The 55771-nt window shown below is 66.9% G+C and carries 53 protein-coding genes and 1 riboswitch (2 of these 54 cut by a window edge); of the genes, 19 read left to right on the top strand and 34 right to left on the bottom strand.

The window, feature by feature from the left end:
* A protein-coding gene (locus ACFWIX_RS10840; RefSeq protein WP_377216120.1) for a dioxygenase crosses the window boundary here: on the bottom strand, positions 1-505 show its 5' portion. Its footprint begins 293 nt before the window's first position; only the first 505 of its 798 coding nucleotides appear in the window; it begins with the start codon at positions 503-505; its stop codon lies off the left edge, out of view.
* 109 nt (positions 506-614) lie between these two features.
* Positions 615-2405, bottom strand: coding sequence for an aspartate--tRNA ligase (gene aspS, locus ACFWIX_RS10835; RefSeq protein ID WP_377216119.1), 1791 nt, complete (start codon positions 2403-2405; stop codon positions 615-617).
* Between the two features lie 105 nt (positions 2406-2510).
* Between aspS and ACFWIX_RS10830 the strand changes: the two genes are divergently transcribed.
* Positions 2511-3770 carry an APC family permease gene (locus tag ACFWIX_RS10830; RefSeq protein WP_377216118.1) on the top strand — a complete coding sequence of 420 codons (1260 nt, stop codon included), beginning with the start codon at positions 2511-2513 and terminating at the stop codon, positions 3768-3770.
* Between the two features lie 2 nt (positions 3771-3772).
* Here the strand turns inward: ACFWIX_RS10830 and hisS are convergent, their stop codons facing one another.
* Entirely contained in the window at positions 3773-5140 is a 1368-nt protein-coding gene (gene hisS / locus ACFWIX_RS10825; RefSeq protein WP_377216117.1) for a histidine--tRNA ligase, read from the bottom strand.
* Positions 5141-5356: 216 nt separating this feature from the next.
* Here hisS and ACFWIX_RS10820 point away from each other — a divergent pair, with 216 nt between their 5' ends.
* The 3 genes from ACFWIX_RS10820 (at position 5357) to ACFWIX_RS10810 (ending at position 8525) form a co-directional block, all read left to right on the top strand.
* The gene (locus ACFWIX_RS10820; protein WP_377216116.1) at positions 5357-6163 is read left to right on the top strand and encodes a peptidylprolyl isomerase; all 807 of its coding nucleotides are present in this window, start codon (positions 5357-5359) and stop codon (positions 6161-6163) included.
* 66 nt (positions 6164-6229) lie between these two features.
* Entirely contained in the window at positions 6230-7675 is a 1446-nt protein-coding gene (locus ACFWIX_RS10815) for a DUF349 domain-containing protein (protein ID WP_377216115.1), read from the top strand.
* A gap of 211 nt (positions 7676-7886) precedes the next feature.
* Positions 7887-8525 (top strand): type IV toxin-antitoxin system AbiEi family antitoxin, encoded by a 639-nt coding sequence (locus ACFWIX_RS10810; protein WP_377216114.1) that lies wholly within the window; start codon positions 7887-7889, stop codon positions 8523-8525.
* Here the strand turns inward: ACFWIX_RS10810 and ACFWIX_RS10805 are convergent.
* From ACFWIX_RS10805 to pdxT, 9 genes are all read right to left on the bottom strand, one after another.
* Positions 8406-10796: a RelA/SpoT family protein gene (locus ACFWIX_RS10805; protein ID WP_377216192.1), complete on the bottom strand. Its 2391-nt coding sequence runs from the start codon at positions 10794-10796 to the stop codon at positions 8406-8408. The two genes, ACFWIX_RS10810 and ACFWIX_RS10805, sit on opposite strands and share 120 nt — an antisense overlap.
* 129 nt (positions 10797-10925) lie before the next feature.
* Complete coding sequence (gene secF / locus ACFWIX_RS10800) at positions 10926-11942, bottom strand: protein translocase subunit SecF (protein ID WP_377216113.1); 1017 nt, start codon at positions 11940-11942, stop codon at positions 10926-10928.
* Entirely contained in the window at positions 11942-13699 is a 1758-nt protein-coding gene (secD, locus tag ACFWIX_RS10795; protein WP_377216112.1) for a protein translocase subunit SecD, read from the bottom strand. Before secD ends, secF begins: the two co-directional genes overlap by 1 nt.
* Before the next feature lie 97 nt (positions 13700-13796).
* Positions 13797-14243, bottom strand: coding sequence for a preprotein translocase subunit YajC (yajC, locus tag ACFWIX_RS10790; RefSeq protein ID WP_377216111.1), 447 nt, complete (start codon positions 14241-14243; stop codon positions 13797-13799).
* 137 nt (positions 14244-14380) lie between these two features.
* Entirely contained in the window at positions 14381-15466 is a 1086-nt protein-coding gene (gene ruvB, locus ACFWIX_RS10785) for a Holliday junction branch migration DNA helicase RuvB (RefSeq protein ID WP_377216110.1), read from the bottom strand.
* The gene (ruvA, locus tag ACFWIX_RS10780; RefSeq protein WP_377216109.1) at positions 15459-16103 is read right to left on the bottom strand and encodes a Holliday junction branch migration protein RuvA; all 645 of its coding nucleotides are present in this window, start codon (positions 16101-16103) and stop codon (positions 15459-15461) included. Before ruvA ends, ruvB begins: the two co-directional genes overlap by 8 nt.
* Positions 16104-16192: 89 nt before the next feature.
* Entirely contained in the window at positions 16193-16771 is a 579-nt protein-coding gene (gene ruvC, locus ACFWIX_RS10775; RefSeq protein ID WP_377216108.1) for a crossover junction endodeoxyribonuclease RuvC, read from the bottom strand.
* A 10-nt stretch (positions 16772-16781) separates the two neighbouring features.
* Entirely contained in the window at positions 16782-17537 is a 756-nt protein-coding gene (locus ACFWIX_RS10770; RefSeq protein ID WP_377216107.1) for a YebC/PmpR family DNA-binding transcriptional regulator, read from the bottom strand.
* A gap of 3 nt (positions 17538-17540) precedes the next feature.
* Positions 17541-18251: a pyridoxal 5'-phosphate synthase glutaminase subunit PdxT gene (gene pdxT, locus ACFWIX_RS10765; protein ID WP_377216106.1), complete on the bottom strand. Its 711-nt coding sequence runs from the start codon at positions 18249-18251 to the stop codon at positions 17541-17543.
* A 90-nt stretch (positions 18252-18341) separates the two neighbouring features.
* Here pdxT and ACFWIX_RS10760 point away from each other — a divergent pair, with 90 nt between their 5' ends.
* Together ACFWIX_RS10760 and ACFWIX_RS10755 are read left to right on the top strand one after the other, a co-directional pair.
* On the top strand, positions 18342-19634 hold the full coding sequence (locus tag ACFWIX_RS10760; protein ID WP_377216105.1) for a MurT ligase domain-containing protein: 1293 nt from the start codon (positions 18342-18344) through the stop codon (positions 19632-19634).
* Positions 19631-20386 (top strand): type 1 glutamine amidotransferase, encoded by a 756-nt coding sequence (locus ACFWIX_RS10755; RefSeq protein ID WP_377216104.1) that lies wholly within the window; start codon positions 19631-19633, stop codon positions 20384-20386. The genes ACFWIX_RS10760 and ACFWIX_RS10755 overlap by 4 nt, the downstream gene beginning before the upstream one ends.
* Positions 20387-20417: 31 nt before the next feature.
* On the opposite strand, the gene ACFWIX_RS10750 is transcribed toward ACFWIX_RS10755, so the two are convergent.
* Complete coding sequence (locus ACFWIX_RS10750) at positions 20418-21641, bottom strand: CapA family protein (protein WP_377216103.1); 1224 nt, start codon at positions 21639-21641, stop codon at positions 20418-20420.
* Positions 21642-21766: 125 nt separating this feature from the next.
* Here ACFWIX_RS10750 and ACFWIX_RS10745 point away from each other — a divergent pair, with 125 nt between their 5' ends.
* Positions 21767-23779 carry a M3 family metallopeptidase gene (locus ACFWIX_RS10745; protein WP_377216102.1) on the top strand — a complete coding sequence of 671 codons (2013 nt, stop codon included), beginning with the start codon at positions 21767-21769 and terminating at the stop codon, positions 23777-23779.
* 99 nt (positions 23780-23878) lie between these two features.
* Here the strand turns inward: ACFWIX_RS10745 and pdxS are convergent, their stop codons facing one another.
* The 6 genes from pdxS to ACFWIX_RS10715 all read right to left on the bottom strand — a co-directional run bounded on the left by pdxS (position 23879) and on the right by ACFWIX_RS10715 (position 32030).
* Positions 23879-24805: a pyridoxal 5'-phosphate synthase lyase subunit PdxS gene (pdxS, locus tag ACFWIX_RS10740; RefSeq protein ID WP_377216101.1), complete on the bottom strand. Its 927-nt coding sequence runs from the start codon at positions 24803-24805 to the stop codon at positions 23879-23881.
* Positions 24806-24949: 144 nt separating this feature from the next.
* Positions 24950-25573, bottom strand: a complete 624-nt coding sequence (gene pgsA, locus ACFWIX_RS10735) for a phosphatidylinositol phosphate synthase (RefSeq protein ID WP_377216100.1) — start codon at positions 25571-25573, stop codon at positions 24950-24952.
* Complete coding sequence (locus ACFWIX_RS10730; protein WP_377216099.1) at positions 25566-26150, bottom strand: HIT family protein; 585 nt, start codon at positions 26148-26150, stop codon at positions 25566-25568. Before ACFWIX_RS10730 ends, pgsA begins: the two co-directional genes overlap by 8 nt.
* A gap of 16 nt (positions 26151-26166) precedes the next feature.
* Positions 26167-28176, bottom strand: a complete 2010-nt coding sequence (thrS, locus tag ACFWIX_RS10725; protein ID WP_377216098.1) for a threonine--tRNA ligase — start codon at positions 28174-28176, stop codon at positions 26167-26169.
* Between the two features lie 72 nt (positions 28177-28248).
* A complete protein-coding gene (locus tag ACFWIX_RS10720) occupies positions 28249-31689 on the bottom strand; it encodes a DNA polymerase III subunit alpha (RefSeq protein WP_377216097.1) in 3441 nt (1146 codons plus the stop codon).
* Positions 31686-32030, bottom strand: a complete 345-nt coding sequence (locus ACFWIX_RS10715) for a DUF6504 family protein (protein ID WP_377216096.1) — start codon at positions 32028-32030, stop codon at positions 31686-31688. Before ACFWIX_RS10715 ends, ACFWIX_RS10720 begins: the two co-directional genes overlap by 4 nt.
* Positions 32031-32152: 122 nt before the next feature.
* Between ACFWIX_RS10715 and ACFWIX_RS10710 the strand changes: the two genes are divergently transcribed.
* On the top strand, positions 32153-32542 hold the full coding sequence (locus ACFWIX_RS10710) for a hypothetical protein (protein ID WP_377216095.1): 390 nt from the start codon (positions 32153-32155) through the stop codon (positions 32540-32542).
* Between the two features lie 70 nt (positions 32543-32612).
* Here ACFWIX_RS10710 and ACFWIX_RS10705 read toward each other — a convergent pair whose 3' ends face one another.
* Positions 32613-32933, bottom strand: a complete 321-nt coding sequence (locus ACFWIX_RS10705) for a chorismate mutase (protein WP_377216094.1) — start codon at positions 32931-32933, stop codon at positions 32613-32615.
* Positions 32934-32952: 19 nt separating this feature from the next.
* On the opposite strand from ACFWIX_RS10705, the gene ACFWIX_RS10700 reads away from it, so the two are divergent.
* Positions 32953-33375 carry a VOC family protein gene (locus ACFWIX_RS10700; RefSeq protein WP_377216093.1) on the top strand — a complete coding sequence of 141 codons (423 nt, stop codon included), beginning with the start codon at positions 32953-32955 and terminating at the stop codon, positions 33373-33375.
* A 51-nt stretch (positions 33376-33426) separates the two neighbouring features.
* Here ACFWIX_RS10700 and ACFWIX_RS10695 read toward each other — a convergent pair whose 3' ends face one another.
* Positions 33427-34191, bottom strand: coding sequence for an SOS response-associated peptidase (locus ACFWIX_RS10695; RefSeq protein ID WP_377216092.1), 765 nt, complete (start codon positions 34189-34191; stop codon positions 33427-33429).
* 111 nt (positions 34192-34302) lie between these two features.
* Between ACFWIX_RS10695 and ACFWIX_RS10690 the strand changes: the two genes are divergently transcribed.
* The 3 genes from ACFWIX_RS10690 (at position 34303) to ACFWIX_RS10680 (ending at position 36377) form a co-directional block, all read left to right on the top strand.
* Entirely contained in the window at positions 34303-34560 is a 258-nt protein-coding gene (locus ACFWIX_RS10690; RefSeq protein WP_377216091.1) for a mycoredoxin, read from the top strand.
* 93 nt (positions 34561-34653) lie between these two features.
* Complete coding sequence (locus tag ACFWIX_RS10685) at positions 34654-35739, top strand: S-(hydroxymethyl)mycothiol dehydrogenase (protein WP_377216090.1); 1086 nt, start codon at positions 34654-34656, stop codon at positions 35737-35739.
* Positions 35736-36377, top strand: coding sequence for an MBL fold metallo-hydrolase (locus ACFWIX_RS10680; protein WP_377216089.1), 642 nt, complete (start codon positions 35736-35738; stop codon positions 36375-36377). Before ACFWIX_RS10685 ends, ACFWIX_RS10680 begins: the two co-directional genes overlap by 4 nt.
* A 43-nt stretch (positions 36378-36420) precedes the next feature.
* Here the strand turns inward: ACFWIX_RS10680 and ACFWIX_RS10675 are convergent, their stop codons facing one another.
* The gene (locus ACFWIX_RS10675; RefSeq protein WP_377216088.1) at positions 36421-37191 is read right to left on the bottom strand and encodes a biotin/lipoate A/B protein ligase family protein; all 771 of its coding nucleotides are present in this window, start codon (positions 37189-37191) and stop codon (positions 36421-36423) included.
* Here ACFWIX_RS10675 and ACFWIX_RS10670 point away from each other — a divergent pair.
* Positions 37184-37576: a DUF2177 family protein gene (locus tag ACFWIX_RS10670; RefSeq protein ID WP_377216087.1), complete on the top strand. Its 393-nt coding sequence runs from the start codon at positions 37184-37186 to the stop codon at positions 37574-37576. The genes ACFWIX_RS10675 and ACFWIX_RS10670 overlap by 8 nt on opposite strands.
* A 37-nt stretch (positions 37577-37613) precedes the next feature.
* On the opposite strand, the gene ACFWIX_RS10665 is transcribed toward ACFWIX_RS10670, so the two are convergent.
* Positions 37614-38417: a thioesterase family protein gene (locus ACFWIX_RS10665; RefSeq protein ID WP_377216086.1), complete on the bottom strand. Its 804-nt coding sequence runs from the start codon at positions 38415-38417 to the stop codon at positions 37614-37616.
* A 161-nt stretch (positions 38418-38578) separates the two neighbouring features.
* Between ACFWIX_RS10665 and ACFWIX_RS10660 the strand changes: the two genes are divergently transcribed.
* Complete coding sequence (locus ACFWIX_RS10660) at positions 38579-39256, top strand: endonuclease/exonuclease/phosphatase family protein (RefSeq protein ID WP_377216085.1); 678 nt, start codon at positions 38579-38581, stop codon at positions 39254-39256.
* Positions 39257-39266: 10 nt separating this feature from the next.
* On the opposite strand, the gene ACFWIX_RS10655 is transcribed toward ACFWIX_RS10660, so the two are convergent.
* Together ACFWIX_RS10655 and ACFWIX_RS10650 are read right to left on the bottom strand one after the other, a co-directional pair.
* Positions 39267-39758 (bottom strand): NUDIX domain-containing protein, encoded by a 492-nt coding sequence (locus ACFWIX_RS10655; protein WP_377216084.1) that lies wholly within the window; start codon positions 39756-39758, stop codon positions 39267-39269.
* A 57-nt stretch (positions 39759-39815) separates the two neighbouring features.
* Positions 39816-40007, bottom strand: a complete 192-nt coding sequence (locus ACFWIX_RS10650; RefSeq protein WP_377216083.1) for a DUF1918 domain-containing protein — start codon at positions 40005-40007, stop codon at positions 39816-39818.
* Positions 40008-40183: 176 nt separating this feature from the next.
* On the opposite strand from ACFWIX_RS10650, the gene ACFWIX_RS10645 reads away from it, so the two are divergent.
* Entirely contained in the window at positions 40184-41077 is an 894-nt protein-coding gene (locus tag ACFWIX_RS10645; RefSeq protein ID WP_377216082.1) for a glucose 1-dehydrogenase, read from the top strand.
* Between the two features lie 21 nt (positions 41078-41098).
* On the opposite strand, the gene ACFWIX_RS10640 is transcribed toward ACFWIX_RS10645, so the two are convergent.
* The 4 genes from ACFWIX_RS10640 to ACFWIX_RS10625 are packed head-to-tail and all read right to left on the bottom strand — an operon-like array spanning position 41099 to position 43775.
* On the bottom strand, positions 41099-41551 hold the full coding sequence (locus ACFWIX_RS10640; RefSeq protein ID WP_377216081.1) for a DUF1810 domain-containing protein: 453 nt from the start codon (positions 41549-41551) through the stop codon (positions 41099-41101).
* Entirely contained in the window at positions 41544-42056 is a 513-nt protein-coding gene (locus ACFWIX_RS10635; protein ID WP_377216080.1) for a DNA alkylation repair protein, read from the bottom strand. Before ACFWIX_RS10635 ends, ACFWIX_RS10640 begins: the two co-directional genes overlap by 8 nt.
* Positions 42053-42409, bottom strand: a complete 357-nt coding sequence (locus ACFWIX_RS10630; protein ID WP_377216079.1) for a TraR/DksA family transcriptional regulator — start codon at positions 42407-42409, stop codon at positions 42053-42055. Before ACFWIX_RS10630 ends, ACFWIX_RS10635 begins: the two co-directional genes overlap by 4 nt.
* Positions 42410-42440: 31 nt before the next feature.
* The gene (locus ACFWIX_RS10625) at positions 42441-43775 is read right to left on the bottom strand and encodes a coiled-coil domain-containing protein (protein ID WP_377216078.1); all 1335 of its coding nucleotides are present in this window, start codon (positions 43773-43775) and stop codon (positions 42441-42443) included.
* Between the two features lie 289 nt (positions 43776-44064).
* Positions 44065-44234, top strand: a riboswitch (cyclic di-AMP (ydaO/yuaA leader).
* Between the two features lie 3 nt (positions 44235-44237).
* Here ACFWIX_RS10625 and ACFWIX_RS10620 point away from each other — a divergent pair.
* Positions 44238-45053: a LysM peptidoglycan-binding domain-containing protein gene (locus tag ACFWIX_RS10620; RefSeq protein ID WP_377216077.1), complete on the top strand. Its 816-nt coding sequence runs from the start codon at positions 44238-44240 to the stop codon at positions 45051-45053.
* Between the two features lie 84 nt (positions 45054-45137).
* On the opposite strand, the gene ACFWIX_RS10615 is transcribed toward ACFWIX_RS10620, so the two are convergent.
* Together ACFWIX_RS10615 and ACFWIX_RS10610 are read right to left on the bottom strand one after the other, a co-directional pair.
* On the bottom strand, positions 45138-46622 hold the full coding sequence (locus ACFWIX_RS10615; RefSeq protein WP_377216076.1) for a YdiU family protein: 1485 nt from the start codon (positions 46620-46622) through the stop codon (positions 45138-45140).
* 52 nt (positions 46623-46674) lie between these two features.
* Positions 46675-46914, bottom strand: coding sequence for a hypothetical protein (locus tag ACFWIX_RS10610; protein ID WP_377216075.1), 240 nt, complete (start codon positions 46912-46914; stop codon positions 46675-46677).
* 160 nt (positions 46915-47074) lie between these two features.
* Here ACFWIX_RS10610 and ACFWIX_RS10605 point away from each other — a divergent pair, with 160 nt between their 5' ends.
* Together ACFWIX_RS10605 and ACFWIX_RS10600 are read left to right on the top strand one after the other, a co-directional pair.
* Entirely contained in the window at positions 47075-47938 is an 864-nt protein-coding gene (locus ACFWIX_RS10605) for a universal stress protein (RefSeq protein ID WP_377216074.1), read from the top strand.
* A gap of 11 nt (positions 47939-47949) precedes the next feature.
* Positions 47950-48816 carry a universal stress protein gene (locus ACFWIX_RS10600; RefSeq protein WP_377216073.1) on the top strand — a complete coding sequence of 289 codons (867 nt, stop codon included), beginning with the start codon at positions 47950-47952 and terminating at the stop codon, positions 48814-48816.
* A gap of 20 nt (positions 48817-48836) precedes the next feature.
* Here ACFWIX_RS10600 and ACFWIX_RS10595 read toward each other — a convergent pair whose 3' ends face one another.
* Genes ACFWIX_RS10595 through ACFWIX_RS10585 form a run of 3 tightly spaced genes read right to left on the bottom strand, consistent with a single transcriptional unit; the run spans position 48837 to position 55329 of the window.
* Complete coding sequence (locus tag ACFWIX_RS10595; RefSeq protein WP_377216072.1) at positions 48837-49880, bottom strand: ATP-dependent 6-phosphofructokinase; 1044 nt, start codon at positions 49878-49880, stop codon at positions 48837-48839.
* On the bottom strand, positions 49877-52738 hold the full coding sequence (locus ACFWIX_RS10590; RefSeq protein WP_377216071.1) for a glycosyl hydrolase family 65 protein: 2862 nt from the start codon (positions 52736-52738) through the stop codon (positions 49877-49879). Before ACFWIX_RS10590 ends, ACFWIX_RS10595 begins: the two co-directional genes overlap by 4 nt.
* Positions 52735-55329: a cation-translocating P-type ATPase gene (locus tag ACFWIX_RS10585; RefSeq protein WP_377216070.1), complete on the bottom strand. Its 2595-nt coding sequence runs from the start codon at positions 55327-55329 to the stop codon at positions 52735-52737. Before ACFWIX_RS10585 ends, ACFWIX_RS10590 begins: the two co-directional genes overlap by 4 nt.
* A 233-nt stretch (positions 55330-55562) precedes the next feature.
* Between ACFWIX_RS10585 and ACFWIX_RS10580 the strand changes: the two genes are divergently transcribed.
* Positions 55563-55771, top strand: the 5' portion of a protein-coding gene (locus ACFWIX_RS10580; RefSeq protein ID WP_377216069.1) for a DUF3040 domain-containing protein. 70 nt of this gene lie beyond the right edge of the window; only the first 209 of its 279 coding nucleotides appear in the window; it begins with the start codon at positions 55563-55565; its stop codon lies off the right edge, out of view.

Genomic DNA, 55771 nt, shown 5'->3' with positions numbered 1-55771 from the left:
TAGTGAAGCCGGAACCGACAATCAGCGTTCCGCGCTCGCGCAACGGGGCCAGGGAGGTACCCAGCGCAAAGAGGCCCTGCGGATCCAGCGTAGGCATGGACATCTGCACCACGGGAACGTCCGCGTCAGGGTACATCTCCTTCAGGGGAACGTACGCGCCATGGTCCAGGCCGCGGCTCTCGTCGCGGTCCACGTGGTATCCGCGGCCGGCCACCAGCCGCTCCACCTCGGCGCCGAGCTCCGGCGCCTGCGGGGCGTTGTACTGCACCTGGTAGTACTTCGGCGCGAACCCGCCAAAGTCATAGACCAGGCCGGGACTACGGGTGGTGGCACTGAGCGAAACGGGGGCGTTTTCCCAGTGCGCCGACACCATCAGGATGTCCTTGGGCTTCCCAAACGTCCCTGACCAGTCCGCCAGCTGGCGGGTCCAGGTGGCGTCATCCGCAAGGGGCGGGGCGCCGTGGCTGAGGAAGAGTACCGGGGGAAGGCCAAGTGTTTGCGTCATGCAAACAAGGATATCCAAGTTTACTTGAAGCTTCAAGCGTGGGGTTTAAAAGACCTCCCCGCCGCCGAACCATGCCGGCAGCGGGGAGCTTTTCGAAGGTCTACGGGCCTTACTTGCCTTCGGTCTTCTTTTCCTCGGGCCTGGCCTGGGGCTTGAAGTCCACACCCGCTTCCTTGCGCTGCTGCGCGGTGATGGGAGCCGGAGCCTGGGTCAGCGGATCGTAGCCATTGCCGGTCTTGGGGAAAGCAATGACGTCGCGGATTGACTCGACGCCGGCCAGCAGGGCAACGACGCGGTCCCAGCCGAAAGCGATGCCACCGTGCGGCGGCGCACCGAACTTAAAGCCTTCCAGCAGGAACCCGAACTTGGTCTGGGCGTCCGCACGGTCCAGGCCCATGAGTTCGAACACACGCTCCTGGACGTCGCGCTGGTGGATACGGATGGAACCGCCGCCGATTTCGTTGCCGTTGCAGACGATGTCGTACGCGTAGGACAGCGCAGACTCCGGGTCCTTGTCGAAGGTGTCCAGGAACTCGGGCTTGGGTGAGGTGAACGCGTGGTGCACGGCGGTCCACTTGCCGGCGCCGACGGCAACGTCACCGGAGGCAACGGCCGCGGCGGCAGGCTCGAACATCGGCGCGTCCACCACCCAGCAGAAGGCCCAGTCGTCCGGGTTGATCAGGCCGGTACGGTGGCCGATCTCCACGCGGGCTGCACCCAGCAGGGCGCGGGACGGGGTCTTCTCGCCGGCAGCGAAGAAGATGCAGTCGCCCGGCTTGGCGCCGACGGCCTCGGCCAAGCCGGCACGTTCGGCGTCCGTAAGGTTCTTGGCCACGGGACCGGCCAGCTCGCCGTCCTCCTTGTAGAGGACATAGGCGAGGCCCTTGGCGCCGCGCTGCTTGGCCCATTCCTGCCATGCATCGAGTGCGCGGCGCGCCTGTGAAGCGCCGCCCGGCATCACCACGGCACCGACATAAGGGGCCTTGAACACGCCGAAGTTGGTGTCTTTGAAGAACTCCGTGAGCTCGGTGAGCTCCTGGCCGAAGCGCAGGTCCGGCTTGTCGGAGCCATAGCGCGCCATGGCGTCCGCATAGGTGATCCGCTGGATGGGCGTGGGAATCTCCACATCGATCAGCTTCCAGAGCGCTTTGACCAGGTTCTCGCCCAGGCTGATGATGTCGTCCTGGTCCACGAAACTCGCCTCGATGTCCAGCTGGGTGAACTCGGGCTGGCGGTCCGCGCGGAAGTCCTCGTCACGGTAGCAGCGGGCTATCTGGTAATACTTCTCAAAGCCGCCAACCTGCAGGAGCTGCTTGAAAAGCTGCGGAGACTGCGGCAGGGCGTACCAGGAACCCGGCGCCAGGCGTGCCGGAACCACAAAGTCACGGGCACCTTCCGGCGTCGAACGCGTCAGCGTGGGCGTTTCGATCTCCACGAAGCCGTCCTGGTGCAGCAGTTCGCGGGCCACCCGGTTCGCCTCGGAGCGCAGGCGGAGGTTGCGTGCCGGGCCCGGACGGCGGAGGTCCAGGTAACGGTGCTTGAGGCGCGCTTCCTCCCCCACCTCCACGTGCTCGTCGATCTGGAACGGCAGCGCTTCCGAGGTGTTCAGGACGGTGACGTCCTCGGCAATGACTTCGATGTCGCCGGTGGCGAGTGCGGGGTTCTCGTTGCCGGCGGGCCGTTTGGAGACGGTGCCGGTGACCTGCAGGACGTACTCGTTGCGCAGGCCGTGGAAGACCTCTTCCTCGCGGACCACCACCTGGGCCACGCCGGACGCGTCACGGAGATCAACAAATGCCACGCCACCGTGATCGCGGCGTCGGCCAACCCAGCCGGCCAGGGTTACGGTTTGTCCAATGTTCTCGGAACGAAGGGATCCGAGGTCATGTGTGCGCAGCACAGCACGCCTTTCTAGAGACGACAGCAGGAAATCAGTGGAAATTAAATAGGATCGTCCAGGAACGATCCCGTCTGAGTTTACCCGCTTGAAAGGCACGGTCCCCGCATGGGCGCACATCCGCAGCTGCAGCGGAGGCTCGGCACTGCCGACGCCACGATCATCGGCCTTGGCTCCATGCTGGGCGCGGGCGTGTTCGTGGTCTTCGGCCCCGCAGCGGCATTGGCCGGCACCATGCTGGCCGTTTCCGTGCTCCTGGCAGGGGCCGTGGCCTACTGCAACGCCGTGGCGTCCGCGGCATTGGCTGCGCGATACCCCACCAGCGGAGGAACATACGTTTACGGCCGGGAGCGGCTGGGGCCGTGGCCCGGCTTCATTGCCGGCTGGGGCTTCGTCACCGGGAAGACGGCGTCCTGCGCCGCCATGGCGCTGACGTTCGGCAACTATGTGGCGCCCGGGTACGCCGTGCCCGTGGCCATCGCTGCCGTCGTTGCGCTTACCGGGGTCAACCTGTTGGGCATCACCCGCACCGCGCTGCTGACCCGCATCCTGCTCGCCGTGGTGCTGGCCACCCTCGCCTTCGTAGCCGCTGCCGCCGTCATCGGTCCGCACCCCTCCGGCGGAGCGGAGGTAATGCAGGGATCGTACGACGGCGGCGCGGCGGCACCCGGGGGTATCCTCACCGCGGCGGGCCTGATGTTCTTCGCTTTCGCCGGTTATGCGCGGATCGCCACGCTGGGTGAGGAGGTCAAGGACCCGGCACGTTCCATCCCACGGGCCATCCTGGCCGCGCTGACCGCGGCTTTCGCCATCTACCTGGGGCTGGCACTGCTCCTGCAGAACCACCTCCGCGACGGCCTGCTGGCGGCGTCCCGGACCCCGCTGCTGGATGCAGTGCTGAACTCACACCTTGCCGCCGGCGCTGCCGTGGTCCAGGCCGGAGCCGCAGCAGCCTGCCTGGGCGCCCTCCTGGCCCTGATCACCGGCGTCGGACGCACCACTCTGGCCATGGCCCGCGAACGCGACCTCCCCTCGCCGCTCGCCAGGGTGGGGACACGCCACCGGGTGCCTTTCGCCGCGGAACTTGCCGTGGCCGCCGTCGTCATCCTGCTGCTGGTCAGCGTGGATGTCATGACCGTGGTGGGCTTCTCCAGCTTCGGCGTTCTGGTCTACTACGCGGTCGCCAACGCCGCCGCGTTCACACTCCATCCGCACCCCGGCTTCGCGCCCAAGTGGCTGAACGCTGCCGGGTTCCTGGGCTGCCTGCTGCTGGCTTTTACGCTGCCGCCGGCGTCCGTGGCAACCATGGCCGCGGTTCTTGCCGGCGGCGTGGCCGGCCGCTGGCTGGTGCTGCGCTTTCGGCGCTAGTTTCAGGCCACCGCTGCGGTGACGGTGCTGGCAACCTGCACGGCGAGATCTTCAGACGGCGGCATCCAGGTCTCGGGGGCTGCGGCCACCTGCTCGCCGGTGCGGATGTCCTTGACCTGGTGCGTGCCATCGTCGTCCGTGAACCAGACGAAGGGGATGCCGCGGCGGTCCGCGAACTTGATCTGCTTGCCGAACTTCTCCGCCTTCGCCGCCACCTCGGTGGGAATGCCGCGGCTGCGCAGCAGCGCCGCGACGTCCTGGGCGGCGTCCCAGCTGTCATCATGCGTCAGCGCCACCAGCACTGCTGTGGGCACCGACCGCGATGCCTTCGCGAGTTCCTGGCTGAGGATCCTCGAGACCAGTCGGGTGACGCCGATGGACAGGCCCACGCCCGGGAACTTGCGGTTTCCTTTCGACGCGAGGGCATCGTAGCGGCCGCCGGAGCAGATCGAGCCCAGCTGCTCGTGACCCACCAGGACGGTTTCCACCACGGTGCCCGTGTAGTAGTCCAGGCCGCGGGCGATGCTGAGGTCGGCCAGGACTTTGCCCGGCGCGCGCTGCACGGCGGCGGTGATGACCTGTTCGAGCTCGGACAGGCCTTCCTCCAGGAGCTCATTGGTGACGCCCAGGGCGCGCACCTGCGCCACGAAGGACGTGTCTTCGGTACGGATACCAGCCAACTGCAGGGCCTTCTCCGCCTGCTCCATGGTGGCTCCCAGCTCTTCCCGCAGCAGCTCGGCAACCTTGGCCGGCCCCACCTTTTCCAGCTTGTCGATGCTCCGCAGCACCCCTGCCGTATCCGTCAGCCCGATACCGCGGTAGAAGCCCTCGGCCAGCTTGCGGTTGTTGATCCGCAGGCGGAAGTCGGGAATGGGCAGCGCGCTGAGGGCCTCTGCGATGACCAGTGCGATCTCAACGTCATAACGAAAGGGAAGGTCGCCGTCGCCCACTACATCGATGTCCGCCTGCGTGAATTCCCGGGCCCGTCCCTCCTGGGGGCGCTCACCGCGCCACACCTTCTGGATCTGGTAGCGCCGGAACGGGAACGCGAGGTAGCCGGCGTTCTCCACGACGTAGCGTGCAAAAGGCACCGTGAGGTCGAAGTGCAGGGCCAGGGCATGCGGGTCCGCCTTGCCCCCTTTAACGGGGTTGTCGCTCTCATCCTCCTGCAGGCGGCTGAGGCCGTACACCTCTTTGTCAATCTCGCCCTTGCGCAGGAGCTGCCCGACGGTTTCCACTGCGCGCGTCTCGATTGAACTGAAGCCGTGCAGTTCGAATACCCGGCGCAGCGTGTCCAGGACGTGCAGCTCCACCAGCCGCTCCTCGGGAAGCCACTCAGGGAATCCGGACAGGGAGGCGCTGCGTGCCATGGAGTTCTCCTCTTGGTGAAGGCTGCCGGGACACTGCCGGCCTCCGAAAACGGTCCGCGGCGGAGCTGTCCAGCCAGTCATGCATAAACTATGTGCGGCAGTCAGTTTATGCGCCTTCAGCCGGCATCTCTAATACGGCAGGCATGTGCGCTGGCTGGACAGGGAACTGCGGGCGGCCGGAACGGCGGGCGCGCAGCACTACTACGAGGAGGACCCTTGGCGGCCAGTTCACGCAGCGCGCGCGAGACAAAACGGCGCATCCAGCAGATGGAAGCCAAGCGTGAGCTGCGGAGGGACCAGGAAAAGCGGCGCAAACGCGACAATGTCATCGCCGCCGGCGCCGGCACGGCGGCCGTCGTGCTCGCCGTCGCCCTCCAGCTCACGGCCTTCGCCGGTAACCCCACGGAGGAAGAATTCGCCGCCGCGCAGGCCGACCTTGCCGGGCCGTCTGCCTCCGCCGATCCCTCTGTCCAGGCCACGAACGCTGCCAACATCCCCGCCGCCGACACGGCTGCCGGCAAGACCTTCACCGGCGAGCTCGTCCTGAACGGAACTGCGCTCGGCGTTGAACTGGACGGCACCAAGGCGCCGCAGGCCGCTGCCGTCTTCAAGTCCCTCAGCGATGAAGGGTTCTATTCCGGCAAAACCTGCCACCGGTTGACCACCGGCGAGTCGTTTGCGCTACTTCAGTGCGGGTCGTCCGACGGCACCGGTGAAGGCGATGCCGGCTACAGATGGGGTCCCCTGGAAAACACGCCGGGGGACAATGCCTACCCGGCAGGCACCATCGCCGTGGCACGCAGCGGAAACAACACGTACGGCAATGGCACCCAGTTCTTTATCGTTTACAAAGACACGGTCATTCCTGCAGACAGTGCAGGCGGTTACACCGTGGTGGGCAGGGTGACCTCCGGGCTGGATACGGTCGCCAATATTGCGGCCGCTGGAATCACGCCGGGCGGCAGTGCAACAGACGGCGCACCTGTGGAACCAGTCACGATAGACTCGTTTTCTCTGAAGTAGGAAGCCTGGCCGAGCGGCTACGGTGCAGTACGTGAGTATTTCCCTCCAAGCGAAAGACTTTTAGCGGTGACAGACAGTCAGAAATCCGACGAAACAGCAACAGACGCGTCCGAAGGGGCGGCGGCCCCTGCGGCTCCAGCACCCGCTCCGTCCCCGGTGCCCCGGCCCGCAGCGCCCTCACCCAAGGCTTTCGCCTCCCGGCCCAAGCCCGCTGCCGCAGCTCCTGCCGCCGCCCCGGTCCAGGCGCCTCCGGCCACTTCGCCGGAAGAGGCCGCCAAGTGGGGCCGCGTTGAAGGCGACGGGCACGTCTTCCTGACCATCGACGGCGGCGAGCATCCCGTGGGCCAGTACCCCGGCGTGAGTGATGAGGAAGCTCTGGCCTACTTCGCACGGAAGTATGACGACGTCGTCGCGCAGATCGTGCTGCTGGAACAGCGCGTTGGCTCCAAGGCCCCCAGCACCGACATGCAGAAGACCGTTAGCCACCTGCGTGAACAGCTCGCAGAGCGGAACATGGTGGGTGACCTCCGCGCGGCAGAAGCGCGCCTGGACAAGCTCGAAGGCCAGATCACTGAGCTGGAGCAAGCTGAAAAGGCCGAGCATGACGCCGTCCGCGCGTCGGAGCTGGCTGCCCGCGAGGCGATCGTGGCCGAGGCCGAGCAGATCTCCGGCCAGGACCCGGCCCAGACGCAGTGGAAGACCTCGAGCGCCCGAATGAACGAGCTGTTCGAGAACTGGAAGGCCGCCCAGAAGAGCGGCGTCCGTCTGGGCCGCAGCAACGAAGATGCGCTGTGGAAGAGGTTCCGCGCCGCCCGCACCGTGTTCGACCGGCACCGCCGGGCCTACTTCTCCCAGCTGGACAGCAACAACTCCGCTGCCAAGGCCGCCAAGGAGAAGCTGATCGCCGAAGCCGAGGCACTGTCCTCATCTACGGACTGGGGCTTTGCCGCCGGCGAGTACCGCCGGCTCATGGACCAGTGGAAGGCCTCGCCGCGTGCCAGCCGCAAGGATGATGACGCCTTGTGGGCACGGTTCCGAGCCGCGCAGGATGTGTTCTTCACCTCGCGCCAGGCCGCCAACGACGAAATCGACCAGGAATACGCCGCGAACCTCACCGTGAAGGAAGCGCTGCTGGCCGAGGCCAACGCCATCCTCCCGGTCAAGGACCTGGCCGCTGCCAAGAAGGCACTGCAGTCCGTGCGGGACCGCTGGGAAGAAGCCGGCAAGGTACCCCGGGCGGACATGGGCCGGATCGAAGCCGGGCTGCGGAAGGTGGAGGACGCCGTCAAGCAGGCCGAGGACGAGCAGTGGCAGCGTTCCAACCCTGAACGCAAGGCACGCACCAACAGCGCCCTGTCCCAGCTCGAATCAGCCATCGCAGGACTCCAGGAGGATTTGGTGGCTGCGGAGAAGACCGGGGATCAGCGGAAGATCGCCGCTGCCCGCGAGGCGCTCGAAGCCCGCCAGGCCTGGCTCGACCAGATTCAGCGCTCGGCCAGCGAACTGGCCTGACGTCCTTTCCTCCCTGGTGCGGGAGGACCTCCGGCAGGCCCGGTTCCGGTTATCCACATAACCGGAACCGGGCCTGACGCTGTTGAAGCTTCCGCGGCAGGATGGGGGGATGGCACACCGTCCGCTCCCTCCATCTGCAGGAGCCCGCACGGAAACGCTTCCGGCCGCCGAGCCGCCGGTACAGCGCTTTCCGGAATTGTACGCTCCCGGAATGCCCTTCAGCCCGCCGGAGCTCCAGTCCCTGGCAGCGGACGGCGTGCTCACCCGGCTGCACCAGAACGGCTTCACCCTGCCTGACGCCAGGCACTCGGCCCAGCTCCGGGCCCGGGCTGCGGCGGGCTCCGTCCCGCCGCAGGTGCGCCAGCGGGTGGTTGCGGGGCGGATGACGGCGGCCTGGATCTACGGCTGCGCCGCGGAACCGGACAGGCTGGCGCTGCTGGTGGACGCCAAGCGCCGCGTCTCCGGCCTGCGCAACACCCGCGGCTGCACGCTGCACGAGGTCAGGCTGGGACCGATGGACGTGGTTAGCCTGGGCGGGCTTATGGTCTCAAGTCCCCTGCGGACCGCCCTGGACATCGCCCTCCACGTGGAAGCCAGGCTGGCGCTTCCCGCCTTGGCAAGTCTCCTGGCCCGGCCGCAGCAGGACGTCCGGCTTCGGCTGCTGGTGCTGGCCATCGAGGCAACCCCGCGGGTACCCCACAAACTCGCCGCCCTGGACAAGCTCGCCCGGTTAGCTCCTCCGCTTGTTACCAGTGGTGCGGTAGACGTCGAAGACACCGTCGATCCGGCGCACGGCGCTCAGGACGTGGCTGAGGTACTTGGGGTCGCCCATCTCGAAGGCAAACTTTGAGATGGCCACGCGGTCCGTCGAGGTGTGGACGCTGGCGGCCAGGATGTTCACATGGTTCTCGGAGAGGACCCTGGTGACGTCTGACAGGAGGGACTTGCGGTCCAGCGCTTCGACCTGGATCTCCACCAGGAACACGCTGGACTGCGTGGGTGCCCAGTCCACGTCCACGATGCGGTCCGGCTGGTCCTTGAGGTCCGAGATGTTGGTGCAGTCGGTGCGGTGCACCGACACGCCGGAGCCCCTGGTCACGAAGCCCAGGATCGGATCCGGCGGAACCGGGGTGCAGCACCGCGCCAGCTTGACCCAGACATCGCCCACGCCGCGAACCACCACGCCGGAGTCGGAGAACTTGGCCTTGCTGACATGGGTGGGAACACTGACTTCGGTAATGTCGTCGTCGGGGCTTTCGTTGCCGCCCAGGCTTTCGACGAGCTTCTCCATGACGGACTGTGCCGAGGTATGCCCGTCACCGACGCCGGCGTAGAGCCCGGAGATGTCGACGTACTTGAACTCTTCGGCCACCGCGGCCAGGGCCTCGTGGGTCATCAGGCGCTGCAGCGGCAGGTTCTGCTTCCGCATGGCCCGGGTCAGGAGTTCCTTGCCGCGGTCGATCGCTTCCTCGCGGCGTTCCTTGCTGAACCACTGGCGGATCTTGTTCCGTGCACGTGCGCTCTTGACGAAGTGCTGCCAGTCCTGGCTGGGGCCTGCGCCCTCGGCCTTCGAGGTGAAGATTTCCACCCAGTCGCCGTGGTTGAGCTCGCTGTTCAGCGGGACCAGTTTCCCGTTGACCCGCGCACCGATGGTGCGGTGGCCCACTTCCGTATGCACTGCGTAGGCGAAATCCACGGGGGTGGAACCGGCCGGGAGGGCCATGACCTCACCCTTGGGAGTGAACACGAAGACTTCGCGGGCGTTGATCTCGAAGCGCAGCGAGTCCAGGAACTCACCTGGGTCGGAGGTCTCCTGCTGCCAGTCCACGAGGGAGCGCAGCCAGCCCATGTCGCCGTCGCGGGGACTTCCGGGGCCGACGGCTGTGCGATTGGGCTGGTCCTTGTACTTCCAGTGGGCGGCCACACCGTACTCTGCGCGGCGGTGCATCTCATGCGTACGAATCTGGATCTCCACCGGCTTGCCGCCCGGTCCGATCACTGTGGTGTGCAGTGACTGGTACATGTTGAACTTCGGCATCGCGATGTAATCCTTGAACCTGCCGGGCAGCGGGTTCCAGCGCGAATGCATGGTTCCAAGCGCCGCGTAGCAGTCACGGACTGAGTCCACCAACACCCTCACGCCCATGAGGTCGTTGATGTCGTCGAAATCCTTGTCCCGCACCACCATCTTTTGGTAGATGGAGTAGTAGTGCTTGGGCCGGCCGGTGATGGTTGCCTTGATCCGGGCAGCGCGCAGGTCTTCAGCGATCTGGTCGCGAATGACGCCGAGGCTCTTTTCCCGTTCCGGAGTGCGGTCCCCCACCATCCGGACGATCTCCTCGTACACCTTGGGGTAGAGCGCAGCGAAGGAAAGATCCTCCAGCTCCCACTTGATGGTGTTCATGCCGAGCCGGTGGGCCAGCGGCGCAAAGATTTCGAGAGTCTCCCGAGCCTTCCGGGCCGAGGACTCAGCGGAGACGAAGCGCCACGTGCGGGCATTGTGCAGCCTGTCCGCGAGTTTGATCATCAGGACCCGGATGTCCTTGGCCATGGCCACGACCATTTTGCGTACGGTTTCGGACTGCGCGGCTTCGCCGAAGCTGACTTTGTCCAGCTTGGTGACGCCGTCCACCAGCATGGCAACCTCTGGTCCGAAATCCCGTTTGAGGTCAGCGAGCGTATAGGACGTATCCTCCACCGTGTCGTGCAGGAGTGCGGCTGCCAGAGTGGTTCCGGAGAGCCCCAGTTCGGCCAGGATGGTGGCGACCGCCACCGGGTGCGTGATGTAGGGGTCGCCGCTCTTGCGCTTTTGCCCGCGGTGGCTGCGTTCCGCGACGTCGAAGGCACGCTGGATGAGGTCGAAATCCTCTTTGGGGTTGTTTGCACGGACCGTGCGCAGCAAGGGTTCCAGGATGGGAGAGTACGTGGCGGTGCTGCGTCCGGTGAGCCGCGCAAGGCGTGACCGGGTCCGCTCCCGGCGGCCCGGGAAAGTGGGCCGCTGCCCGGAGTTGTCCACCGGCACGAACGGTCCGGGACGCGCAGGCCCGGCCGCACCGGTCTGCGGACCGGCAGGACCCTGGCCGCCCTGGGCCGTTGGCGCCGACGACGAACGTTCTTCCAATGAAGTACCCCTCACCACGTTTAATTACTTCAGTCTATTCCTCACGGCGGAGACATCCGTAACCGGCCGTTAAACGCCGCACGGCCCGGGCGGCGTCAGTGAAACACCGGCCCGGGCCGTGCGCAAGGGTCAGGTCCCTGCAGGCTCCGCGGCAGCGGAACGGTCCGCCGAGCCGGCGCGGCGCTGGGCCACCCGCTTGGCCTGCCTGACCAGGTTTGGTTCGCGTTCGCGCAGCCAGGCGTACATCGGAGCGGCCACGAAGATCGTCGCCGCAGTGCCGATGAGGATGCCCACGAACAGTGCCAGCGACAGATCCCGCAGCGTACCGGCCCCGAGGAGGCCGGCCCCGATGAACAGGATGGCGCCGACCGGCAGGATTGCCACCATCATGGTGTTGATGGAGCGCACCAGGGTCTGGTTCACGGCCAGGTTGACCTCCTCGCCGAAGGTCCTCCGCGTGGAAGTGTCGATTTCTGCGGTATTTTCGCGAATCTTGTCGAAGACCACCACAGTGTCGTACAGCGAGTAGCTGAGCACGGTCAGGAAGCCGATGATGGCCGAGGGCGTCACTTCGAAGTCGCTGAGCGCATACACCCCTGCGGTGATAAACATGGTCACGGCCATGCCGGCGATCGCCGATAGGGACATCTTCCAGGTCCGGAAGTACAGCGCCATGAGCACTGCTGCCAAAATCACGAAGATGACCAGGCCGATCAGGGCCTGCTTCGTGACATCCGCGCCCCAGGTGGGGCCCACGAACGTTGATGTTACCTCGTTATCGGTCACGCCGTAGGCGGTGGTGAGGCCTTCCTTGATGCGGAGGGTCTCGTCGTCGGTCAGCTTGTCCGTCTGGATCCGCATGGTGGTGCCGGCCACGTTGGCCACGCGCGGGACACTGCCGGGAACTACGTCCGTGACCGCCTTTTCACCCACCGCGGCATCCTTGGTCTGGACGTTTGAGACGGTGAACTCGGAGCCGCCCCGGAACTCGATCCCGAGGTTGAACCCGCCCTTGGCGACCGGGATGATGATGGACAAGGCGACCGCCACGGCCGCGATGAGGAACCAGATTTTCTTGCTGTCAACGAAGTTGTAGGAGCGCTTACCGGTGTAAAGCTCGTTGCCGAAGGTGGCGAAACTGGGCATTATTTGGTCTCCTTCGCGGCGGACTTCGCAGAGCCTGCGAGCTGCTCCTGCTTTTCCGCCATGCGGCGCTCGGCGATGGTCATCCGGCGCTCCGCTTCAGCCGCGGCGCCGGTGTTCTTGGCGCGGGCGACCACGGGCCGGGACTCCGGCGTGCGCAGGCGGCCGGCGCCCCGGTACAGCGGGACGGCGCCAAGCCGCTCCGGGTCGAGTCCGGACAGCTTGTGGCCCTCACCGAAGAACCTGGTGCGGGCCAGGAGCTGCAGGGTCGGGTGGGTAAACATGAACACGACAATCAGGTCGGCAATCGCCGTCAGGCCGAGGGTGAAGGCGAAGCCACGGACGTTGCCCACCGCGACGAAGTAGAGCACCAGTGCGGCAAGAAGGTTGACTGCCTTGGAGGCGAGGACAGTCCGCTTGGCGCGCTTCCAGCCGTTTTCGACGGCGGAGACCAGGCCACGCCCGTCGCGCAGCTCATCGCGGATGCGTTCGAAGTACACGATGAACGAGTCGGCCGTCTGGCCGATGGCCACGATGATGCCCGCCACGCCGGCGAGGGACAGTCGGTAGTTCTCCGTCCAGCCCAGGATGGCGATGGCCAGGTAGGTCAGGACACCGGCGACGGCCAGCGAGGCGATGGTCACGAAGCCCAGGGCCCGGTACTGGAACAGGGAGTACACCACCACCAGCAGCAGGCCGATAAGGCCGGCAAGGAGACCCATGCGGAGCTGCTCCCCGCCAAGGGTTGCGGAGATCTGCTGCTCGCTCTGGATCTCGAAGCTGATGGGCAGCGCGCCGAAGCGGAGCTGGTCGGAGAGCGCCTTGGCAGTCTGCTCGGTGAAACCGCCGGTGATCTGCGGACGGCCGTCCGTAATTACGGCCAGCGCCCGGGGTGCGGAGATGACCTGGTCGTCCAGGACAATGGCGAACTGCGCCTTCGGGTCGGTGCCGGACTCGCCGCCGGCTGCCACGTAGAACTGGTTCAGGCGTTCGGTGACGGCCTTGAACTTTTCGGTGCCCTCGCCGTCGAACTGGATGTTGACGGCCCACTGGTTGGTGACGGCGCCCTGGGCGCCGGCCTGCAGCTGGAAAGAGGAGCTGACGATGTTGCTGCCCTTGACCTCCACCGGGCCGAGGATGTACTTGATCGCCGGCGTGGTCTCCGTGGCCGGTTCACACGTTACCAGGGGCTTGGCGGGGTCGGACCGCTCCGCCTTTTCGGCTTCCGGGCTGTTGCAGTCGAGCGCCTCGAACTGCTGGTAGACCTCGGCGGTGATCCAGTTGGTGTCGCTGCTGTTCGCCGGCTCAGCCGTGGGCTTGGGAAGCTGGTCCGCGGGTGTCCGGGACTCTTCGGGCACGGCGGCGCCGTCCCCGTTGAGGAGCACAGGCCGGAAGTTCATGTCCGCGGAGGCCTGGATCAGTTCACGGGTCTCCGATGAGGGCGTGCCCGGCAGGCTGACCACGACGTTCCGGCCGGACTGCGTGCTGATTTCAGCTTCGGCCACGCCGGAGCCGTCCACGCGCTGGCGGATAATCGCAACGGCCTGGTTCAGCTGTTCCTCGTTGATGTCAGAACCGCCCTCGACCCGGGGCGCCAGGATCATCTGGGTTCCGCCTTCCAGGTCAAGGGCCAGCTTGGGCGCCCAGCTGGCCTGCCCGGACATTGTGCCGCCGGCCAGGACAGCGGTCAGCGCGGCGATGATGACGCCGAGCCACACCAGGACCCGAAGTCCTGGTTTCTTAGGGCCAGTTCGTGCCATTGTCGATCTTTCTCTCATTCACGGAAGAACCGCCGGTGCCTGCCGGGGTGTGCACCGGCGGCGAACCGCAGCGGCAGAGGTGGTGCCGGGCGGTGGACTAGTTGTCCTTCTTGCCCTCGTCGTTCAGGCGCTTGAGGGTTTCCTCCGGAGTCTCCACGGCTGAAGGGTTCAGCGGGGCCGCCGTCGTGCGGGACTCTGTCTCCGTAAGGGAGGACGCGTCGTTGGGGACGGGGGTCACGGACGACTCAGCACCCACGGTGGGCTCAGCGGCGGCAACGGGCTCTGCGGCGGTGGTCGGTTCGACGATCTTGGTGACAGCCTGGCGGTGCACGGTGGCGAGGTTACCGGGAGACAGCTCGAGGGTCACTTTGTTCTCTGCATCATCGATGGCCACGATGTGCCCGAACAGCCCGAAGCTGGTCATGACCTCAACGCCGGGCCCGAACTTCGACTGGAGTTCCGCCTGCTGCTGCTGCGCCTTCTTGTTGCGGCGGAACATCATAAAAATGAAGACGCCGAGCATGACGAACAGGAGAATTGACATTGGGTCCAAGGGAAAATCCATTCTTTTACTAGCCTGATGATGACTCCGGCGTGGCCCGCAGGTGGCGGCGGCAGCCGGATGAGACCCGAAACGTGCCGAGCGTCATACCAGTCTAAAGGGAAAGCTGGAGGTAAGCCCTATTGGCCCTCCGTGGCCCAGTCCTCCGCCGCGGCGTCGCTCCCGTTCGGTTCGAAGAGTTCCAGCTGCTCCTGGCCGAAGCGTCCCGGCGGGACGGCGTAGCCCAGGTGGGTCCAGGCAGCGGCCATGGCGATCCTGCCCCGCGGCGTCCGGCCCAGCAGTCCTTCGCGGACCAGGAACGGTTCGGCCACCGTTTCCACGGTTTCGGTTTCTTCGCCGACGGCGATGGCCAGGGTGGACAGGCCCACCGGGCCGCCCCCGAACTTGGTGATCAGGGCATCGAGGACCGCGCGGTCCAGGCGGTCCAGGCCCTTCTTGTCCACCTCGTACATATCCAGCGCGGCAGACGCAGAGCGGGCATCGATCTGTTCAACGCCGTGGACCAGGGCCCAGTCCCGCACGCGGCGCAGGAGGCGGTTGGCGATACGGGGCGTACCCCGGGACCGGCCGGCGATCTCGCTGAAGCCGGCGGAGTTGACCTTCAGGTCGAGCAGTCCCGCGGAGCGGCGAAGCACGAGTTCCAGCTCCGGCACCGAATAGAACTCCAGGTGGCCGGTGAACCCGAACCTGTCGCGCAGCGGACCCGGCAGCAGGCCGGCGCGGGTGGTGGCGCCGACCAGGGTGAACGGAGGCAGCTCGAGGGGAATGGCTGTGGCGCCGGCGCCCTTGCCCACCACGATGTCCACCCGGAAGTCCTCCATGGCCATGTAGAGCATTTCCTCGGCGGGCCGGGACATCCGGTGGACTTCGTCGAGGAACAGCACCTCCCCCTCGGACAGGGAGGAGAGAATGGCGGCCAGGTCGCCGGCGTGCTGGATGGCCGGGCCGCTGCTGATGCGCAGGGGTGCATTCATTTCGGCGGCGACAATCATCGCCAGGGTGGTCTTGCCGAGGCCGGGCGGGCCGGAGAACAGCACATGGTCTGCGCTGCGTCCGCGCATCCGGGAGGCCTGCAGCACCAGCGACAGCTGTTTGCGCACGCGGTGCTGGCCCACAAAATCGTCCAGGTTCTTGGGCCGGAGAGCGGCCTCGATCGCCCGCTCTTCCGGCTCCTCCCCGGCAGCCACCAGGGACGGTTCAGCCACGGCTGCCTACGCGGTTGCCGGCACGCGCCCCGTCCTGGCCGAGCCACCGGAGGGTGGTGCGCAGGATTTCGGGGACGTTGCCGCGGAACGAAACCTCCGGTTCTTCGGCCAGCGCCTTGTCGATGCTGCCCGACGCGTCCTTCTCGGACCAGCCCAGGCTGGTCATGGCGGCAACCACCTGGGGTTTCCAGGATGCTTCGGCGGCCGTCGGAGCGGCAGCTGTCCCGGCCGTGCCGTGCGGCACCAGCTTTCCAGCCAGTTCAAGGACGATACGTCCGGCCACCTTGGGCCCAATTCCCGGGACCTTGGTGAATGTCTTGCTGTCGCCGCTGTGTGCGGCCACCCGGATGGCCTCGGGCTCGTGGACGGCGAGGACTGCCAGGGCCAGGCGCGGCCCAACCCCGCTCACACTGAGCAGAACGTCGAAAACTTCCCGTTCGTCGTCGGACGCAAAACCGAAAAGGGTGAGCGAATCCTCCCGCACGATCAGGGAAGTGAACAGCTGGCCTTCCTCGCCGACGCGCAGCCCGCCGAGGGTCTGCGGCGTGGCGTTGACGCTCATCCCTGCGCCGTTGAGGTCGATGACGGCCGTGGACAGGCCCACGTGCGCCACTGTTCCGCGGAGGAAACTGATCAAGGCCTGGCTCCTGGTGTGCGGCCGGCTCCCTGACGGAGGACCGGCTATCCGAACATATCTACGAATACCCTAGCAAGGCAGCCGGAGATTCAGCGTGCGCGGCGCGCCTTGGCCTCGGCATCGGCCCACGCACGCTGCGCCGGGGTCAGGGACGAACTCCCGGGGCCGGTGGTGGCCACGGCGGCACCGCTGCCCGCGCGCCAGGCGTGGGTGATGGCCAAGGCGAGGGCGTCGGCGGCGTCGGCAGGTCGGGGTGGGGCGTCCAGCCGGAGGATCTTGGTGACGAGCTTGGTCACCGCTTCCTTGTTCGAGGACCCGCTGCCGGTGACAGCGGCCTTGACTTCCGACGGCGTGTGCAGCGCCACGGGGATGCCGCGGCGCGCGGCTGCGGCAATGACCACGCCGGACGCCTGCGCCACCCCCATCACCGTGCTGACGTTGAGCTGGGAGAAAACACGTTCGACGGCGAGGACCTGGGGTTCGTAGCGGTCCAGCCATTCGTCGATGGCAGCGTCGATGACCAGCAGCCGCTGATCCAGCGTTTCGTCCGGCGCGGTGCCGACGACGCCGACGGCCACCATGGTGGCGCGCCGGTTCCGTTCCACGTCCACGACGCCAATGCCGCAGCGGGTCAGGCCCGGGTCAACGCCCAGGACGCGGAGCGTCACGGGCGTTCCGTCACTCGGATTCCAGGGCGGCCTGGACTTCGTCGCTGAGGTCGGCGTTGCTGTACACGTTCTGGACGTCGTCGAGGTCTTCCAGTGCGTCCGCGAGCCTAAGGAACTTCCGCGCGCCGTCCACATCCAGTTCCACCTGCATGGAGGGAACGAATTCCACTTCATCGGTGTCGTATTCGATGCCGGCTTCCTTGAGTGCCTCGCGGATGGCGGGGAGGTCGCCGGGCTCCGAGTGGATCTCGAAGGTCTCGCCGTTATCCTTGACTTCTTCAGCCCCGGCATCCAGCACGGCCATCAGGACGTCATCCTCGGTCAGGCCGTTCTTGGGCAGGTTGACGACGCCCTTGCGGGTGAAGAGGTAGCTGACGGATCCGGGATCGGCGATAGTGCCGCCGTTGCGGGAAATCGCCAGGCGGACCTCGGAGGCGGCCCGGTTCTTGTTGTCGGTGAGGCACTCGATCAGGAGCGCTGAACCCTGCGGGCCGCGTGCTTCATACATGATCTCGGTGTAGTCCACCACTTCGCCGGTAAGGCCGGCGCCGCGCTTGATGGCACGGTCGATGTTGTCGTTGGGGACCGAGGTTTTCTTGGCCTTGGTGACGGCCAGCTCCAGGCCGGGGTTGCCTGCAAGGTCCGGACCGCCCATGCGCGCGGCGACTTCGATGTTCTTGATCAGCTTGGCGAACGACTTTGCGCGGCGGCTGTCAATGATCGCCTTTTTGTGCTTGGTCGTTGCCCATTTGGAGTGGCCTGACATGCTTTACGCTTCTCCTCTGATCATGCGGATAAAAAGTTCGTGGATGCGTTTTTCGCCGGTCACTTCCGGATGGAAGGAGGTGGCCAGCAGCTGGCCCGAACGCACTGCCACAATTCTAGCCGTCCCGGGCAGCGGAGCCGCGTGGGAGGCGTGTTCCGGGTCGGCAGGCTCCACCTGGGCCAGCACCTCGACGTCCTGCCCGACACGCTCCACCCAGGGCCCGCGGATGAAGACGGCATGCACGGGCGCCACTTCGTCGGCGGTCGCGCTGAACTCCAGGCCCTTGAAGTCCAGGTCCGTTTCGAAGGACTCCCGCTGCCGGCCGAAGGCGTTCCGGCGCACCGTGATGTCAAGGCCGCCAAAGGTCTGCTGCGGCGCACCGGAGAGGTCGGTGGCTGGGTCGGCAATGTCCGACGCCAGCAGGATCATCCCGGCGCAGGAGCCGTAGACCGGCAGGCCGCCGGCAATGCGCTCGCGCAGCGGAGCGGCCAGCTCAAATGCGCGGGCGAGCTTGTCGATGGCGGTGGATTCCCCGCCGGGAATGATCAGGCCGTCCAGGCCGTCCAGCTCCTGGGGCCGGCGCACGGCCACGGCCTCGGCACCGCTGTCAGCAGCGGCGCGGAGGTGCTCGCGGAAATCGCCCTGGAGCGCCAGGACGCCAATCCGCAGCCCGGATCCAGGGCGTGCGGGAGCAGCGGAAAGGGAAGTTGTCATCCATCCAGCATACGGGCCGGGGCGGTTTCTCCGGCCCTTGGGCCTCAGGGCAGGGCCGGATGCATGCCCCTGCTGGGATATATTCGAACCATGTTCTACTTCAGTGTTCCGCTCGGCAAGCTGGTCCGCCGGTTGTCCCGGCTTCGGGGCGGCGGTTCCGCCCTGCCCGGCCTGGTGGTCGAGAAAATCGACCCCGGTTTCATGCGGCGGACGCTGGCTAACCTTCCCCACGGGGTGGCTGTGGTCAGCGGCACCAACGGCAAGACCACCACCACCAAGATGGTGGTGGAACTGCTCGAAAGCCAGGGGCTGAAGGTGTTCACCAACCGCACCGGCAGCAATTTCACCCGCGGCGTGGCGGCCGCCCTGCTTGGCGAGGTGGACTGGCGCGGCCGGCTGGATGCGGACATCGCTGTCCTTGAGCTGGACGAGGCCCATGCCGTGCACTTCGTCAACAGCGTCCCGCCGCGTTACTGCCTGCTGCTGAACGTCCTGCGTGACCAGCTTGACCGCTTCGGCGAAATCGACAAGACGGCACAGCTGCTCCAGCACATCGCGGCCAAGACCACCGGCACCGTGGTTCTGAACCGCGAAGACCCGCGCGTGGCCCGGATCGCGGACACCCTCACCGGCCAGGACGTCAGGTACTTCGGGCTCGACGACTCGCTGCTCGGGACCTTTCCCAACGACGACGACATGCGCGCAGCTCCCGGCAGCCCCGCCCCGGCGGGCCTGCCGGAAAAGCCGGCGGCCGACGTCGTACTCCGCTCTGTGGGCGCGGACAGCGCCAGTTTTGAGTACGACGGCGAAACGGTCACTACCGGGATGAAGCTCCGCGGCGTCTACAACATTTTTAATGCAGCAGCCGCGCTGACCCTGGCGCGCAGCATCTGCGGCAGCGGCGCCGCAGCCGCCGACAATGACGCGCTGCTGGCCGCGCTCTCCAACGTGGCGCCGGCATTCGGACGGGGCGAGAGCCTGACCGTGGACGGCCAGCCGCTGGACCTGGTGCTGGTGAAGAACCCGAGCGGCTTCCGGCTGGGACTGAAGTCCTTCCCGGCCTCGGGCTACGCCACCATGGTGGCCATCAATGACAACTACGCCGACGGCCGCGACATGTCCTGGCTGTGGGACGTCGAATTCGAGTCCCTCCGGGACGGCGGCGTCGACCAACTGACCGGTTCACGTGCCTACGACATGGCGCTTCGCCTGCAGTACGACGAAGTGCCGGTGGGTTCCGTGGAGCCGGAGATCGCCCCTGCCCTCGCGGCGTTCATCAGGGAAGCTCAAGGCAAGCCCAAGCGGATTTTCTGCACCTACACGGCCATGCTGGCCATCCGGCGCGAGCTGTCCAAAATCACCACCGTGGAGGTTGTCTCGTGAACCCGGCAGAAGCAACAACGCCCGCCCGGGCCAGCAAAGGGACAATCCGTGTGGTGCAGCTGTACCCGCGGGACATGAACATCTACGGCGACTGGGGCAACGCACTGGTTCTCCAGCGGCGCATCGCCTGGCACGGCTATACCCCGGAACTCCTTGAGTACAACGTGGGCGACGACTGGCCCGAGGACGCCGACATCCTGGTGGGCGGTGGCGGACAGGACAGCGGCCAGCTGATCATTCAGGACGACCTGCAGACCCGCGCACCGGTCCTAACGGCCCTGGCTGAGGAAGGCATGCCCATGCTGGTGATCTGCGGCCTCTACCAGCTCTTCGGCCGCTTCTTCAAAACCCACACAGGCACGGAGATTCCCGGCATCGGAATCCTTGACGTGGAAACGCGCGGCACGGACGAACGCCTGATCGGCAACGTCAAAGTGGCCACGCCTGAATTCGGCGAAGTACTCGGCTACGAGAATCACAGCGGCCAGACCACCCTGGGTCCGGGCGTGCGTCCGCTGGGCACGGTTGCCAAGGGGAGGGGTAACAACAGCAGTGACGGCCACGAAGGTGCCCGCTACCGGAACGTCGTGGCCAGCTACCTGCATGGGTCGCTGCTGCCGAAAAACCCCGCGATCGCCGACTTCCTGATCCGCACAGCGGCCGAGAGGAAGTTCGGCACGTTCGCGCCCGGGGAGCCGGACGACCACTTTGCCGAGCTGGCCCGGCAGCACGCGGCGCGCCGGCCCCGGTAGCCAGACCGGGCACCACGGGTTCACTGCCAGGTCATGGCTCTTTTGTGATGAGCAGTTCGTGGCCACCTGCGGCCGAGGCGCCCAGGGAATCGACGACCCGCAAAGTTCGCGCCCTGCTGGCGGCGTCGGCGTCCGGTCCGGCGCAGGATCCCTGCGGCGTGTCCGCTGCCAGGGAGCACCATCGGTAGGGATCCCGGATGATGACGGAGGGCACCCAGGCAAGGTCCGTGGCGGACCACTTGCCGGAAGCGTCCTGGCCGAACTGAACGCGCACCAGGAGGCCCTCATTGTTGACCACGTACCACGGTGAGAGCTCGGTAACGCCGTTGCCCAGTCCATAGACGATCCAAGTGCCCTTATAGCGCTCGATGGGGAGCACCGAGTGCGTGTGGTGCCCGTAGACGAAGTTGAACTGACCGCTGTCCACGAGGGCGTGCGCAACTTCCTGCTGCTGGGTGTTGGGTTCGCTGGCATATTCATCTCCGGCGTGGATCGCCGCCAGCACGATGTCCGCCCCGAGAGCCCGGGCCTTCTCTGCTTTGTCAATCATCCTCGGCGCGTCAAGCATGTCCACCTGCCAGGAATAGTCCGGAAGCAGTCCGTTAAGGCCGTAGGTGGCTTGGATTAACGCGACCTTCGCGGCCGCGGTCTGCATGACCAGCACCCCTTGGGCCTCCGCTTCAGTCCGATACGAACCCGTGTGCTTCAGGCCTGCAGCATCCAACTGATCCAGGGTGCGCACAAGTCCATCCGTGCCGCGATCAATGGTGTGGTTGCTGCCCGTCGTGCAGGCATCGTAGCCCACTGCCTTGGATGCTGTGATGATCTGCGGCGGCACGTTGAAGGAAGGATACGCCGAGAAAGGCCCCTCCGGGCCCGCCACTGGGGTTTCCTGGTGACAGATGGCCAGGTCGCTGTTGCGGATGTACCTGCGCTGCCCTTCCAGGAGGGGAACGAAATCCAGTCCTGGCCTGCCCGAAGCCGCCGCGTCCTGTTGCGCCTGCTGCCATAGCTGGGCATGCACGAGCATGTCGCCGGTGACCAGCACGGAAATACACCGGAGCACCGGGCAGGCCGGACCTTTACCGGGCGTCGGGACCGGCGTGGGGGTCGAGGGGGAGGTAGGGGCGGGGCTTCCGTCCCGGCTGCTTCCGGGGCCGGTTGCCGCAGACGGCGGCGGGAACCCGTCCTGTTCAGCGACCAGGCCACATCCCCCGAGCACTCCCGTCACGGACAGCGCAATAGTCAGTGCCATGGCGGAGGCGGCGCCTCGAAAACGAACCCGTCCCCTGCCGGTTATGGTCGCCACAGGACCATTCTAGGGACCGGGCCATGGCGTGGCTCAAGTTGTGAAGCTGGCCGTTGTGAAAGGTTTGCCTCATGACAAACCCCCTTCTGGCGCCAAGCCCGCTGCCGTACGGACTTCCGCCGTTCGCCGCGATCGCCCCCGCCCATTTCGAGGAGGCCATCGGGGCCGGCCTCGGTGAGCACCTGGCGGAGATCCGGGCAATTACGGACAACCCTGCTGCCCCCACGTTCCAGAACACTGCCGTGGAGATGGAGCGTGCCGGCCGGCTCCTTAGCCGGGCATCGGCGTCGTTCTTCACGCTGGTCTCCGCCGACGCGTCGGAGGAGATCCAGGCCCTCGAGACGAAGCTGGCTCCGCGGTTCTCCGCGCACCAGGACGAAATCTTCCTGAACCGGGGCCTGTACGAGCGTTTCGCGGCCCTCGACGCCAGGGGGTGCGATGCAGAAGATGCCCGTCTGGTCGAGGAGTACCTCAAGGAGTTCCGCCAGTCCGGCATCCAATTGGACGCTGCCGGCCAGGAACGCCTGCGCGCCATCAACTCCGAACTTGCGCGGCTGGGCACGGATTTTGGCCAGCGGGTGAAGGAGGGGATGAAGTCGGCGGCCTTGCTCATCGAAGACCGGACGGAGCTGGCGGGGCTGGCCGGGGACGAGGTGGCCGCGACTGCCGAAGCCGCGCGCGCCGCGGGGCACGACGGCAAATTCCTGCTCACGCTTATCCTGCCGGGGAACCAGCCAGCCCTCGCCGCACTGGAAAACCGGGACGTCCGCCGCCGGCTGTTCGAGGCGTCGGTGGGGCGCGGCTCTGGCAGGGACTCCCTGGACGTCACCGGGCTTGCCCGGACCATGGCAGGCCTGCGCGCGGAAAAGGCGGCTCTTCTGGGGTTCGCCAACTACGCCGAGCTGGTGGTGGACCTGCAGACGGCGCCCTCCTTCGAAGCTGTGCAGGCCATGCTGAACCGGCTCGCACCCGCAGCCGTGCGGAACGCGGACGCCGAAGCCCGCGCCCTGGCAGAAACGGCCGGCCACCCGCTGGAGCCCTGGGATTGGGCCTACTACTCCGCAAAGGTCCGCCGGGAACGATACCAGGTGGACGAGCAGGCCCTCCGCCCGTACTTCGAGCTGGAACGGGTCCTGACGGACGGCATCTTCTTCGCGGCCACGTCCCTGTACGGCATCACGTTCCATGAGCGCAATGACCTTGCCGGCTACCACCCGGATGTCCGCGTCTGGGAGGTGCGCAACGCGGACGGCAGCGGTCTTGGCCTGTTCCTGGGTGATTACTATCAGCGCGAGTCCAAGCGCGGCGGCGCCTGGATGAACAACCTCGTGGACCAGTCGGCGCTCCTGACCGCCCGGCCGGTGGTGATCAACACCCTGAACATTTCCAAGCCGCCTGCAGGCGAACCCACGCTGCTGACGCTCGACGAGCTACGGACCGTTTTCCATGAGTTCGGCCATGCTCTGCACGGACTGTTCTCCGACGTCACGTATCCGAAGTTCTCCGGCACCAACGTTCCGCGGGACTTCGTGGAGTACCCGTCCCAGGTCAACGAAATGTGGATCATGTGGCCTGAGGTCCTCGCCAATTACGCCCGGCACTATGAAACCGGCGAGCCGCTTTCCCAGGACATCGTGGACCGGCTGGAAGGCTCCCGGCTCTGGGGCGAAGGGTTTGCCACCACCGAGTACTTGGGCGCCGCCCTGCTTGACCTGGCCTGGCATACCCTGGAGCCCGGCGACATCCCCGACGACGCCCTGGAGTTTGAGGTCAGGGCCCTTGCCGCCGCGGGAATCGCCCACCCGCTGGTTCCTCCGCGCTACCGGACGGGGTATTTCCAGCACATTTTCGCGGGCGCCGGCTACGCGGCAGGATATTACTCGTACATCTGGAGCGAAGTTCTGGACGCTGAGACGGTGGACTGGTTCACCGAACAGGGTGGCCTGACCCGCGCGAACGGGGAACGTTTCCGGACGGAGCTGCTCTCCCGGGGCAACAGCCGCGACCCGCTTGAGTCATTCCGGATCCTGCGCGGGCGCGAGGCGGCACTGGAGCCCCTCCTGAAGCGCCGCGGCCTGGAGTAGGTGCCCCCACCCAACTGACTGAGTACAACTAGACGACGGCGGGTGCGCGCCTTCGAAAAGGTACGCACCCGCCGTCGTGGCTTGCCGGGTTGTGGCGGCTTACCAGCCGCGCTCGGCGAGGCGGTGGGGCTGCGGGATTTCGTCCACGTTGATGCCCACCATGGCTTCGCCCAGGCCGCGTGAGGCCTTGGCGATGACATCAGGGTCGTCGTAGAAGGTGGTGGCCTTGACGACGGCGGCCGCCCGCTGGGCCGGGTTGCCGGACTTGAAGATGCCGGAGCCGACGAACACGCCGTCAGCGCCGAGCTGCATCATCATGGCGGCGTCCGCCGGGGTGGCGATCCCGCCTGCGGTGAAGAGCACCACGGGCAGCTTGCCTGCTGCGGCGACTTCCTTGACCAGTTCGTACGGAGCCTGGAGTTCCTTGGCCGCAACATACAGTTCGTCCTCGGGCAGTGCGGAGAGCTTGGCGATCTCGGCACGGATCTGGCGCATGTGGCCCGTTGCATTGGAGACGTCGCCGGTGCCGGCCTCGCCCTTGGAACGGATCATTGCCGCGCCCTCGTTGATGCGGCGCAGCGCCTCACCGAGGTTGGTGGCACCACACACGAAGGGAACCTTGAAGTTCCACTTGTCGATGTGGTTGATGTAGTCGGCCGGGGTGAGGACCTCGGACTCGTCGATGTAGTCGACGCCGAGGGACTGCAGGACCTGGGCCTCAACGAAGTGGCCGATGCGGGCCTTGGCCATGACCGGGATGGACACGGCGTCGATGATCTGGTCGATCATGTCCGGGTCCGACATGCGGGACACGCCGCCCTGGGCACGGATATCAGCCGGAACGCGTTCCAGCGCCATCACGGCCACGGCACCGGCGTCTTCGGCGATGCGGGCCTGTTCGACGTTGACGACGTCCATGATGACGCCGCCCTTGAGCATCTCGGCCATGCCCCGCTTGACGCGGTTGCTGCCCGTGACGCTGTTCGCGGACGAACCGGCTTCGCTGCTTACATCAGGTGTAGACACAAAAACCCCTATGGGTAGATAGATGACCTTCGCCCGGCATGCAGGCGGCATTGAACTGCCGGCCTTAACACACACGGATTGCCGGGTCCAGTGACCGGGCAGTCCTAATACTAGTCCCACCGCAGGCCGGCGGCTTAATCAGGGTTAATCCGCCGGAGCTGCCTCGGCCAGTGCCTGCCGGCGGACGGAAACGATGCGCTGCACCACCGTGACAAAACTGGCAGCGGCAAGCAGCACCAGCGTGCCCAGCAGCACCACCGGAGGCAGGCCCAGCCCCGTGAAACCGGTGACCACCAGGACTGAAACCAGCCGTTCGGCGCGCTCGGCCACCCCGACGTTCGCGGTGAAGCCCAGGGATTCGGCCTTGGCCCGGGCGTAGGAGACCACCATGCCCAGGACCAGGCAGATAGTGGCTGCCATGGCAATGGGGACGCTGGCCCCGCCGGTAAAGAACCAGATGGCGAGCCCGGCAAAAAGGGCGCCGTCGGCGATCCGGTCCAGGGTTGAGTCCAGGAAGTTGCCCCACCGGCTCTTCACGTTCTGCATCCGGGCCATGATGCCGTCCAGGACGTCAGAGAATATGAAGGCCGTGATGAACAGGGTGCCCCACCACAGTTGGCCGAACGGGTAGAAGACCAGCGCGCCCACCACCACGCCGGCGGTTCCGACGATGGTTACCGCATCCGGCGAAACGCCGATCCGCAGCAGCCAGCGGGCCAGCGGTGTGAAGAGCGCGGTGAAGAATCCCCTGGCGTGTTTGTTAAGCATCCGTCTCCCCGGGCCAGGCCTCGGCAACTTGCCTGCGGACCTCGTCGAGGGTCTGGGTGATGGCCTTGGTCTGGGCGATGATCGGGAAGAAGTTGCCGTCTCCGCCCCACCGGGGAACGATGTGCTGGTGCAGGTGCGCCGCGATGCCGGCTCCGCCCACGACGCCCTGGTTCATCCCCAGGTTGAAACCGCCCGGATTGGACACCTTCCGCAGCACGCGCATGGCGGTCTGGGTGAGCTCCGCGAACTCTGCGGTCTCCTCCACCGTGAGGTCCGTATAGTCCGGGACGTGCCGGTACGGACACACCAGGAGGTGGCCCGGGTTGTACGGGAACAGATTCAGCACCACGTAGCAGGTTTTGCCGCGGTAAACGATCAGCGCTTCCTGGTCCGTGCGGGCGGGACCCACGCAGAAGGGACAGTCATCCTGGTTCTTAAACTGGTGCTGGCCGCCCTTGATGTAGGCCATCCGGTGCGGGGTCCACAAGCGCTGGAAGGCGTCCGGGACACCAGCGAGGTCGAAATCGTCCGTCACGCCAGAATCCCCCGGATAGCCGGCGCCTGTGTTCTCCTGCACGGTGTGTTCCGTTCCGCTAGCTGGTCCGGTTGCGGACGGCTTCGGTGATCCGCTTCACTGCCTCGGTCACGGGCACGCCGTTATCCTGGCTTCCGTCACGGAAGCGGAACGAGACGGCGCCTGCTTCGGCGTCGTCGCCGCCAGCGATCAGGACAAACGGGATCTTGTCCTTGCTGGCGGTGCGGATCTTCTTCGGGAAGCGGTCAGACGAGGTATCCACCTCGGCGCGGATGCCCGCAGCCTTGAGCTGGTCGACGACGTCGAACATGTACTCGTTGAAGGCCTCCGCCACCGGGATGCCCACCACCTGGACAGGAGCCAGCCAGGCGGGGAACGCGCCGGCGTAGTGCTCGGTGAGCACGCCCATGAAGCGCTCGATGGAACCAAAGAGGGCGCGGTGGATCATGACCGGGCGCTGGCGGGTTCCGTCGGCGGCCTGGAATTCCAGCTCGAAGCGCTCTGGCAGGTTGAAGTCCAGCTGGATGGTGGACATCTGCCAGGTCCGGCCCAGCGCATCCTTTGCCTGCACGGAAATCTTGGGACCGTAGAAGGCAGCCCCGCCCGGGTCCGGAACCAGTTCCAGTCCGGACTCCTGCGCCACCTCGGCGAGGGTCCGGGTGGCTTCTTCCCAGGTGGCGTCGTCGCCAACGTACTTTTCCGGGTCCTTGGTGGACAGTTCCAGGTAGAAGTCGTTCAGCCCGTAGTCCTTGAGCAGGCCCAGGACGAAGTTCAGGGTCTTGGTGAGCTCGTCCTTCATCTGCTCACGGGTGCAGTAGATGTGGGCGTCGTCCTGTGTCATGCCGCGCACGCGCGTCAGGCCGTGCACCACGCCGGACTTTTCGTACCGGTACACGGAACCGAATTCGAACAGCCGCAGCGGCAGTTCGCGGTAGGACCGCCCGCGGGAGCGGAATACCAGGTTGTGCATGGGGCAGTTCATCGGCTTCAGGTAGTAGTCCTGACCCGGCTTGCGCACGGTGCCGTCCTCGTTGAGTTCGGCGTCCACGTGCATCGCCGGGAACATGCCTTCCTTGTACCAGTCGAGGTGGCCAGAGACCTCGTACAGGTGGCCCTTCGTGATGTGCGGCGTGTAGACGAACTCGTAGCCGGCCTCGACGTGGCGCTGGCGGGAGTAGTCTTCCATCTCCTTACGGATGATGCCGCCCTTGGGGTGGAACACCGGCAGGCCGGAACCCAGTTCGTCCGGGAAGGAGAACAGGTCCAGTTCGGAGCCCAGCTTGCGGTGGTCGCGGCGTTCGGCCTCGGCGATCCGTTCCTGGTAGGCCTTGAGGGCTTCCTTGGTGGGCCAGGCGGTGCCGTAGATGCGCTGCAGCTGCTGGTTCTTCTGGTTGCCCAGCCAGTAGGCGGAGGACGAGCGGGTCAGCGCGAAGGCATTGGAGATCAGTTTGGTGTTGGGCAGGTGCGGGCCACGGCACAGGTCACACCAGACGGTGATGCCTTCCTTGCGCTCCACGTTGTCGTAGATGGTGATGTCGCCGGCGCCCACCTCGACGTTGACGCCTTCCCCGGCTTCGGCGGCCTCGTTCTTCTTGCCCAGGAGCTCGAGCTTGTAGGGCTCGTTCTTCATGGCCTCGCGGGCTTCGTCCTCGTTGACCACGCGGCGGACGAACTTCTGGTTCTGGTTGATGATCTTCTGCATCATCTTTTCGAGGGTCTTGAGGTCCTCGGGGGTGAACGGTTCGGCGACGTCGAAGTCGAAGTAGAACCCGTCCGTGATGTAGGGGCCGATGCCCAGCTTGGCGTCGGGACGAAGCTGCTGGACGGCCTGGGCCATGACATGTGCGGTGGAGTGGCGCAGCACGTTCAGCCCGTCAGGGGAATCGATGGTGACACCCTCGACGTCGGCGCCTTCCGGCAGCTCCTGGTCCAGGTCCTTCAGGTCGCCGTTGACGCGGGCAACGACGACGTCGCGGCGCTCAAAGAAGAGTTCCGCACCGGTTGTCCCGGTAGCCACCTTGGTCTCTTCGCCATCGACGATGAGGGTGATCTGCTGGGCATCTGACACGGGTGTCTCCTATTCAAAGTTTAGGCTTCATAGCTTGTGGCGTACGGGGACCACAGCCAGCCACCGTCAATGCTATAGGTTCGGCAGAGGGCCGACCAACGCGGCCTCGGGGACGGGCAGCGTCTCCGGGCGGGCAAGGTCCCAGGCCATGCTGGCGCTGAGGCTGATTCCCCGCGGCCCCGTCCGGCGGGTGGTCCCCCGGATCAGCAGCAACCGGGTGCCGAACAGGAGCGGGCCGGCGCTTTCCTGGGCCTCGTGGAAGAAGACCGAGTCGATGCATCCGGTGCCGTCGTCGATGCTGATGAACACCACCCTCCTGCCTCCGCGCATGGGAGGCGTCTGGGTGGCCACGCGCACCCCCGCCACCAGTACTTCGGTGCCGTTGCGCAGGCCCAGCAGCTTGTCCGCCGTTGTCACCCCCAGGCCGTCCAGCAGCGGCCGGTGGCTGTCCATTAGGTGGCTGCTGACATCCACGGCCAGCAGGTCCAGTTCCGCGCGGACATTGTCCGCCAGGGTGGGCGCGGGAAGGCCTGGCCGGACGTTGCGCAGTTCGATATCGCCCAAGGGCAGGGCCAACTGGCCCTCGAGGACTTCCCTGCCTTTCCGCGCGCTGCCCGGGGCGGACAGCTCCTGCAGGTGGTGTACCAGGTCGGCCCGATTTGCCGTGCCGCCGGCTTCCCGGTGCAGGGAGTCAAAAGCGCCCAGCTGGGCCAGCCGTTTGATGTTCGGCTTGCTGACCCTGGCCCGGGCACGGAGATCGGCCAGGCAATCGTAGGGCTGGCCCGCAACAATCCGCTTAAGTTCGGTAGCGGACAGGCCGTAGATTCCATTCAGGCTGAGCCGGATGCCCAGTTTTCCGCTATCAGGACCGGACAGGATCCGTTCCACCCGGTACTCGGCGAGGCTGCGGTTGATGTCCAGGGGAAGGATGGGGATGCCCATCCGCCGCGCTTCAGCCACGAGCAGCCGCTTGGGGTACATTCCCGGATCGTGCTCCCACAGCCCGGCCAGGAAGGCCTCCGGATGGTGCGCCTTGAGCCAGGCCGACTGGTAGGTGGGCACGGCAAAGGCGGCACCGTGTGCTTTGCAGAACCCGAAGCTGCCAAAGGATTTGAGGGTCCCCCAGACCTTGTCCACCACTTCCGGGGCGTAGCCGTTTTTCCGTGCTTCCCTGCGGAAGAATTCCTCCACCCCCAGCTCGAGGGCTTCATTGCCCAGGGCCCGGCGGAATTCGTCTGCCCGCGCCAGGCCGCAGCCGGTCATGACATCGAAGGTCTTCAGGATCTGTTCGTGGAAAACGGTGACCCCGTGCGTTTCCGCCAGCACGGGCTTCAGGTCCGGGTGCGGGTAGACCTCGGGGGCGAACCCGTGCCGGTGTTCCAGGAAAGGCCGCACCATGTCCGATTTCATGGGCCCCGGCCGGAACAGTGAAATGTCGATGATGAGATCGTTGAACTCGCGCGGCGCCATTTTGCCGATCAGCTCCCGCTGCCCCGGGGACTCGATCTGGAAACAGCCCAGGGTGTGGGTACTTCGGATGAGTTCGAACGTGGCTTCGTCATCCAGGGGCACGGCGTTGAGGTCGATGTGGCCGTTGTCCGCAATGTAGTCGGGCCCGGAGCCGTCAGGTCCGGGCCCATGGCGGCCCGCGGACACCACGTCCGCCTTGCCGGAATGGACGCGGATGACCTCCCGGACGGCAAAGGCCATGGCACTTTGCATCCGGACGCCCAGCACGTCTAGCTTGAGCATTCCCATGGGATCCATGTCGTGCTTGTCGAACTGGCTCATGGGCAGCCCGAGGCCGCTGGGCTGCACGGGGGTGCGGTCCAGCAGGGTGGCGTCCCCCAGGATCACCCCGCACGGGTGCATGGAGATGTGGCGGGGCAGCCGGTCCAGACGTTCGGTAAGGTCCACCAGCATGTCCAGCTGCTGGTTCCCGTCCGCGTCCCGCTGCTCCAGGCGGCCGGCGAACCCGCGCAGCTCCGGCTTCTCCTGGAGCGCCTCACGGAACTTTCCGGCCGAAAACCGCCACAGCTGCTTGGCGATCTCCCCCACTTCACCGTCATCCATTCCCAGGGCAAGCCCCGCGTCCCGGACCGCGCCGCGGGCACGGTAGCCGTTCTGCATGCTCATCAGCGTGACCCGCTCCGCGCCGAAGCGTTCGAAGATCCGGTGGTAGACGTTGTGGCGTTCGGCGCTTTCGACGTCGATATCAATATCCGGCAGGGTGGCCCGGTCCCGCGACAGGAACCGCTCGAAAATCAGGTCGTGCTGCAGGGGGTTCACGTGGCTGACCTCGATGAGGTAGTTGACCAGGCTGGACGCACCCGACCCACGTGCAGCGGCGCGGACCCCCATGTCCTGGATCATCCTGGACACTTCTGCCACGGTCAGGAAGTAGGCGGAAAAACCCAGGTTCCGGATGATGCCCAATTCATGTTCCAGACGGGCCAGCATGTCCCGTTCGGCTGACCCGGCGATACCGGGGAATCTCCTGCCGATTCCGGCGTGGCAGCGCTGGATCAGCTCCGCATGCGGGTCCTGGCTAATGCCAAGGACGGATGCCTCGGGAACCACCGGCTGTTTCCAGCCCATGTCCGATACCTGATCGATCCGGCAAAGGTCAGCGAGCGCCTCGGTCTGCGCCATGAGCTGTCTAAGGTCCGCGGCGCCGTAGCCGGCGGCGGAGATGATTTCCTTGCCCAGTTGGAGCATCTGGGCGGATGTTTTCAGCCAGCCCCGGCCGGTGGGCTGCAGCAGCGGTTCGCCGGCGAGCTCCGGGAGGGATTTCAGGGTGCGGGCCGAGTCCAGGACGTCCGCGGTGGGCGCCCCGTCGGCGGCGCAGTACCTGACGGAGTTGGTGAGAATGGCAGGGATGCGGTGCTCTTCTGCGAGCTTGAGCATGCGGACGGCGTGGGCCGTGCTGAGCGGCGTCCCGGGGGGGCTGAGCTGGGAGACGATTTCGGTTACCACGGTCCCGGCGGGCATGGCATCCAGCCATTGTTTGAAGAGGGTGCGGGGGCGCAGGTACCGCCGTCCGCCCATGGCACGGCCCACATCCGAGTCAGGACCGATCAGCACGGTGAGGACGGGTTTAAGGGTGTTTGGATCCAGGGTGCGCGAGGCGAGTTCCGCGCGGGTGACGGCGGCCGGGACCGCTCCCCCGGATTTGCCCGAGGTACGGGCGTGGGCGTCCGACACCAGGCGGCACAGTGCGCGGTAGCCTGCACCGTTGTTGTTTCCGCGCGCCAGTACCACCACCCTGCCGGAAACCTGGGTGCGGTGGTCCCCGTCATCGTCGAAAACTGCGAGGTCCACCCCGACGATGGGGTCGATGCCTGCGGCCATGCAGGCTTTGAGGTGCTTGACGGTTCCGTAGAGTCCGTCCCGGTCCGTGCAGGCGAGCGCAGTTGCCCCGTCTGCCGCGGCGGCCTGGGCGAGTTCGTCGGGCCAGGAGACCCCGTAGTGGGCGCTGAAGGCGGTGGAGACGTGGAGGTGGGTAAAGCTCATGCTGTCCGGGGCCGCCGCAGTGCGTCGTGGATGCGCAGGAGCCGCCAGCGGCCGCTGCCGGTGTGGCGGGAGAGGTCCAGGGTGAGCGGCTCCCCCGCGGTGCCCGGACCGGAGACTTCCGTATCGGCGGCGGGAAGGACCTGGACCCGCCAGATTTCATGGTCCACCAGGCCAGGGCCGCCGCCCAGGGGTGCGCGCCGTTCCTCCGCCCACCATTGGCGGCGCTCGTACCAGCGGACCGGTTCTGCGCAGATTGTGTATGACCGCCCGTCCCACCGGAGTTCCCGGGGCTCGCCGTCCGGAGAGCACGCCACATCCACGGATTCACTGAACAGACCCATGGCTGCCTCCCGGACGAACGGATTATTCGAACACATATTCGAATACTCCCAGTCTACGACGGGGGCAGGACAAAACCTAGACGGGGGTGGACTGACGGTGCGGCAGGGAGCAGGATGGAGCCATGAGCACCGATGACGCACTCCTCAAGCAGGCCAGCCTCACAACGCAGGACTCCACAGCCATCGCCACTTTTGACATAGACGGCAGCATCCCCGGTTCCGGCGCTTATGTAGTCGGCCTGATGGGGGCCACTCCGGACTACTCCGCACAGCGGCGGCTGTGTATCGAATTCATGAACGGGGAGGCTATCGCCTTCTACTCCTTCAACCGCGACCAGGGCATCGAAGAGGATTATGACCTTTCCGGCGTGACCCATTCCGCCAACAGCATTACCGGCCAGTTCCCGCTCGCTGCCATCAATGGGCTGGGCGAGGGCCATGTCATGACCGCCTTCAGCGAAGCGGACGGAAGGGACTTTCAGTCCGGCGTGCCGGTCTCCGAGTCCCTTTAGGGAGGAGCACCTGCTCCCTCTGGAGATTCCCGGTCTCTGGAGATTCCCGGTTCCTCTGAAAACAGGGGCTCTAGCCGTTGCCCTTGTGCACGCGCATTTCGAGTTCGATGAACCCGGAGATCATGGCCCGGTAGGTGGATTCGACGATGTCCGGGTCGATATCCTTCTTCTCCGCGGCTGAGCGGACGTGCTCGATGATCCGTTCCACGCGTCCGGGTGCGCGCACTTCGGCGTCGTCACCCTTAAGCGTTCCGGCGATGCGGATGAGCCGTTCGCGGCGGGCGATGAGGGTGACGATCTGGTCATCCACCTCATCGACGGCGATCCGCACGGCAGCAAGCTGCTCCTTGTCCGCCGCGGCGTCCCTATCATTTCCTTGAATTGTCGCCATCGTCTGACAGTATCGAAGCATGCAACCCCGAGTCGACTTCATCTCGCTAGGTGTCCGCAATGTTGCCGCGTCCCGCGCGTTCTACGTGGAAGGGCTGGGCTGGCCCGTCCACCGTGAGCTGGACGGCGATGTGGTATTCATCCAGGTCAACCACGGGCTGGTCCTGTCCCTGTGGGACGCCGTGCAGATGCAGGCGGAGGCCGGCGTCAATGCTCCTGGACCGGTTCCCTGCATTACGCTCAGCCACAACCTGCCCGGCACCGACGAGGTGGACAGGGTCATGGCCGAGGCGGCCGCTGCCGGCGCAACCATCATTGCCGAGCCGGTCACCCAGCCCTGGGGCGGGTACAGCGGCTACTTCGCGGACCCGGACGGCTTCCGCTGGGAAGTTGCCTACAACCCTTCCTGGTCAGTGGACGACGACGGTTCGGTCACCGTCTGAGCGCCGCCCGCCGCGGGAAGAGGCTGCTTGAGCGGGAGCCGGAATGGGCAGCTAGAACAGCGCCTCCACCGGCCTGATGAGCTCAGGCCCGTTATTGCGCACGTTGCCCACGTCCCGGCCAACCGTTTCCACTTTCCAGTCCGCGGCCACGTCCCGCACGCGCGCCCGGACGAGGTCCACCAGTTCCGCGGCGTCGTCGGCAGCCGGATCGAGCCAGGCATGCATGGTGTCTTTGTCCATGGGCAGCGGCACCCGGTCATGCAGCTCCGTCAGCTTGCCGAAAACGGTCGATTCCGTACCCGGTGGTGGGGTGTCCGCCGTCAGGATGGACGTGGAGAGCAGCCAGCGTGCCGGCTCCCCGTCCGGCGTGGAGGGGTCCTTCCACCATTCGTAGAGGCCGGCGAAGGCCAGCCCGTGGTCCGTTCCGGGGTGTACGTAGTAGGGCTGCTTCGTCTTGCCGGGCCCCTGCTTCCATTCGTAATAGCCGTCCGCCGGGACGGCGCAGCGCCGGGACCGGATGGCCTTACGGAAGGCGGGCTTCTCCAGCACCGATTCGCTCCGGGCATTGATCATCCGCGACCCGATCGACGGGTCCTTCGCCCAGGAGGGCACCAGCCCCCAGCGGGCCACGTGCAGCTGGCGCACCTGCCGTGGCGCTGCTCCGCCGTCCTCCACCAGCCGCTCCAGGACGATGGGGACATCGTCGGTCGGCGCCACGTTCCACGACGGCGGGATGTGCACCTCGTCCTCCAGGGTGGCGTCGAATTCGGCCAGCAGGTCACCCACGGCACGTGCCATCACGTAGCGTCCACACATGGTTCCAGCATGCCACCGGCCACCGGACGGAGGAAACAGCGGCCGGGAATAGCGTCGGGCACGATACCGTTGACGCCGACGGACCCCATTACCAACAGCAAGGAGAGCCCCGTGGATTTCACTCCCGAATCCGGCACTATCACCATGTTTTCCACCACCTGGTGCGGCTACTGCAACCGACTGAAGAAACAGCTGGACGCGCACGGCATCGGGTACACCGAGATCAATATCGAGGAAGTGGACGGCACCGCCGAGCTCGTGGAGCAGCTTAACGGGGGCAACCGCACGGTTCCCACGGTCCTTTTCCCGGACGGCTCCGCCGCCACCAACCCCTCTGCCGCCGAGGTCAAGACCCGCCTGGCGGCGTAGCGGAAGGCGCCCGAAACGGGGCGTGTGATAGACAGAACGGGACCGGCGGTGCGCTGCCGGTCCCGTTCTGTCTATCTGCATGAGGGAGCTTCCGTGGTCCATAAAGTCAAAGGTGTCATCGCCCGCTCCAAGGGTGCGCCCGTCACTCTGGAAACCGTCCTGGTTCCCGAACCGGGGCCGGGCGAGGCGCTCGTCGACATCCTCACCAGCGGCGTCTGCCACACCGACCTGCACTACAAGCAGGGCGGCATCAGCGACGACTTTCCGTTCCTGCTGGGCCACGAAGCCACCGGCGTGGTCAGCGCAGTCGGACCCGATGTCACCAATGTGGTCCCCGGTGACCGGGTGGTCCTGAACTGGCGTGCCGTCTGCGGCACGTGCCGCGCCTGCAGCCGCGGCGAGGCGCAGTACTGCTTCAACACCCACAACGCCACCCAGAAGATGACCCTCGAGGACGGCACGGAACTGTCCCCGGCCCTGGGCATCGGCGCGTTCATCGAAAAGACCCTCGTTGCCGCAGGCCAGTGCACCAAGGTGGACCCGGAAGCGGATGCCGCTGCCGTCGGCCTGCTGGGTTGCGGCGTCATGGCCGGCATCGGCGCCGCGATCAACACCGGCGGCGTCAAGCGCGGCGACTCCGTGGCCGTGATCGGCTGCGGCGGAGTCGGGACCGCCGCCATCGCCGGCGCGGCGCTCGCCGGCGCCACCACGGTCATCGCCGTCGACATCGACGCCCGGAAGCTGGAACGCGCCAAGGAACTGGGCGCCACCCACGCCGTGGACTCGTCCGCCACCGACCCCGTGGAAAGAATCCGCGAGCTCACCGGCGGGTTCGGCGCCGACGTGGTGATTGACGCCGTCGGACGCCCTGAAACCTACAAGCAGGCGTTCTACGCCCGCGACCTTGCCGGCACCGTGGTCCTGGTGGGCGTGCCCACCCCGGAGATGACCCTTGAGTTGCCGCTCCTGGACGTCTTTGGCCGCGGCGGATCCCTGAAGTCTTCCTGGTACGGAGACTGCCTGCCCTCCCGGGACTTCCCCATGCTGGTGAGCCTCTATCAGCAGGGCAAGCTGGACCTGGATGCGTTCGTCACGGAGCGGATCAGCATCGAACAGGTAGAAGAAGCGTTCGACAAGATGCACGCAGGCACCGTCCTCCGTTCGGTGGTGGAACTGTGACCGCCCGGATCGACCGCCTGGTCACCTCCGGCACGTTTTCGCTCGACGGCGGCACCTGGGACGTGGACAACAACGTCTGGATCGTGGGCGATGACAGCGAATGCGTGGTGATCGATCCCGCGCACGACGCCGACGCCGTGGCCGCCGCAGTGGGGGCCCGCCGCCTCAAGGCCATCCTGCTGACCCACGGCCACGACGACCACATCAGCTCCGTCGCACAGCTGCGTGACCTCGTCCCGGCGCCGGTGCACCTCCACCCGGCCGACCTGATGCTGTGGCAGAGCGTCTACCCGGACACGGAACCCGACCGCACCATCAGCGACGGTGAGGTGTTCGAGGTGGCCGGGCTCGCGCTCAAAGCCCTGCACACCCCTGGCCATTCCCCCGGCTCGGTGTCCTTCCACGTGGTGGAGGGGCCAGGCGGCGAAAGCACCGTGTTCACCGGGGACACGCTGTTCCAGGGCGGACCGGGAGCCACCGGCCGGTCCTACAGCGACTTCCCCACCATCATCGAGTCCATCCGCAGCCGGCTGTTGCCGCTGCCGGCGGACACGGTGGTCCGGACCGGCCACGGCGACAGCACCACCATCGGCGCCGAAGCGCCGCACCTGGACGAATGGATCGCCCGCGGCCACTGAGCCGGATCCCGCCCGCGGGAGCTGAGCCCCGGACCCGCGCGGGTCACGCCTCCAGACTGCTGAAGGGAGCAGACACCAGGGTGGCGTGGCCCGCGTACGTTTCCAGCAGGGCCCTTTCCACGGCGTCCACGTCGAGGCCGGGCACCAGGTCGTCCGCTGCCCCGGCCGTGGACGGTTCCCACTCCAGGCCGAGCGCAGCATAGGTGTCCGTCAGGACCTTCCGGATGGGAGCGGAATCCTGCACCACGACCACTGAGCTGAACAGCCACCCGCCGGCCACCACGCGCTGCGCGGTGCCCACGAGTTTGATCTGCGTGCCGTCTGTGGGGTCGGTGCCATGCACGCTGAATTCGCCAGGGCAGTACTCGCCGGGAATCTCGCCTACGGCTGCCTGCACCCCAACGCGGCCCAGGGCGTCGGCGAACAGTTCGCCGAAGTAGCCAAACCGGGTCTTCGATCCGGCGATGGCGTCCGGGTCCGGTTCAATGTGGTCCACCACCAGGGTGCCACGGTGGTAGGCCGCTGCCCGCCCGCCGGCCCGGCGGACCAGGGGTTCGAATCCGTCCTCGCGGCAGGCCTGTTCAGCCGCCCTGAAGCCGGGCAACCGGGTGTCACGCTGGCCGAACGCCACCGTGGGTTCCGGCCGGTACAGGCGCAGCGTGGGTCCCAACCCGCCGGCCTTGGCACGGGCCAGCAGCTCGAGGCCGAACTCCAGGTCCCGGCCGGCGCCCAGCGTCGTTTCCTGCCGCACCACCGTCAGCGTGCGTCCTTCCGGCCCGGCGTGCTGCATGTTGCTAAGCTCCCTTATGGTCATCTTGCAATTCCTCGTTGTTGCCGCCGCCTTCGCCGTAATTGACGCCGTCTGGCTCAAGCTCATGAACCCGTTCTACCGCAGCCACATCGGGGAGCTGCTGGCGGACAAGCCACACCTAGGTTACGCGGTGGCGTTCTACGTCCTTTACATCGCGGGCATCGTCTTCTTTGCGCTTCGTCCAGCGCTCGACGGCGGCACCTGGCTGACAGCGCTGGGCTACGGTGCCGCATTGGGCGCCTTCGCCTACGCCACCTATGACCTGACCAACGCCGCCACCCTCAAGGTGTGGCCGTTGCGGCTGGTGCTGGTGGATATTGCCTGGGGTGCGGCGCTGACCGGCCTGTCCACCGTGGCCGGCTGGCTGGTCTTCCACAACAGGGCCTAAGGGGCGGCGCCCGCCGCGGAGGTTAGGGTGCAGGGGTTCAGGTGCGGCGCAGCGTCAGGATCTGCTCGGCCCGGCCAAACGGCCCCTGCAGGTCGTGCAGCACCGTGGATGTCAGTCCGATCCCGTCCCGGCCAAAGGACACAGCGTTGTCCAGTCCCAGCCATTCGCCTTCCGGACGGCGGTACATATGGATCTGCAGGTCCAGGTTAGGAAAGGCGTAGCTGTCCTTGCCCGGGGGGACGCGGGCCGCAATGCCGTTGGCCGTATCCACCATGCCCATCAGCCGCGCCAGGTCGCCGCTGTCCGACCGGTCCGTCAGAGGGTGTTCGGTGCGGAGCCAGACCTTGCCCGCGCCGGCGCGGTGACCTTCAGCCACGCGCATCTCAAGCGAGCGGATATAACCGCCTGGCCAGACGGCGGACCCGTCGTAGGGCTTGCATTCGTCCGGCCCGGGAATCGCGGCGTCCTCCACGGCGGCAACGGCGGAGGTGTCCGAGGTGGCCATGCGCCAGGCCGTGGCACGGATGGCAGTGCGGCCGTTGGCCACAAGTTCAGCCTGGACCAGTTCGATGGTCCGGCCGGGACGGAGCGTGGTCGTTTCAATATGGAAATCCCCGCCAGGGATCAGGCCCAGTATTTCGTAGCTGATCCGGGCCATCCGCATGTCTTCGCGCGGTTCGTGCCGTTCCAGCCGGTCGACCAGCAGGCCGGACGCCGGCGCCATGTGCTGCTCGTGCACGTTCCACGCGCCCTGGGCGTGGATTGTGGAACGGAACCGGCCGCCGTCGAGCTCCTGGTAGTAGAAATGTCCCTCAGCCAGTTCAGGCAGGTCTGTGGTCACCCTTGGCCCCTTCTGCATACTTAAGTGAATCGGCACTAACTCTAACGGCTTGCCGAAAACATCCCTCCGCCGGGACTCGCCGAAATGTTGGAGTCCGGCGGGGCCTCTCTGGGTAGACTCAGGATCTGGGTCCTGTCAGCAACCCTCGGAAGAGGTGTTTCATGCGCGTTATCAGCTACAACCTCCGCAAACACAAGGCCAGCGGGGAGCTCCTGGCGTTGGCCCGGAACCATGACATCGATGCGATGTGCCTCCAGGAGGTGGATTCCAGCGACCTGCCGGAGACGCTGGGACCGCTGCATCTGGCGGATGCCACCAAGGGAAACCGGCTGGGGCTGGCCATCTATTACCGCACCAGCCGCTTCACCGCGATCAATACGCAGTCCTTTGCGCTGAAGAAGTCGATGCATGACCGGGTGCTGGCGCCGGCACATGAGCGGCTGATCGGCACGCGGGTCATGGACAACGAGACCCAGCACGAGCTGGTGATCGGTTCGTTCCACGCGGCCCCGCTGACAGCGTCCAACTCGCTGCGCCGCAAGCAGATCCATGCTGCCCACGCGGAACTCCTGAGCATGGGCAAGGGCCTGATGACGCTGATGGTGGGCGATTTCAACTACCCGTTCTTCACCAAGAACCTGGACATGCATATGAAGAACTCGGGCTACGCCCTGTCGCTGAGCAACCGCCGGACGTACACGCGGTACAAGGTGTTCAAGGGCCACTTCGACTTCGCCACGTCGCTGGGACTGGACATCCAGAGCGTGGAGACCCTGCCGCGCGGCAATTCAGACCACCTGCCCATCCTGGTGACGGCAGAGTACGGCCCGGACTTCTAGTCCGGGTCTCCTAGGCCTCCAGGCGTTTGCGCAGCTCCGGCCAGGCGGCAGCGAAACCGGGGTGCAGTTCCTTCTGCTCGACGCCGGCCAGCGGCACCCAGAGCAGTTCGATGCTTTCGGGGTCGCTGATCACGGGTTCGAACGGCTCGCGCGCCAGCACCACCACGGTGGTGTAGGACCAGTAGCCCAGGTCCAGCACGGAGGTGAAGAGGACGTCAACGTTCGACGCCGGCACGGCGGCTTCCTCCCACGCCTCACGGAGGGCGCCTGCGACAGCCTCTTCCCCCTCGTGCAGCGCGCCTCCGGGCAGGCCCCAGGTGCCGCCGTTGTGGCTCCAGACGGCCCGGTGCTGCAGCAGGACGCCTTTCGCAGGGTCGTAGGCGAGCACGCCCGCGGCTCCGAACCGGCCCCAGAACCGCCCCCGGTCGCCTTCCACCCAGGCGTCGCCGGGGTTGCGCGGGCCGGTGCGGACGGGCGGCGTGGAAGCCAGTGAGTGATCCATGCGCACCAGTCTGACAGGCGCACCCTGCGCGGCGCACCCGTTCGTAACACTGCGGGACTAGTTGCCGTGCCCGCGGTCGACGGCGAAATCGCCTCCGGGATACATGACAGTTTCGTGGCCGTCGTCGAAACGGACCAGGTATGGCGGAGTTCCGCCCGGCCCGCGGACTTCCACGATGACGCCGTGCCGGTCGGAGGACCCGACGTTCCGTCCGTGCACGATGATGCGGTCTCCCTGCGCTGCCTCCATCGCAATCACCTCCAGTCCCAGATTACGACTGGGAGCAGGCGCGCGACAGGGTCACCCCGCCGGTTCCCCGTCCGGCCGGATTGCGGGGTTGGCAGCCAGCGCCTCAGTGCCTAGGGTAGAACTCGTAAGCCTACTTACTTTCGGTGCGAAGCATCCCAGTCGTCAGGAGGACACCCATGACCGACCAATACACCTTCCGCAATCCGGTCACCGCGTACGAGGAAATCTCGCCTCCGAAGCAGCACCAGCCGGAGCCGGGCCTGGATGCGGCCCTGGTTCCCAAGGCCGACTTGGGCGAAGACACGTACCGCGGAACCGGCCGCCTGGAGGGCCGCAAGGCCATCGTGACCGGCGCCGACTCCGGCATCGGCGCAGCAACGGCGATCGCATTCGCCCGGGAAGGGGCCGACGTCGTCCTTTCCTACCTGCCCGAGGAAGAGGAGGACGCCGAGCGCATCGCCGGACTCATCGAGGCGAGCGGCCGTAAGGCCATCAAGGTACCCGGCGACCTCAAGGATCCGGCCATGTGCCGGGAGGTGGTGGACACGGCTGTGTCCGTCCTGGGCAGCATCGACATCCTCGTTAACAACGCCGGCAAGCAGGTGGCCCAGGAGGAACTGGCGGGCATCACGGATGAGCAGTTCGACCACACACTCAAGACCAACGTGTATGCCATGTTCTGGCTGACCAAGGCTGCCCTGCCGCACATGCCGGCCGGGTCAACGATCATCAACACCACCTCCATCCAGGCCTACAACCCTTCTCCGACACTGATCGATTACGCCACCACGAAGGCGAGCATCAACAACTTCACCAAGGGCCTGGCCCAGCAGCTCGCGCCACAGGGTATCCGGGTCAATGCGGTGGCGCCGGGTCCCATTTGGACGCCGCTGCAGGTGAGCAGCGGCCAGCCGAAGGAGAAGCTGCCGGATTTCGGGCAGTCCACTCCCCTGGGCCGCGCCGGCCAGCCCGCCGAACTGGCACCCGCCTATGTCTTCCTGGCCTCACCGGAGTCCAGCTACGTGGTGGGCGAAACGCTCAATGTTAACGGCGGCAACCCCACCCCGTAGGACATACCCCGCCCGGGACCGCTATTTTCCACCGGTCCCGGGCGGTGCTGCGAGCAGCTCATCCGTCGCTGCGTCCGGCTCGCCGTCGAAAAATGTGGACAGGATAGTCTTGAAGACGGTCTCCCCGGGCGCTGCGCGAAGGAACAGCGTCATCGATGAGTGCAGCTTGCGCGCGTCGATCCCGCCCAGGATGTCCTCGGCGGAACGTCCACCATGGTCGCTGAGCTCCTGGGCGCAGTCCAGCAGCCGGGGCCCCAGTACCGGATGCGCCAGGTAGGCCCTCGCTTCGTCCAGCGACCCTATCGCGTACCGCTGCGACGTCGCGCTGTGGCCGAGCCCCGCAATCTGCGGAAACACGAACCACATCCAGTGGCTGCGTTTTTGGCCCACCTGCAGTTCGGCCAGTGCCTGCTGGAAAGTCCCGCCGCTGTCCTGGGCCGCCACGAAGCGGTCAAGGTTGTACGGGTCAGTCATGGTTCCCTCCGATCCGGGCCGCGGCCCGCAGCTGATGATCCGGGTCCGCCTGCCAGCGCGCCAGCACCGCGGCGGCCCGCTTCCGGTCCTGGCCCTCGAGTGCACCGAGTAAGGGATCCAGGACGTCGGTGATGAGCGGCTGCGCCAGCTCCGCAGTCATCGCGGACCTGAGGAACCCCTCGATGCGCGTCAGGTCCGTGTGCCGCAGCATCGAGATCCTGACCTGGAGCAGCACCACCGCGGCGAGCCTCCGCTCAAAGACGGGCCTGCTCCCGGGCTTCGGAACGCCCCAGAGCGCGGAAGCCAGGAACACGACCCCATGATGGTCCAGATCCGGGAACTTCCGCAGCGCATCCCTGACGGTTCCCCGCACTGCACCCACAGACGCCCCGTACGAGGCGAGGCTGCCACCCAGCCGCCCTTCGACCTCGTCCGCCCGGTACCAGGCGCCCTCGTTCTGCAGCGTCCGGTCGATAAACGCGGCCGCCTCCCGGACCGCCGTCACCTGCGCCCCGCCGCTGCATGCCGGATGCAGTAGGGCGTCCAGGGCCGCGCCTCAAGGCGGCCCTCCGCAATGGCCTCGCCGCACACGGCACAGACGCCGTAGGTGCCGTCCTCGATGCGGGCCAGCGCAGCCTCCACCTGGTCCAGGCCCGCGCTGCTTTGCCTAAGGAGCGCCGAAGCCTGGGACAGTTCAAAGGCGATGGTGGCGCCCTCGGGATCGTGTTCGTCATCCACGTTCGCGTTCTGTCGTGCCGAGTTCGCCGAGGCGATGTCCGCACGCAGGGCGGGCAGGAGCGCCACCTTGCGGGCGCGTTCTTCCTCCAGCATCAGCCTGAACCGCTCAAAACCGGGCATGCCCACAGCCTAGCCGCGGCCGCTGTAGACGTCAGTACCAGCCCACCGCCACCGAATGGCTCCATGCCCTGCAGGGCGATCCGTACCTGTCCCGGATGTAGCCCAGTCCCCATTCGATCTGGGTGCGGTAGTTGGTGAGCCAGTCGCTGCCCGCGCTTGAATACTTCCCGGGCGGGAGCGCCTGGGGAATCCCGTAAGCGCCGGAATACGGGTTGGTAGCCGTGGTCATCCAGTTCGATTCCTTCGTCCACAGCCGCGCCAGACAGAAGAACTGATCCTGCCCCCATCCAAACGACCCGAGCCTCCCGGACGCGTAGCTTTTCGCGGCGACCGGATCGTTCACGGCGCCGCCGGGAAGGGAGGGTACGACGACGGGCGGTGGCGGCGGAGCAACAGCCGGCGGCGGTGCGGGGGCAGGGGCGGCCGGGGCCGGGTCGGCGGCTGGCGGCGCCGGCTCCTCCGTCTCCGGTTCAGGCTGCATAGCGGACGCCGGTGGGCGGGGTGCCGGCCGGGCGGGGTCAGCCTTAGCGGCGTCCTCCGCAGCACGGCGGGCCTCTTCTTCGGCGGCGGCGCGCCTGGCAGCCTGGGCGGCCGCGTACGCGGCGAGTGCCGCCTGGCCCTGCCGGTAATCCTGCTCAACGGCCGCCGTCGTGCCTTTCAAGGAAGCGAGCTGGGCGGTCAGGGTAATGCTCCGCTTCTGTTCGGCGGCCACTTGCTCTTCCATGGCATCCCGGGCAGACCGTGCTTCCGCAAGCCGGGACTCCGCCTCGGCGGCGAGGCGGTCATGCTCGGTGCGGGCCCCCTTCTGCTGTCCTGCCAGGGCGGCCAGAACCTTTTCGGCGGCGCCGGCCCGGGAAACGAGGGCGGCGCTCCGGTCCCCCACGACCGAGACGACGTTGAGTCCGTGCAAACTGTCGGTTTCCAGCGCATCAAGGGCAAGGAAGAATTCCATGGTGGTGCCGCCGGTCTTGTACGACTGGACCGCGAGGGCGCCCAGTTCGTTCCTGCGTGCGGAAAGCTCGCCGGCCGCCCTGTCCACCTGCCTGTTCAGCGCGTCGAGCCTGGCCGCGGCGGCCGTGGCTGCCGCGTCCGCTGCAGCGAATTCCGCTGCCGCAGTTACGGCCGCGGCGCCGAGTTCTTCCGAGCGTGCCTGCAGGCCACCCAGGAGTCCGTGGATCCTGTCGACCTCCGCCGCCTTTGCGGACTCCGATTTCCGTGCGTGCTCAATGTCGCTCCACGATGGAAATCCGCCCGGCGGGTCCGTCGTTTCCGCCTGCGCGGGCAGCGCCGCGGCACCGCTGGCCACTGCAAGTGCCAGTAGCGCACCGCCGGCACGGGAGCGAACCGCAATAGTCAACCGGGACATAGTCCGGAATCCTACATCCTTCAAGAAGTGGTTGAGGGTTAAGGGCAGGCAAACGGAGGGTATCCGCGCGGCATTGTTACTTTGTGACGCGATTCACTATGCGGCGCGGGGTGTCGGGTGTCATGCGAGGTCAACGCGCATTAACCGACCAATCAAGACGATGGCGTAATCCGAGAGGAGGGCCTCGGATGTTATCCAAATGTGACATTCAGGTGGACGTCGGGTTACGGTCGAATGGTGTCCCTCCCCGATGGGACATTCCCACCAGCCTGCCGAGCCCTGCCGCTGGACCGGGATACCACCGTTTCCAACTGGCAGGGACGGGGGAACCAAGTTTCCACGGCCTCACCGAGGCCTAGGGGTTAAGTCGAAAGCCATTCCGCTGGCGCGGATGCTTCCGGCCGGGCATCTCCAGCCCGAACCCGACAGCTCACCCCGCAGGCATGGGAGAGGCGATTCACTGTGTCAAAAATTTCCACCACCGCCCGTCACCGTGCAACTCCGGCCGGCTCCATCACTGTCCAGGGCCTGGCCCGGACGTTCGGTCGTCCCGCACTGGCAGTAGCCGCGGCATCCGGCATTGCGCTCAGCGTCGGCGCTCCGGCCCATGCCGGCGTGAGCGGCCCGGATGCCACTGAAGCAGCGACGGTCCAGACATCCGCCGCACCCGCGGCCACCAACACGGCAGCTGCCGCCGCCACCGTCCACACCGTGGTCGCCGGCGACACCCTGGGCGCGATCTCCACCGCGTACGGCGTCACCCTGGCCGACGTCCTCGCGGTCAACGGGCTCTCCATCGACACGATCATCTACCCGGGCGACCAGATCGAGATCCCCGGCGCCGGAACCGCTGCAGCCGCGCCGGCTCCAGCCCCCGCCCCGGCGCCGGTCGAAACCACGGCGACTGCCCCCGCGAACACCGGAATGAACCTGTCCTACGCCTCCACCGCCCCGGCCGAAACCACCGGCACGGGCACCGGCGCAGCCATCCTGGCCTCCGCCTACAGCCAGATCGGCATCAGCCAGGACTGCACCGCCATGGTGGAGACCGCCCTGCGGTCGGTCGGCAAGAGCGTCGGCGACCTGGCACCCACCCAGTTCTTCCAGTACGGCACCGTGGTCTCCACCCCGGCTCCCGGCGACCTGGTCATCACCTCCGGCCACGTTGGCGTCTACGCCGGTGACGGCCAGGTTGTGAGTGGCGGCATCGACGGTTACAAGACCGACGTGCACTCCCTCAGCTGGCTCGGCGGCGCCTCCTTCGTCCGCGTGGCTTAAGCAGCACCATCCGTCCCAGGACGAAAAAGGGCGGTTTTCGGGAATCTTCCCGAAAACCGCCCTTGTCCTGTTTAAGCCTGCCGATCAGGTGCCGCAGAACGTCAGGTAATCGCCAAAACTTTCCGGAGCGCCTTCCTCGTACCGCTCCAGCCCCGGCCTCCCTTTGTAAGGCTCCGAAAGGACGGCGACGAGGCGCCGGAAGGGGGCAAGGTCACCTGCAGTGGCCGCAGCAAGGGCTTCCTCGACCAGGTGGTTGCGTGGGATGTAGACGGGATTGACGCCATCCATCAGGACGGCGTCCGGCCCCAGGGCCTGCCAGCGTTCCGCCCAGGCATCGAAAGCCGCAAGGTCGAGGACCATCCCGCGTGCCGCACGCGTATTCCCGCGGGCCGCGTCGCCAAGGCTGCGGAAGAACCGGGTGTAGTCCACCGGGCCGTCCTTGAGCAGGGCGATGACGCCGTCCGCCAGGCGGGACACCTCTTCCGCCTCCGGGCTTCCTTCCGGATGTCCGCGCAGACCGAGCTTTGCTGACATTCCGGCCGTCCAGGCATCGCTGTAGCGGCGGCGGAACTCCCCCAGCACTGCCACGGCCGGTTCCACGGCCCTTTCCTGGTCCTCATCGATCAGGGGAAGCAGCGATTCGGCTAACCGGGCCAGGTTCCACTCCGCCACCACGGGCTGGTTGGCGTAGGCGTACCTTCCGCCGGTGTCGATCGAACTGTAGACGGCGGCCGGGTTGAACGTATCCATAAAAGCGCAGGGACCGTAGTCGATGGTCTCTCCTGAGATGGTCATGTTGTCCGTGTTCATGACGCCATGGACAAATCCCACCAGCATCCATTGCGCCACCAGCGACGCCTGGGCTTCGACCACCGACCTGAACAGGGCCAGGTAGGGATTGCCCGCCTTCCCGGCCGCCGGGTAGTGGCGTGCGATGGCGTGGTCGGCGAGCCTGCGGAGCAGATCGATGTTATCGGTAGCCCGCGCGTACTGGAACGTGCCCACGCGCAGGTGGCTGGCGGCGACCCGCACCAGTACCGCCCCCGGCAGCATGGTCTCGCGGCGCACGGGACGGCCGGTAGCCACCACGGCAAGGGACCGGGTGGTCGGGATCCCGAGCGCGTGCATCGCCTCACTGACGAGGTACTCGCGGAGCATAGGCCCGACGACGGCGCGGCCGTCCCCGGCGCGGGCGAAGGGCGTGCGGCCTGAACCTTTGAGGTGGACATCGCGCAGCCCACCGGGCGTCCCGCCGTGCAGGGGAAGCTCGCCCAGGAGCAGGGCCCGGCCATCCCCGAGCAGCGGCGAATAGCCGCCGAACTGATGGCCGGCGTAGGCCATTGCTACCGGGGCAGCGTCCTGCGGGACCTCGTTGCCGACAAGGAATTTAGTGCCGCCCGGGCTGCGCAGGAAGGCCGGCTCTAGTCCCAGCTCCCCTGCGAGCGCCTCGTTCAGGACAAGCAGCCGGGGCTCGGGGGCCTCCTCCGCCTGCCACGGAACTGAAAGCTCAGGCAGGTCCTGGGCGAAACGGGAGTGAAAGCTGACGGTCGATTCCGCTACACCGGTCATGGGTTAACCCTAGCCCCGTCACATCCGGGGCGTGCCGTTGCTTTGCGGTCGCTCATGTGAGGGCGTGCCCGCCCGGAAACTCGCCGTGTTCGCCGGCTTTGGCTTCCTCCTGCAGGAGCGGGTCTTCCTGCCAGGCGTCCGGGTTTTCCTCCGCCGCCCCGGGATAGCTGTCCGGTTCGCTGTGGACAGGATCAAGTTCCAGGGAGGACGCGGCGCCGGGAGCCTCGTCCAGGATGACGTCCTGCTCCGGGACAACTTCCAGCTCGTCGTCCGGGAGGTTTTGCTCAGTCATGATGATGCCTTTCGTTAAGGACCAGCCAACAAAGTAAGCATACTGACGACTGCCTGGCTGTGTGAATTGCTGCCCGGAAGAAACGGGTGACTTTGGGCCCTACCCGCCAGTGGCGCTTCAGGGGCACGCTGGAGGGACACAGGCCCTAAAGGAGCAGCACATGGCAATCCGCAAACCCATTGCCGTAGGTACCAACGACACACCCCAGAGCCGGGCAGCAGTGTCTTGGGCTGCGCGGAGGGCGCACCGGGACGGGCTCCCGCTGGTGATCCTGCACGTCGTCGACGAGCGCTGGCTCTCAGAGCCTTATCCCTGGCGCGGCGTGCTCCAGGAGACGGGCGAACGGATCCTGGAGGCGGCGGCAGCCGGTGCCCGCGAATTCCCATCGCTTGAGGTCAGCACCCTGGTACTCACCGGTGGAGTAGGACGGTCTCTGGCCGGATTCTCGGACCGGGCGTCCATGCTGGTGGTAGGGTCCGGCAGCGGGCACCTCGGCGGCGTGTTGGCCGACCGGGCGCTGCAGGTGGCGTCGGCGGCGGAAGTCCCTGTCGCCGTCGTAGGAACCCTGGACACGGAAGACAGACACGGCGTGGTGGTCGGCGTCGACGGATCCGAAGAAGCTGTGCAGGCAGTGGCCCTCGCCGCGGCTGAGGCGGACCGCGAGGGCGACGAACTGACGGTGGTCTATGCCTACAGCCCGCCCGACCGGCTCCCGGACGCAGGTTTCACCCCGGAGCTCGTTGCGGACCTGATGGAAAAGGAGGAACGGATTGTCCTCTCCGAAACCGTTGCCGGGCTGATGGCCGACTATCCGGACCTGGTGGTTCACCAACGGCTCGAGTCCGGCCGTGACCCGGCGCAGAGTCTGGTCCAAGCAGCAGAGGGTGCACGGCTGCTGGTGGTAGGCGACCGGGGCCGCGGCGGAATCAGCCGGCTTGTCCTGGGCTCCACGGCGCACGGCGTCCTCAAGCGGCTGCCCTGCCCCACGATCATCACGCGAATTCGGCCAGTTAACCAGAAATGAGGACAGGATCCATGACATCCACCCAGCCCATCGCCGTCGGCATCAGCGACACCGAAGCCTCCAACGCGGCCCTGCTCTGGGCCGCGGCCCGCGCCAACCGCCGGAAGGTGCCGCTTGCCGTGCTCCACGTCATCGATGACCGCTGGATGGCCGGCGAGGCACTCCCCTACGTAGACGTCCTCCGCCAGTCCGGGCTGGACCTGCTGGAAAGCGCAGGCCAGCGGCTGCGCACGGCCGAACCCGGCCTGGACTTCACGCTTGACCTTCTCGAGGGAGGCATCGGGGCATCGCTGGGCGACTACGCGAAAAAGGCATCGATGCTGGTGGTGGGTTCCAGCAGCCATGCGCGCGGTGCCCTCACCGACCGCGCACTCCAGGTAGCGGCAACAGCGGAATCGCCGGTCGCCGTCGTGGGTGTCCACGCCGGCGAGGGTACGGGCGTTGTGGTGGGCGTCGACGGGTCCCGCGAGTCCACCCAGGCCGTAGCTTTCGCCGCCGCGGAAGCGGACCAGCTGGGTGAGGAACTCACCGTGGTATACGCCTTCACCGGCCCGAACCGCTGGATCAAGGCTGGGCTGCCCTCCAGCAGCTTCGCCGAGCTGGTGGTCGAGGAAGAACAGATCGTCCTTTCCGAAGAGGTGGCCGGTGTCCGGCAGGACTACCCGGGCTTGGTGATCAAAGAAGTCTTGGAAACGGTCATGGAACCCGCGGACGCCCTGATCAATGCTGCATCGGGGGCCCGGCTCCTGGTGCTGGGGAGCCGTGGCCGCGGCAGCTTCGGCCGGCTCCTGCTCGGGTCCACGGCCCACGGCGTCCTGACGAGTCCACCCTGCCCCACCGTCATCACGCGGCTGAAGAAGTCCGCCCACAAGGACTGAACGGGCGCGCGGCCGAACGCTCAGCCGAACAGGACCGCGGCCTCCTGGTACCTTACCTCCGGGACGGTCTTGAGCAGGCCGAGCGCCTCCTCAAGCCCGACGGTAACGATGTCCGTCCCCCGGAGGGACACCATGGTTCCCCATGAGCCGGCGGCGGCGGCCGCCACTGCGGCCATGCCCAGGCGGGTGGCGAGTACACGGTCGTAGGCTGTGGGTTCGCCGCCACGCTGGATGTGTCCCAGCACGGTGGACCGCGTCTCCAGGCCCGTGAGTTCCTGGAGCTGTTCTTCCAGGAGCTTCCCGATCCCGCCGAGCCGTGGCCGGCCGAATGTGTCCAGCCCGCGGGGCGCGTAGGGCGCTGCTTCCCCCAACGGGGCAAAGGCCTCGGCCACCGCCACCAGGGGTGCCCTGCCCCTGGCGTGGGCCGACACGACCCATTCCGCCACCTGCTCCAGGGACACGGGGTGCTCAGGGATCAGGATCGCGTGGGCGCCGGCGGCCATCCCGGCATGGAGGGCGATCCAGCCGGCATTGCGGCCCATGACCTCGGCGACCATGCACCGGTGGTGTGACTCGCCGGTGGTCCGCAGCCGGTCCATCGCCTCCGTGGCCGTCTGCACGGCCGAATCAAAGCCGAAGGTGTAGTCCGTTGCGCCGAGATCGTTGTCGATCGTCTTGGGTACCCCAACGACCTTGACTCCCTGATCGGACAATTCCTTGGCTGCGGCCAGCGTCCCCTCCCCGCCCACGGCGACCAGGCCCTCAAGCCCGTTCCGTGCCAGGCTTTCCCGCACCGCGTCCGGGCTGCCGTCGCGGAGCGGGTTGGTGCGGGAGGTACCCAGGAACGTGCCGCCTCGCCGCGACATGCCGCGGACGCTGAGCCGCGGCAGCGGAACAACATCCTGTTCCAGGACGCCGCGCCAACCGTCCCGAAACCCGAGGAATTCGTAGCCGTGGACCACTTCGCCCGCCAGCACGGCACCACGGATGACGGCGTTCAGACCCGGGCAGTCGCCGCCGCTGGTGAGGATGCCCAGCTTCTTCAGTGAGCCCTGGTTGTTCATTGGTTCTCCTCACCGCCGGTGGGGCGGCGTTGTCCGGGGATACGGAAGGTCAGGTCCTCGCCGGGCGCCAACAGCCAGTCAGTCCCGTTGACGCGCACCGCCACGGGTCCGGCGTCGCCCGCTGCCGATGCAAGGCGCATCCCGTCACCTTGGAGCCGAACGACCAGGACGTGGTTCCGGTACCGGAAGCCGAAGGCAACGGCCCCGATTCCGGCCGGCATGCTGGGTTCAAAGACCAGCGTGTCCCCGTCAAGGCGCAGCCCGGCAAAGCTGCGCTGGATGACGTCGATTGTGCCGGCCATGGCGCCCAGGTGGATGCCCGCACGGGTGGTTCCGTGCTGCGTATCGTCGAGATCGGCGTCGAGCGCTTCCCGAAAGCTCTCCCAGGCGCGCTCAGGATCCACGCCGGCCAGGACAGACGCGTGCGCCACCCTGCTGAGCGTCGATCCGTGGGCGGTCCGCGCCAGGTAATACTCGATGGTTCGGTGGAGCTGCTCCATCGTCAGGGTATAACCCAACCCCTGCAGTACCTGGATCAGGCCCTCGTGGCCCAGCAGATAGGGCAGCATCAGGACATCGGCCTGCTTGGCGAGCTTGTACCCGTTTGTTGCGTCGCCTTCGGCCTCCAGGATCAGGTCGAGCCGCTCGATGCTTTCGTACCGTGCACGGTAAACGTCCCAGTCAAGCTCGGTGAGGTCCGCGTACCCGGCGAACTGGCTGATGACGCCGTCCCCGTGGAACGGCACATAGAGTGTCGCTGCCATTTCCCGCCAGCGGGCCACCTCGCCGCGGCCGATCCCCAGCCTGCTGCGAAGCTCGCCCGCGACGTGCTCCGGGAAGGCGGATACCGTCTCGACTGCCCGGCCACAGACCCACGCCGCCATGACATTGGTGTAGGCGTTGTCATCCAGTCCGGGTTCGTTCCGGCCCGGATAGCCTGTGTGGTACTCGTCCGGACCCACGACGCCGTTGAGGTGGTATCGGCCGGATGCCGCTGAGAATACCGCCCAGGATGTGAAGAACCTGGCCACTTCCACTATCAGGTCTGCGCCCTTGCGGAGGAGCCAGTCCAGGTCCCGCGTGACCTGGAAATACTGCCACGCGTTGAAGGCTACCGCCAGGCCCACGTGCAACTGCATATGCGAATGGTCCCGCATCCACCGGCCGGAAGACCCGTTGTAAAGCCATTTGGGCGTTGTCTCCGTGCCGTCGCTGCCGCTTTGCCAGGGGAACATGGCACCGGCATGGCCCCGCAAGGCCGCCGCGTGGCGGGCTGCCGGCAGCCTGCGCCACCGGTACTCGATCAGGGCGCGGGCAACGTCAGGGGTACGCGAGGCCAGGAGCGGCAGGACGAACAGTTCATCCCAGAACACGTGGCCGCGGTAGCCCTCCCCATGCAGGCCCCGGGCAGTCACGCCGGCATCCAGTTCAGCGGTGTGCCGGGTCAGGGTCTGCAGGACGTGAAAGATGTGCAGGTTCAGCACCAACTGCACCTGGGCAGGCGCGTCCAGCTCCACCAGGAACGGTTTTAGGGTCAGCGTCCAGGCCCGGAGGTGGCCGGCCAGGAGGCCGCCGAAATCCATGCCGGCACGGTCCAGCACCGCCAGGGCGCCGGACGCGGGCGATGAGACAGCATGGTCCCGCGAGGTCACCACCGCCACCACCTTGGTGATGCGGACGGTGGTGGCCTCGGTGACGGCGAACGCGCATGTCAGGTAATGGAAGGACCCGTCCCGGCCCGGCGCCCAGTTGCCGTGCGGCGCGGACACGCTGGTTGCAGTGGCGACGGCGATGCGCACCCGGCTCTGTGTTGTCTCAACCTCGACGACGGCGACACCCCGACCGGCCGGGGCGTGACCGCCGTCGAACGTGCCGCCGTCGGTTGTGGCACCGGCGTGGGCCCCGCCCGATGCGGCACCCGGCGTCACGTCAACGAGATGGATGCCGCTGCCGCCTGCCGGATCGGGAAGGTTCGCGTTCCGGACGCCTGCGTTGACGCCGCTGCGCACCTCCACCGTGCCGCTCCAGCCGACGGCCGTCACCGCCGTCTCCAGTGCGAGCAGATGCGGTTCGGCCATGGAGACGAAGCGGCGCTGCACCACCTCCAGTTGCCTGTCGTCCCCGGCGTCCAGGAGCAGGCGGCGCACCAGCACGGCGCGGCGCAGGTCGAGGGTGCGGCGCTCGCGGAGCACGGTCATGCCGCCCTCGGACCACCAGCGGCCGCCGCCCGCCCGGAGGTCCAGGGGAAGGCAGTCCGGCGCGTTGACCATGTGTTCCTCGAGCAGCACTTCACCGGCCACATTCGTGGGGACACGGTTGAAGACCCCGGCGAGGTACATGCCCGGATAGCTGGCCCCGCCAGAGCCTTCGGGTGCCGCGCCCCGGACGGCCAGGTACCCGTTTCCAAGCGTCGTCAGCGCTTCGCGGTGCCCCTCGTGTGCTGCATCGAAGCCTTCGTAGGCGAGCTGCCAGGGATCGCCGGCCACCCTGCCAAGGTCCAGCTCGCCGAGGTGATTAAGTACGACGCCGGCGCCGGCCGCCTCTAGTGCCGGGCGTCCGCCGCCGCGGTCAATCGCCACCACCAGGCCGAACCCCGCTTCGTGGGCCGCCAGGATGTCCTCCACGGAATCCCCGATAACGACTGCGTTCGGCGGGGCGACACCCAGCCTGCCGGCGGCCGCCAGGAACTGCTCCCTGGCAGACTGTCGGGCCGGAGCGCCGGGCGCGAACGCCGTTGCTGTACCCGCGCCGCGAAGCCGTTCCAGCAGCTCAGTCTCGGCCCGGGTTCCGGTCTTCGTGGCGAAAATGACCGCGTCGAAGGGCGCCTTGGCGGCGGCTGCGGTGGGCGACCTGCTCATAGGTCAGTGGTATCAGTGGCGACGGCCGGATTCCAGTGCCGTTGGGACCTGCGGCGGAAGGCCTTATGGATCCAATCGGCCAGCAGGACCGCCGGAACGGCTCCCGCGGCGACGAGCATTCCGGCCAGCGGGGGCGGCGCCTGGCCGAGGAGCCCCGCGACCTGCGGGACGTAGAGGCATACTGCCAGCACCACCAGTTCCGCGCCGACCGCCCAGACCAGGAGCGGGTTGGTCCGCCACCCCTGCCGCCATGGCGGTACGGTAGCGCTGCGGCAGGCAAAGGCGTTCGCGAGCTGGCCCAGGACCACGGCAGTGAAGGCGGCGCCGGAGGCTGCGAGGAGAAGGCCGGGGTCGGGAGACGTGCCGCGCTGCCATCCACCGCCGAAGAGTACCGCGGAGAACGCGCCCATTTCCACGGCTGCCTCCACTGGGCCCAGGACACAGAAGACCCGGACCATCAAGCGACGGTCCATGAGGTGCCGCCTCTCCGGCGGCCGGGCCAGCACCCTCCGGCTGGGCGGCTCGGCGCCGAGGGCGAGCGCCGGGAACAGGTCAGTGCCGATGTCCAGCGCCAGGATCTGCAGGACGCCGAGGGCCAGTGGGAACTGGCCGCCGGAAAGGGCCCAGACCACGAAGGGAGTCAGCTCGGCCACGTTGTCCGTGAGGTGGTAGGTCAGGAACCGGTGGATATTGGAATAGGTGGCCCGGCCCTGTTCGATGGCCGCCACGATGGTGCCGAAATGGTCGTCCAGCAACACCAGGTCCGCAGCCTCCCGTGCGACGTCCGTCCCGCCGAGGCCCATGGCAACTCCGATGTCGGCCTCGCGCAGGGCGGGGCCGTCGTTGACGCCGTCCCCAGTCATCGCCACCACGTGACCGCGGGACTGCAACGCCTTGGCCACCCGAAGCTTCTGCTCCGGCGAGACGCGGCTGACCACCACCCCGTCACGGTCGATCAAGGCACCCAACAGCTGTTCGTCGTCGGGAAGGTCAGTTCCCTCCACGACGCATTCCGGTGTCCCCATCAGGCCGATCTCGCGGGCAATGGCTGCTGCCGTGGTGGGGTGGTCGCCCGTGATCATTGCCAGTTTGAGGCCGGCACCCCGCGCCCGTGCGATCACCTCCGCCACGTCCGGGCGAGGCGGGTCGTGCAGGCCGATCAGACCCAACAGCTCCAGATCGCGTTCCAGCTCGAAGACCGGCAGGGAGGCCAGACTTTCGGCCGGGAGGTCCAGCCGCCGCCGGGCGACGGCTATGACACGCAGGCCGCGTGATGCCATCCCGTGGACCTGGGCAGCTGCCTCCCCGGTAGCCGGACCGCAGAGTGGAAGAACTGTCTCAGGGGCGCCCTTGCAAAACAGTTCCCCGCCCACGATGGCGGATTCCCGCCGTCGCAGCGGATCGAAGGCAAGCCGGCGGATGGGGGCCGCCTCCGGCGGACTGCCGCCGATAAGCCGGCGCGCCAGCGCATCGATGGCCGCTTCCATCGGGTCACCGCTGGCTTCCCAGTGTCCCTCCCGCAGGACGGTGCGGCCCTGGGAGGCGGCTCGCGCGGCGGTGGCTGCCGCGACGGCCATCTCGGTGCCCGGCCCGTCCACCTGGGCCGCCGGCCCGTAGCCTTCACCCGAGATTCGGGTCCTGCCGGCGGTTGTGAAAACTTCGACGGCGTTCATCCGGTTCTGCGTGAGCGTGCCTGTCTTGTCGGTGCAGATGAACGTGGTGGAACCCAGGGTTTCCACGGCCTCAAGGTTGCGGACCAGCGCCTTGCGCGATGCCATGCGCTGGGCACCCATGGCCAGGGACAGCGTGACCGTGGGCAGCAGTCCTTCGGGCACCAGGGCCACTGCGACGCCAATGGCGAAGAGGAAGGAGTCCCGCCAGGGGAAGCCCGCCAGGAGCGATACCAGGAAAAACAGGGCAGCGATGCCCAACGCAACGAACGCGAGCAGCCGGACAATCCTGCGCAGTTCCTTCGCAAGCGGCGTGGGAGGAGGTGCCGCCCCGCCGGTCAGGGCAGCAATGCCTGCCAGCCGGGTCCGTGCGCCCGTTGCGGTGACACGTGCCTCGGCATCGCCGTTGACCAGGAATGTGCCGCCCCAGGCTTGGTCCCCTGCGGTTTTGGGGATGAGCTCGCTCTCGCCCGTCAACATTGATTCGTCCACGGAACAAGAGGATGCGGTAACGAAGACCGCGTCCGCTGGGATGCGGTCGCCGGCGGCGAAGACCACCCGGTCGCCGGGCACCAACTCGGCGGCGTGGACGCGGCGCAGGCTGCCATCGCGGCGGACCATGACGTCTGCCGGCAGCAGGCCCCGCAGCTTGGCGGCAGCGTGTTGCGCGCGTTCCTGCTGGATGTGTGCGAAGACCCCGTTGACAAGCACGACGACGATGATCGCCACGGCGAGTTCCGGCATGTTCCCGATGAACGCCAGGCCGGCCGCACACCACAGCATGAGCGCAAAGAAGTGGGTCATCTCGCCCCACAGCTTCCGCCACTGCGGGACGGTTTTTTCCGCGGGCAGGACGTTGGGGCCCGCTTCCGCAAGGAGTCGGGCTGCCTGGCTCGCGGTCAGCCCTTCGGCCACCTTCATCCGCGTCCCTCCGCACCGTGGCCGCCGCGGCACAGCCTGGTTTCGCCACCCATGCTGGAGAAGCTACTCCCAGGCAGGGGACGTTGGTAGAGCACTTGGACCCGGGAGGGGACCTATGACCCTGCCCCGGCTGAAGCGACGGGCCGATACTGGGAACAAGCGGCCCCACTCGGAGGGGCCGACCGTCCGCAGCGGGACCCAACACGCGAAGGACCTGGACCTTGGAGGCCGCTGTGCTTTCTGAATTTGAGAAACGGGAACTCGACCGGATCGGCGCGGAGCTGGAGCACGACGACCCGCGGCTCTTCTCCCTCCTGGAGGGTGATTCCCTGCGGGGCGGCCAGGGCAGGATCCACCGCGGCCTTTCCATGCTCATAGTGGGGCTGAGCCTCATGCTGGCCGGCCAGGCCATGCAGACCTCGATCCTCGGCGTGTCGGGATT

It is taken from the genome of Pseudarthrobacter sp. NPDC058362, from assembly GCF_042723515.1.
In the GTDB taxonomy this organism is placed as follows: domain Bacteria; phylum Actinomycetota; class Actinomycetes; order Actinomycetales; family Micrococcaceae; genus Arthrobacter.
The sequence above is the reverse complement of the archived record's forward strand: the minus strand, read 5'-3'. Positions and strand labels throughout refer to the sequence as shown.

Excerpts from the sequence above, each read along its gene's own strand:
- ACFWIX_RS10830 (WP_377216118.1), top strand. The coding sequence starts at position 2,511 with ATGGGCGCACATCCGCAGCTGCAGCGGAGGCTCGGCACTGCCGACGCC.
- hisS (WP_377216117.1), bottom strand. The coding sequence starts at position 5,140 with ATGGCACGCAGCGCCTCCCTGTCCGGATTCCCTGAGTGGCTTCCCGAG.
- ACFWIX_RS10810 (WP_377216114.1), top strand. The coding sequence starts at position 7,887 with ATGCCCTTCAGCCCGCCGGAGCTCCAGTCCCTGGCAGCGGACGGCGTG.
- secF (WP_377216113.1), bottom strand. The coding sequence starts at position 11,942 with ATGCCCAGTTTCGCCACCTTCGGCAACGAGCTTTACACCGGTAAGCGC.
- secD (WP_377216112.1), bottom strand. The coding sequence starts at position 13,699 with ATGGCACGAACTGGCCCTAAGAAACCAGGACTTCGGGTCCTGGTGTGG.
- yajC (WP_377216111.1), bottom strand. The coding sequence starts at position 14,243 with ATGTCAATTCTCCTGTTCGTCATGCTCGGCGTCTTCATTTTTATGATG.
- ACFWIX_RS10770 (WP_377216107.1), bottom strand. The coding sequence starts at position 17,537 with ATGTCAGGCCACTCCAAATGGGCAACGACCAAGCACAAAAAGGCGATC.
- pdxT (WP_377216106.1), bottom strand. The coding sequence starts at position 18,251 with ATGACAACTTCCCTTTCCGCTGCTCCCGCACGCCCTGGATCCGGGCTG.
- ACFWIX_RS10760 (WP_377216105.1), top strand. The coding sequence starts at position 18,342 with ATGTTCTACTTCAGTGTTCCGCTCGGCAAGCTGGTCCGCCGGTTGTCC.
- ACFWIX_RS10750 (WP_377216103.1), bottom strand. The coding sequence starts at position 21,641 with ATGGCACTGACTATTGCGCTGTCCGTGACGGGAGTGCTCGGGGGATGT.
- ACFWIX_RS10745 (WP_377216102.1), top strand. The coding sequence starts at position 21,767 with ATGACAAACCCCCTTCTGGCGCCAAGCCCGCTGCCGTACGGACTTCCG.
- pgsA (WP_377216100.1), bottom strand. The coding sequence starts at position 25,573 with ATGCTTAACAAACACGCCAGGGGATTCTTCACCGCGCTCTTCACACCG.
- ACFWIX_RS10720 (WP_377216097.1), bottom strand. The coding sequence starts at position 31,689 with ATGAGCTTTACCCACCTCCACGTCTCCACCGCCTTCAGCGCCCACTAC.
- ACFWIX_RS10715 (WP_377216096.1), bottom strand. The coding sequence starts at position 32,030 with ATGGGTCTGTTCAGTGAATCCGTGGATGTGGCGTGCTCTCCGGACGGC.
- ACFWIX_RS10710 (WP_377216095.1), top strand. The coding sequence starts at position 32,153 with ATGAGCACCGATGACGCACTCCTCAAGCAGGCCAGCCTCACAACGCAG.
- ACFWIX_RS10705 (WP_377216094.1), bottom strand. The coding sequence starts at position 32,933 with ATGGCGACAATTCAAGGAAATGATAGGGACGCCGCGGCGGACAAGGAG.
- ACFWIX_RS10700 (WP_377216093.1), top strand. The coding sequence starts at position 32,953 with ATGCAACCCCGAGTCGACTTCATCTCGCTAGGTGTCCGCAATGTTGCC.
- ACFWIX_RS10695 (WP_377216092.1), bottom strand. The coding sequence starts at position 34,191 with ATGTGTGGACGCTACGTGATGGCACGTGCCGTGGGTGACCTGCTGGCC.
- ACFWIX_RS10670 (WP_377216087.1), top strand. The coding sequence starts at position 37,184 with ATGGTCATCTTGCAATTCCTCGTTGTTGCCGCCGCCTTCGCCGTAATT.
- ACFWIX_RS10675 (WP_377216088.1), bottom strand. The coding sequence starts at position 37,191 with ATGACCATAAGGGAGCTTAGCAACATGCAGCACGCCGGGCCGGAAGGA.
- ACFWIX_RS10660 (WP_377216085.1), top strand. The coding sequence starts at position 38,579 with ATGCGCGTTATCAGCTACAACCTCCGCAAACACAAGGCCAGCGGGGAG.
- ACFWIX_RS10655 (WP_377216084.1), bottom strand. The coding sequence starts at position 39,758 with ATGGATCACTCACTGGCTTCCACGCCGCCCGTCCGCACCGGCCCGCGC.
- ACFWIX_RS10650 (WP_377216083.1), bottom strand. The coding sequence starts at position 40,007 with ATGGAGGCAGCGCAGGGAGACCGCATCATCGTGCACGGACGGAACGTC.
- ACFWIX_RS10645 (WP_377216082.1), top strand. The coding sequence starts at position 40,184 with ATGACCGACCAATACACCTTCCGCAATCCGGTCACCGCGTACGAGGAA.
- ACFWIX_RS10640 (WP_377216081.1), bottom strand. The coding sequence starts at position 41,551 with ATGACTGACCCGTACAACCTTGACCGCTTCGTGGCGGCCCAGGACAGC.
- ACFWIX_RS10630 (WP_377216079.1), bottom strand. The coding sequence starts at position 42,409 with ATGCCCGGTTTTGAGCGGTTCAGGCTGATGCTGGAGGAAGAACGCGCC.
- ACFWIX_RS10625 (WP_377216078.1), bottom strand. The coding sequence starts at position 43,775 with ATGTCCCGGTTGACTATTGCGGTTCGCTCCCGTGCCGGCGGTGCGCTA.
- ACFWIX_RS10615 (WP_377216076.1), bottom strand. The coding sequence starts at position 46,622 with ATGACCGGTGTAGCGGAATCGACCGTCAGCTTTCACTCCCGTTTCGCC.
- ACFWIX_RS10610 (WP_377216075.1), bottom strand. The coding sequence starts at position 46,914 with ATGACTGAGCAAAACCTCCCGGACGACGAGCTGGAAGTTGTCCCGGAG.
- ACFWIX_RS10605 (WP_377216074.1), top strand. The coding sequence starts at position 47,075 with ATGGCAATCCGCAAACCCATTGCCGTAGGTACCAACGACACACCCCAG.
- ACFWIX_RS10600 (WP_377216073.1), top strand. The coding sequence starts at position 47,950 with ATGACATCCACCCAGCCCATCGCCGTCGGCATCAGCGACACCGAAGCC.
- ACFWIX_RS10595 (WP_377216072.1), bottom strand. The coding sequence starts at position 49,880 with ATGAACAACCAGGGCTCACTGAAGAAGCTGGGCATCCTCACCAGCGGC.
- ACFWIX_RS10590 (WP_377216071.1), bottom strand. The coding sequence starts at position 52,738 with ATGAGCAGGTCGCCCACCGCAGCCGCCGCCAAGGCGCCCTTCGACGCG.
- ACFWIX_RS10585 (WP_377216070.1), bottom strand. The coding sequence starts at position 55,329 with ATGAAGGTGGCCGAAGGGCTGACCGCGAGCCAGGCAGCCCGACTCCTT.